The 56405-nt window shown below is 43.9% G+C and carries 63 protein-coding genes (1 of these 63 running past the window's edge); 58 read left to right on the forward strand and 5 right to left on the reverse strand.

The genetic code is table 11. The features are described 5' to 3' along the window. The first annotated feature begins 953 nt into the window (after positions 1-953). The 12 genes from NBH07_RS19820 (at position 954) to metK (ending at position 16717) form a co-directional block, all read left to right on the forward strand. Positions 954-4604, forward strand: coding sequence for a DUF1565 domain-containing protein (locus NBH07_RS19820; protein WP_250833581.1), 3651 nt, complete (start codon positions 954-956; stop codon positions 4602-4604). Positions 4605-4624: 20 nt separating this feature from the next. Next, entirely contained in the window at positions 4625-9970 is a 5346-nt protein-coding gene (locus NBH07_RS19825; protein WP_250833582.1) for an Ig-like domain-containing protein, read from the forward strand. A gap of 177 nt (positions 9971-10147) precedes the next feature. Further along, positions 10148-10300 carry a hypothetical protein gene (locus NBH07_RS19830; protein ID WP_008773777.1) on the forward strand — a complete coding sequence of 51 codons (153 nt, stop codon included), beginning with the start codon at positions 10148-10150 and terminating at the stop codon, positions 10298-10300. A gap of 70 nt (positions 10301-10370) precedes the next feature. Next, positions 10371-10604, forward strand: a complete 234-nt coding sequence (locus NBH07_RS19835) for a PIN domain-containing protein (protein ID WP_229045791.1) — start codon at positions 10371-10373, stop codon at positions 10602-10604. Positions 10605-10771: 167 nt separating this feature from the next. Further along, positions 10772-11650: a cell division protein FtsX gene (locus tag NBH07_RS19840; RefSeq protein WP_009017960.1), complete on the forward strand. Its 879-nt coding sequence runs from the start codon at positions 10772-10774 to the stop codon at positions 11648-11650. A 27-nt stretch (positions 11651-11677) separates the two neighbouring features. Next, a complete protein-coding gene (locus NBH07_RS19845; RefSeq protein WP_009017961.1) occupies positions 11678-11917 on the forward strand; it encodes a DUF3098 domain-containing protein in 240 nt (79 codons plus the stop codon). Then, the gene (locus tag NBH07_RS19850; RefSeq protein WP_008779927.1) at positions 11914-12714 is read left to right on the forward strand and encodes an undecaprenyl-diphosphate phosphatase; all 801 of its coding nucleotides are present in this window, start codon (positions 11914-11916) and stop codon (positions 12712-12714) included. Before NBH07_RS19845 ends, NBH07_RS19850 begins: the two co-directional genes overlap by 4 nt. Before the next feature lie 3 nt (positions 12715-12717). After that, positions 12718-13425 (forward strand): tRNA pseudouridine(55) synthase TruB, encoded by a 708-nt coding sequence (gene truB, locus NBH07_RS19855; protein WP_008779928.1) that lies wholly within the window; start codon positions 12718-12720, stop codon positions 13423-13425. A gap of 12 nt (positions 13426-13437) precedes the next feature. Continuing rightward, the gene (queA, locus tag NBH07_RS19860; RefSeq protein WP_005853911.1) at positions 13438-14487 is read left to right on the forward strand and encodes a tRNA preQ1(34) S-adenosylmethionine ribosyltransferase-isomerase QueA; all 1050 of its coding nucleotides are present in this window, start codon (positions 13438-13440) and stop codon (positions 14485-14487) included. Positions 14488-14497: 10 nt separating this feature from the next. Beyond that, positions 14498-14956, forward strand: coding sequence for a 2-amino-4-hydroxy-6-hydroxymethyldihydropteridine diphosphokinase (gene folK / locus NBH07_RS19865; protein WP_008779929.1), 459 nt, complete (start codon positions 14498-14500; stop codon positions 14954-14956). A 30-nt stretch (positions 14957-14986) separates the two neighbouring features. Continuing rightward, complete coding sequence (locus NBH07_RS19870) at positions 14987-15181, forward strand: hypothetical protein (protein ID WP_008778718.1); 195 nt, start codon at positions 14987-14989, stop codon at positions 15179-15181. A 249-nt stretch (positions 15182-15430) separates the two neighbouring features. Then, complete coding sequence (metK, locus tag NBH07_RS19875; protein ID WP_009017962.1) at positions 15431-16717, forward strand: methionine adenosyltransferase; 1287 nt, start codon at positions 15431-15433, stop codon at positions 16715-16717. A gap of 114 nt (positions 16718-16831) precedes the next feature. On the opposite strand, the gene NBH07_RS19880 is transcribed toward metK, so the two are convergent. Further along, positions 16832-17602 (reverse strand): ABC transporter ATP-binding protein, encoded by a 771-nt coding sequence (locus tag NBH07_RS19880; RefSeq protein WP_005853918.1) that lies wholly within the window; start codon positions 17600-17602, stop codon positions 16832-16834. Between the two features lie 2 nt (positions 17603-17604). Continuing rightward, positions 17605-18351, reverse strand: a complete 747-nt coding sequence (locus NBH07_RS19885) for an MlaE family ABC transporter permease (RefSeq protein WP_008773770.1) — start codon at positions 18349-18351, stop codon at positions 17605-17607. 175 nt (positions 18352-18526) lie between these two features. Here NBH07_RS19885 and NBH07_RS19890 point away from each other — a divergent pair, with 175 nt between their 5' ends. Together NBH07_RS19890 and lptB are read left to right on the forward strand one after the other, a co-directional pair. Continuing rightward, positions 18527-19642, forward strand: a complete 1116-nt coding sequence (locus tag NBH07_RS19890) for a glycoside hydrolase family 43 protein (RefSeq protein ID WP_009017963.1) — start codon at positions 18527-18529, stop codon at positions 19640-19642. Positions 19643-19726: 84 nt separating this feature from the next. Beyond that, entirely contained in the window at positions 19727-20479 is a 753-nt protein-coding gene (gene lptB, locus NBH07_RS19895; protein ID WP_008779931.1) for an LPS export ABC transporter ATP-binding protein, read from the forward strand. Here the strand turns inward: lptB and NBH07_RS19900 are convergent. After that, complete coding sequence (locus NBH07_RS19900) at positions 20474-21361, reverse strand: CPBP family intramembrane glutamic endopeptidase (RefSeq protein WP_009017964.1); 888 nt, start codon at positions 21359-21361, stop codon at positions 20474-20476. The genes lptB and NBH07_RS19900 overlap by 6 nt on opposite strands. 143 nt (positions 21362-21504) lie before the next feature. On the opposite strand from NBH07_RS19900, the gene tig reads away from it, so the two are divergent. From tig to mutL, 11 genes are all read left to right on the forward strand, one after another. Continuing rightward, positions 21505-22857 carry a trigger factor gene (tig, locus tag NBH07_RS19905; protein ID WP_005853929.1) on the forward strand — a complete coding sequence of 451 codons (1353 nt, stop codon included), beginning with the start codon at positions 21505-21507 and terminating at the stop codon, positions 22855-22857. A 189-nt stretch (positions 22858-23046) separates the two neighbouring features. Then, on the forward strand, positions 23047-23709 hold the full coding sequence (gene clpP / locus NBH07_RS19910) for an ATP-dependent Clp endopeptidase proteolytic subunit ClpP (RefSeq protein WP_005853931.1): 663 nt from the start codon (positions 23047-23049) through the stop codon (positions 23707-23709). A gap of 21 nt (positions 23710-23730) precedes the next feature. Beyond that, entirely contained in the window at positions 23731-24963 is a 1233-nt protein-coding gene (clpX, locus tag NBH07_RS19915) for an ATP-dependent Clp protease ATP-binding subunit ClpX (RefSeq protein WP_009017965.1), read from the forward strand. A 32-nt stretch (positions 24964-24995) separates the two neighbouring features. Then, positions 24996-27176, forward strand: coding sequence for a DNA helicase RecQ (recQ, locus tag NBH07_RS19920; RefSeq protein ID WP_250833583.1), 2181 nt, complete (start codon positions 24996-24998; stop codon positions 27174-27176). A gap of 214 nt (positions 27177-27390) precedes the next feature. Then, positions 27391-28866, forward strand: a complete 1476-nt coding sequence (gene guaB / locus NBH07_RS19925; RefSeq protein WP_005853938.1) for an IMP dehydrogenase — start codon at positions 27391-27393, stop codon at positions 28864-28866. 108 nt (positions 28867-28974) lie between these two features. Next, complete coding sequence (locus NBH07_RS19930; RefSeq protein WP_022192248.1) at positions 28975-30561, forward strand: peptidylprolyl isomerase; 1587 nt, start codon at positions 28975-28977, stop codon at positions 30559-30561. A 13-nt stretch (positions 30562-30574) separates the two neighbouring features. Next, a complete protein-coding gene (locus NBH07_RS19935) occupies positions 30575-31429 on the forward strand; it encodes a hypothetical protein (protein WP_011966835.1) in 855 nt (284 codons plus the stop codon). A gap of 25 nt (positions 31430-31454) precedes the next feature. Further along, on the forward strand, positions 31455-32819 hold the full coding sequence (locus NBH07_RS19940; protein WP_009017967.1) for a peptidylprolyl isomerase: 1365 nt from the start codon (positions 31455-31457) through the stop codon (positions 32817-32819). Then, on the forward strand, positions 32816-34417 hold the full coding sequence (locus NBH07_RS19945; RefSeq protein ID WP_005867109.1) for an OstA-like protein: 1602 nt from the start codon (positions 32816-32818) through the stop codon (positions 34415-34417). Before NBH07_RS19940 ends, NBH07_RS19945 begins: the two co-directional genes overlap by 4 nt. 29 nt (positions 34418-34446) lie before the next feature. Next, positions 34447-34749, forward strand: coding sequence for a hypothetical protein (locus tag NBH07_RS19950; RefSeq protein ID WP_005867110.1), 303 nt, complete (start codon positions 34447-34449; stop codon positions 34747-34749). Beyond that, positions 34749-36596, forward strand: coding sequence for a DNA mismatch repair endonuclease MutL (gene mutL / locus NBH07_RS19955; protein ID WP_039848872.1), 1848 nt, complete (start codon positions 34749-34751; stop codon positions 36594-36596). Before NBH07_RS19950 ends, mutL begins: the two co-directional genes overlap by 1 nt. A 51-nt stretch (positions 36597-36647) precedes the next feature. On the opposite strand, the gene NBH07_RS19960 is transcribed toward mutL, so the two are convergent. Together NBH07_RS19960 and NBH07_RS19965 are read right to left on the reverse strand one after the other, a co-directional pair. Next, on the reverse strand, positions 36648-37265 hold the full coding sequence (locus tag NBH07_RS19960) for a DUF3874 domain-containing protein (RefSeq protein ID WP_229045792.1): 618 nt from the start codon (positions 37263-37265) through the stop codon (positions 36648-36650). After that, positions 37196-37750, reverse strand: coding sequence for a hypothetical protein (locus tag NBH07_RS19965; protein ID WP_039848777.1), 555 nt, complete (start codon positions 37748-37750; stop codon positions 37196-37198). Before NBH07_RS19965 ends, NBH07_RS19960 begins: the two co-directional genes overlap by 70 nt. Before the next feature lie 314 nt (positions 37751-38064). Between NBH07_RS19965 and NBH07_RS19970 the strand changes: the two genes are divergently transcribed. The 33 genes from NBH07_RS19970 to NBH07_RS20130 all read left to right on the forward strand — a co-directional run. Then, positions 38065-38661: an HU family DNA-binding protein gene (locus NBH07_RS19970; RefSeq protein ID WP_009017970.1), complete on the forward strand. Its 597-nt coding sequence runs from the start codon at positions 38065-38067 to the stop codon at positions 38659-38661. 323 nt (positions 38662-38984) lie between these two features. Further along, positions 38985-39395, forward strand: a complete 411-nt coding sequence (gene rpsL, locus NBH07_RS19975; RefSeq protein ID WP_005853956.1) for a 30S ribosomal protein S12 — start codon at positions 38985-38987, stop codon at positions 39393-39395. 153 nt (positions 39396-39548) lie between these two features. Then, complete coding sequence (gene rpsG, locus NBH07_RS19980) at positions 39549-40025, forward strand: 30S ribosomal protein S7 (protein WP_005853957.1); 477 nt, start codon at positions 39549-39551, stop codon at positions 40023-40025. Positions 40026-40047: 22 nt separating this feature from the next. After that, complete coding sequence (gene fusA, locus NBH07_RS19985) at positions 40048-42174, forward strand: elongation factor G (RefSeq protein ID WP_009017971.1); 2127 nt, start codon at positions 40048-40050, stop codon at positions 42172-42174. 22 nt (positions 42175-42196) lie between these two features. Then, positions 42197-42502, forward strand: coding sequence for a 30S ribosomal protein S10 (gene rpsJ, locus NBH07_RS19990; protein WP_005853961.1), 306 nt, complete (start codon positions 42197-42199; stop codon positions 42500-42502). A 19-nt stretch (positions 42503-42521) separates the two neighbouring features. Beyond that, positions 42522-43139 carry a 50S ribosomal protein L3 gene (rplC, locus tag NBH07_RS19995; RefSeq protein ID WP_005853963.1) on the forward strand — a complete coding sequence of 206 codons (618 nt, stop codon included), beginning with the start codon at positions 42522-42524 and terminating at the stop codon, positions 43137-43139. Next, positions 43139-43768, forward strand: a complete 630-nt coding sequence (rplD, locus tag NBH07_RS20000) for a 50S ribosomal protein L4 (RefSeq protein WP_005853966.1) — start codon at positions 43139-43141, stop codon at positions 43766-43768. Before rplC ends, rplD begins: the two co-directional genes overlap by 1 nt. Positions 43769-43779: 11 nt before the next feature. After that, a complete protein-coding gene (gene rplW / locus NBH07_RS20005) occupies positions 43780-44073 on the forward strand; it encodes a 50S ribosomal protein L23 (RefSeq protein ID WP_005853968.1) in 294 nt (97 codons plus the stop codon). 8 nt (positions 44074-44081) lie between these two features. Further along, entirely contained in the window at positions 44082-44906 is an 825-nt protein-coding gene (gene rplB, locus NBH07_RS20010) for a 50S ribosomal protein L2 (RefSeq protein ID WP_005853970.1), read from the forward strand. Positions 44907-44926: 20 nt separating this feature from the next. Continuing rightward, positions 44927-45196, forward strand: a complete 270-nt coding sequence (gene rpsS, locus NBH07_RS20015) for a 30S ribosomal protein S19 (protein ID WP_005634738.1) — start codon at positions 44927-44929, stop codon at positions 45194-45196. 52 nt (positions 45197-45248) lie between these two features. Then, positions 45249-45659, forward strand: a complete 411-nt coding sequence (rplV, locus tag NBH07_RS20020; protein WP_005853972.1) for a 50S ribosomal protein L22 — start codon at positions 45249-45251, stop codon at positions 45657-45659. A gap of 7 nt (positions 45660-45666) precedes the next feature. After that, positions 45667-46401: a 30S ribosomal protein S3 gene (rpsC, locus tag NBH07_RS20025; RefSeq protein WP_005853974.1), complete on the forward strand. Its 735-nt coding sequence runs from the start codon at positions 45667-45669 to the stop codon at positions 46399-46401. A 20-nt stretch (positions 46402-46421) separates the two neighbouring features. Beyond that, on the forward strand, positions 46422-46856 hold the full coding sequence (rplP, locus tag NBH07_RS20030) for a 50S ribosomal protein L16 (RefSeq protein ID WP_005853976.1): 435 nt from the start codon (positions 46422-46424) through the stop codon (positions 46854-46856). A gap of 5 nt (positions 46857-46861) precedes the next feature. Then, positions 46862-47059 (forward strand): 50S ribosomal protein L29, encoded by a 198-nt coding sequence (gene rpmC / locus NBH07_RS20035; protein ID WP_005853979.1) that lies wholly within the window; start codon positions 46862-46864, stop codon positions 47057-47059. A 9-nt stretch (positions 47060-47068) separates the two neighbouring features. Next, entirely contained in the window at positions 47069-47326 is a 258-nt protein-coding gene (gene rpsQ, locus NBH07_RS20040) for a 30S ribosomal protein S17 (RefSeq protein WP_005853980.1), read from the forward strand. 1 nt (position 47327) lies between these two features. After that, the gene (rplN, locus tag NBH07_RS20045) at positions 47328-47693 is read left to right on the forward strand and encodes a 50S ribosomal protein L14 (RefSeq protein ID WP_005853982.1); all 366 of its coding nucleotides are present in this window, start codon (positions 47328-47330) and stop codon (positions 47691-47693) included. A gap of 19 nt (positions 47694-47712) precedes the next feature. Next, positions 47713-48033 (forward strand): 50S ribosomal protein L24, encoded by a 321-nt coding sequence (gene rplX, locus NBH07_RS20050; RefSeq protein WP_005853984.1) that lies wholly within the window; start codon positions 47713-47715, stop codon positions 48031-48033. After that, complete coding sequence (gene rplE, locus NBH07_RS20055; protein WP_005853986.1) at positions 48033-48590, forward strand: 50S ribosomal protein L5; 558 nt, start codon at positions 48033-48035, stop codon at positions 48588-48590. Before rplX ends, rplE begins: the two co-directional genes overlap by 1 nt. A 6-nt stretch (positions 48591-48596) precedes the next feature. Further along, positions 48597-48866 (forward strand): 30S ribosomal protein S14, encoded by a 270-nt coding sequence (gene rpsN, locus NBH07_RS20060; protein ID WP_005853988.1) that lies wholly within the window; start codon positions 48597-48599, stop codon positions 48864-48866. Positions 48867-48924: 58 nt separating this feature from the next. Next, complete coding sequence (gene rpsH / locus NBH07_RS20065) at positions 48925-49320, forward strand: 30S ribosomal protein S8 (RefSeq protein ID WP_122377378.1); 396 nt, start codon at positions 48925-48927, stop codon at positions 49318-49320. A 16-nt stretch (positions 49321-49336) separates the two neighbouring features. After that, positions 49337-49888, forward strand: a complete 552-nt coding sequence (rplF, locus tag NBH07_RS20070; protein ID WP_005853990.1) for a 50S ribosomal protein L6 — start codon at positions 49337-49339, stop codon at positions 49886-49888. A 21-nt stretch (positions 49889-49909) separates the two neighbouring features. Next, positions 49910-50254: a 50S ribosomal protein L18 gene (gene rplR / locus NBH07_RS20075; RefSeq protein ID WP_005853992.1), complete on the forward strand. Its 345-nt coding sequence runs from the start codon at positions 49910-49912 to the stop codon at positions 50252-50254. Then, complete coding sequence (gene rpsE / locus NBH07_RS20080) at positions 50254-50772, forward strand: 30S ribosomal protein S5 (protein ID WP_008773758.1); 519 nt, start codon at positions 50254-50256, stop codon at positions 50770-50772. The genes rplR and rpsE overlap by 1 nt, the downstream gene beginning before the upstream one ends. Positions 50773-50790: 18 nt before the next feature. After that, positions 50791-50967 carry a 50S ribosomal protein L30 gene (gene rpmD, locus NBH07_RS20085; protein WP_005853996.1) on the forward strand — a complete coding sequence of 59 codons (177 nt, stop codon included), beginning with the start codon at positions 50791-50793 and terminating at the stop codon, positions 50965-50967. Between the two features lie 29 nt (positions 50968-50996). Further along, entirely contained in the window at positions 50997-51443 is a 447-nt protein-coding gene (rplO, locus tag NBH07_RS20090; RefSeq protein WP_005853999.1) for a 50S ribosomal protein L15, read from the forward strand. A 3-nt stretch (positions 51444-51446) separates the two neighbouring features. After that, on the forward strand, positions 51447-52787 hold the full coding sequence (gene secY, locus NBH07_RS20095) for a preprotein translocase subunit SecY (RefSeq protein ID WP_005854004.1): 1341 nt from the start codon (positions 51447-51449) through the stop codon (positions 52785-52787). A 4-nt stretch (positions 52788-52791) separates the two neighbouring features. Continuing rightward, entirely contained in the window at positions 52792-53577 is a 786-nt protein-coding gene (map, locus tag NBH07_RS20100; protein ID WP_005867121.1) for a type I methionyl aminopeptidase, read from the forward strand. 10 nt (positions 53578-53587) lie between these two features. Continuing rightward, positions 53588-53806, forward strand: a complete 219-nt coding sequence (gene infA / locus NBH07_RS20105; RefSeq protein WP_005854007.1) for a translation initiation factor IF-1 — start codon at positions 53588-53590, stop codon at positions 53804-53806. 13 nt (positions 53807-53819) lie between these two features. Further along, positions 53820-53936 carry a type B 50S ribosomal protein L36 gene (ykgO, locus tag NBH07_RS20110; RefSeq protein ID WP_005645768.1) on the forward strand — a complete coding sequence of 39 codons (117 nt, stop codon included), beginning with the start codon at positions 53820-53822 and terminating at the stop codon, positions 53934-53936. A 35-nt stretch (positions 53937-53971) separates the two neighbouring features. Beyond that, positions 53972-54352 (forward strand): 30S ribosomal protein S13, encoded by a 381-nt coding sequence (rpsM, locus tag NBH07_RS20115; protein WP_008779937.1) that lies wholly within the window; start codon positions 53972-53974, stop codon positions 54350-54352. 11 nt (positions 54353-54363) lie between these two features. Then, positions 54364-54753, forward strand: coding sequence for a 30S ribosomal protein S11 (gene rpsK, locus NBH07_RS20120; RefSeq protein WP_005634781.1), 390 nt, complete (start codon positions 54364-54366; stop codon positions 54751-54753). Between the two features lie 123 nt (positions 54754-54876). Then, a complete protein-coding gene (rpsD, locus tag NBH07_RS20125) occupies positions 54877-55482 on the forward strand; it encodes a 30S ribosomal protein S4 (protein WP_005854012.1) in 606 nt (201 codons plus the stop codon). A gap of 12 nt (positions 55483-55494) precedes the next feature. Then, on the forward strand, positions 55495-56405 hold the 5' portion of the coding sequence (locus NBH07_RS20130) for a DNA-directed RNA polymerase subunit alpha (RefSeq protein ID WP_005854014.1). It continues 82 nt past the right edge of the window; only the first 911 of its 993 coding nucleotides appear in the window; it begins with the start codon at positions 55495-55497; its stop codon lies off the right edge, out of view.

Raw genomic sequence — 56405 nt, forward strand, 5'->3', positions numbered from 1 at the left:
GTGTCTATGTTATCAGTATGAAGTTAAAAGAAGTGACTACTATATCAGTATTACTTTATAACTACTGTCTACTGATTACGTTTATAAACAAAAAAAGTGTCTAGATAAATCAGGAAAAGACATATTGAATAATAGGTATTTATAGTTTTTTAGGCATAAAACAAAAGTTATCATAGCGGAAAACTTTTGTTTTGTGCTTACGAAACTTTTGTTTTCCCTAGAAGAAACTATTTGTTCCCCTAAGGGAAACTCTTATTAACCCTATCGCTTTGCTCATGTCTTTCAAAAATAACACGTATTCTCATCCAATGCAAAGAAAAAGTATCAATGTTAAGTATAAGTGGTAGATGTTGAATGATAATTGTAGATGTCAGGCTATCTACAACCTATAGGTAATGATTTGATTTATAAAGCATACATGGCGTAGTGGTAGATATTGTAGATGTTTTCATAAAATCAATATTGTAGAATTCCTTTTATCTTCATTATGTATAGTTGCAGTCTGATATTTGGTTAGTTATGCTATTCCACATGCTTTAAGAAGAGAATCTTATAGCTTGTGATGATATAAAGTTTTTATGGTAGAAAATTTTGTTTACGTAAAAATATTTGATCTATAAGTATTCTGTAATAGATAAAAACGCCTAGTCTAAACGATCGTTTATTCTAGGCGTTAAAGATAGGCTATATTTTTGAATAAAACAAAATCCAGAGAAACTTTTAAAAATTGATTATCAACGCATAAACGTAAATATGGACGCTTATGCGTTGAATTCAATAAAACGCCAGAATAAAATGATCGTTTAGACTAGTCGTTTTGTAACCGATGATTCTGCTTAACCACCTGTAAATGATGATTGTGAGAAAACTGAAGGGTCGATTACTACAGAATTTGTAATATAGGGTAAATGTTTTTAAATAATTGAATATTACTAACTTGAAAAATTAATCGTATGAAAAGAAGATTACTTTTCTTGTTCGCCTTGTTTATGGTGGCGACAAGTGTAGGGTGGGGGCAGACGGATTTGTATGTCAGCTCTAGTGGTTCTGATGATGCTGTAGGTGGTTCGGACACTCCTCTGGCTACAATTGCGAAAGCGATTGAAAAAGCCACGGATGGGGCTACCATTCATTTGGCAGAGGGAACTTTTCCAGTTTCATCAACAATCCCTAAAGCGTTAACTATTGTTGGAGAAGGAAAAGATAAATCAGTTCTCAAAGGGTATCTCGTTATTTCAGCGGGTACGCAAAAGAACGTTTCTTTCCAAAATGTTCAGTTGACGAATGAGGCAAAAGTTTATAGTAGCCCCACGAAACCTGTACCTCTGATTTTAATGAAGGATCAAAGTGCGGTTTTATCGTTAAGAGGATGTGCTTTGATTAATAACGCAAAAGGATGGTACGTTGGTTATGGTGAAGGTGTATATAAAAAGATGGGTATCTCTATCCAATCTGATTCCACGGCTCTGGGTGGAGAGATTCATTTGATTAATTCTTCGATTATGATGGCAGCGGATAATCAAAGTGGTATTTCCTGCAATGGTGCGGTAAGCCAATTGACGATTGATCATTCCTCGATTACAGTTAATGAATATCCACGATCAGGCATATTTGGTATTGATGTGCATTGTGACGGTATGAACGTAGATATAAGTAAATCGACGATAGAATTAGGTAAATTTTATTATCCAATATATATCTTAGGCCCGAATCAGACTATAAATATAAAAGATGAATCACTTATTAAAGGTTGGTGTGCTATTTATGCTAATGCGGTATGTGATAACTCTGTGGTTAATGTCTCTTCTTCGAAGTTAGTAGGTTATAGTGAGATGACAGGCCCTAGTAATGGTTTCTCTACATTGCCTATACAAGCGACGATGAATGTGCGATATGTGATTACGGATTCGGAAATACAGACTTCCGTTAAAGATCAAACTATATCTCCGATGACTCCCATAAGTTTTGCGGAGAATACATATATTGAAGATTCTCATGCAAATAATTGCTATGTAGAATTGAGAGGTAATACTATAGTTAGCTTGATGCGCCAAGATAATAATTCGGCTTTCATTTCTGATGATTCTAATTACTTAAATAGAGTATTGGCTGATCAATCAGTAAAGTTTAGGACGGTAGATGCATCGGGTAATGAAATCTGTGAAGCCATTGTAATTCGTTCGGCACAAGGTGATACGGTTCGTATGGCATTGGATACGACGGCATTTAAGAGTTGCTTGACCTCGGCTTTTGAGAATGATAATATTATTCTACCAATAGGTACTTATACTTTACCTCAGACATTGACATTGGATAGATCTCAAGGACTTATAGGTGCGGGTAAAGATAAAACAATTATAGAAGGTGCGATCTTGGTTAATGGCTCTGCCAATAATACTGCTACCGATGTTAAAATAAAAGGATTGAGTATCGATTATACGCCAACGAAAGTTACCTCTGGAAAATGTACTCCAATTATAGAGGTAACCGGTAATGCGGATTTGTTGATAGATAATTGTATTATGAATAATAATACACAAGGCTATGGTGATCGTAAGAACTCAAATCCAGCGGAAGCATTACAAAATGCGATTCTTCTGGGAGCAACGGCAAAGGGGACTGTACGTGTTGAAAATACTACAATAAATTTGGCGGCTAACGCACAATCTGGAGTTGTTATTGATGGAGAACTGACGGATGTCTCTCTTGTTAATACAAAGATTGAGGGACAGGTGAACGGTTCGAATCAATTTGGTGTATATATTCACCATAAAAAAACGCCAGTGACGGTAGATAGTACGACAATCTTGCTAAATAACCATTATTGTATTTATGCTAATAACGCCGGCGATCAAAAATTGACAATAAAGAATAAATCGAACATCGTAGGATATGGTGCTCTCTATTTGTATGAGACCTCAGATATGAACGTTCATGTTTCGGGAGGGAGTACCTTAACTGGTAAGACAAAAAATAAGGGTGTTTCCGATAGTTTTGCGGCTATAGCGATATCAACAAATAATTCTACAGTGGGAGCTTCCAATAACGAGATTGTGATTGAAGATTCTTATATCGGGAATAAGTTTGATGAACAAGAGACAATGGCAATGACTCCGATTAAAATAAATGGTAGTTTTACTCCTACTCCTTGTGATAATAAGATTATATTGAAAGGAAAAACAATTGTCTCAACTACTGATAACATAAAGAATCCAACTATAGTGGGTTATGGTATGAATCCTGATGAATATAATAATGTAATCATGGTGGAAGGCACTGATGTGCAATTTCAAGACCAAAACGGGAAGCCTTGTGTGATTATTAATAAACCTGATGGTTCATTTAGGAATGCAGCGGTCTCTGTCGTAACATCGATCGATTTTGGAGAATTGAGTGAGGATACATATTACCATGAAGGCATTGCCTATGCGGGAGATATAATAATGATTCCTGATACGACTATAGCAGAAACGCTTGATGCTTTAAATGCGGCGGAATATACCTTCTTTAAAGCCCCTACTGTTCCCTCTGATCAAGGTACAACGCCTGCCATTTGGGAACCTTATGTTATTCCGGATAGTGTGATTTTTGATTGTAAGGACGGTTGTTTGGTGGCAAAGGAAAGTGCGGCTAAAACGTATGCTATCGCCAATCCTTATAAAAGGGTTTATTGGCTAAACCAAGGTGAGGAGTCTTTTTCTATAAAAGATTATGCGGTAGCTATTGAAATAAAAAATGATACTACGTGGGCCACTCCTTATTCGGAAAGGAAGGTGAATGTATTGGATGGAGCGACTCTGACCCTCTCTACTCCAATGGTTTTAGATACCGTTACAATGGAAGAAGGTGCCCAATTGCGATCTGCGCTTACGGATGTCAACCAAAAGGTAACCGCTAAGGTACTTCGTTTCGCTCCAAAATTATCCGGTAATAACTGGAAAGCGCTAGGTGTACCGTTTACGTCTCTGGAAGTAAAAGACTCGAAAGGTGCATCCGTATCAGCACCAAGCGCTCAAGAAGCTGATAATGGTATTTGGTTTGCGGATCTGAAGAATAATAAGACTCCTATATTTGAGGTGAAGACCGACAACTTTGGCGCAGCCGGATTATGGGCGGCTAATGGCGATACCTATACGATCTCTTCTGAAGGAGCTTTTGAATTCAAGACTTTGGAAGAACCTGCCGCTCCAACTGAAACAGGTACTTTCTTGATGTGCTCGAATCCGAATACATTTACGATTACCTTGAAACAATCTGCTTATATATTGACAACGGATGGAACCTCTTTCGAGCAAGAGGCAAATCCGGAGATCAAGCCTTTCCAAAGCTTTGTCTTGACAGACGCCAAGACATTGAGTACGCTTCGCTCTTTACGTATCGGCGATGGCGTGGTTACGGGTAACCAGACGATCGAGCCGGTAGATGGTTATTACGTGACTACCGATCGTGGCGCTATCGTGATCCACACGCCGGAGCCTATGGACGTGGTGATCATCGGAATGAATGGCAAGGTCGCTTATCGTGGCGAGGTTACGGACGGACAGCGGATCATGGTTCCTTCGGGCATCTATGCCGTGAACGGTCAATTAGTAAGGGTTAAATAACGATTAAAACAAAGATAAACATGAAAAAGAGTATATTAGCGATATTCCTTGCTGTCATCGCGATGGCACAGGTACATGCGCAAGATTCAGATTTACGTTCCGCCCCGGATCTTCCGACGTTCAAGGTGACATTGAATTATAGCTCGGCGAATACGGATCAAGGAACCATAACCAGTACGGTAGCCACAGGTTCCAAGGTGGCATATAATAGTAAACCCGTTTTCACGATCACGGCGAAGCCCGGATATGTCCTGTCGGATATAACGATGAATACGGCTACTATTGGCACGTTGCCGAGCGGTACTTTTCAAAATGATAATACGACCACTTATTCCTATACTTCCACCGCTTTAACCGGTAGTACGGAAATCAAGGCGGTGTTCAAGGCGAAAGAGCAGGTGACGGTCACGATCTTTCCTGAGTATGCCACCTTGGATGAGATAAGAGCGAAGGTGAATTTGCCCAAGGTTACTTTTGACCCGGTTATTACGGGGTATAAAGTACAATACAGGGAGGATGGCTCTGCTGCTTTGACGGATGAGCTACCCGAAAAGGCTGGACTTTATTATGTTGTCGTAACCAAGTCGGAGACTGATACGCAAGCCGCCATAAACAAGGAGATTCTATTCAAGGTACAACTGCCCCATACGCTTTCCTACTCGTTTAAGGAGGCGCAAGGATCTGTAACCGCTTCTATGGATGGCTCCACTATCGCTAATGGTGGTGAGATCGCTTACAATAAGCCAGCCGTATTGAAGATTACCTCCAAGCCCGGTTATGTGTTGAGCGGACTTACCGTAGATAATAAGGAGGTGACTTTGCCGAAAGGAACTTTTAATTCATCTACGAATGAGACTTCCTACGCGGATTATACGACATCGGCGTTGACCGCTTCTACGGTTATTGACGTGCGATTTGCCGCGAAGAAAACCGTATCTGTAACAGCCAATCCATTATCTGCCACGAAGGATGAGGTTTTGGCTGGTAAGAATCTTCCGGTTATCACATTTACCCCCAATACGATAGCGGGGCAGAAGGTTCAATATAAGAACGCTTCCGGAGCTTTATCCGATAAACTTCCTGCGGCGGATGGTGTTTACACGATCGTCGCGACCAGTCCCGAGACTGCGGAATATGCCGCCTTGAAGGATGAGAACATGAAGTTCACGGTATCTAAAGCGAATGTATTAAATTATAACGTGGAAACGGCCGGACAAGGTACGGTTACCGCCAAGATGGGCTCTACGGACATGGCAAGCGGTAGCGAGATCATTAACGGGCAACCTGCCATATTTACAATTATCGCTAACCCCGGATTTCTATTGAATAAGATTGTTGTGAATGGAACCGCGGTATCAGCCTTGCCAAAAGGCGCGCTTAATAAGGATAACACCATCTCTTATACCTATACGACCGCCTCGTTAACCGCCTCTACGACCTTGTCAGTAGGTTTCGCCGCGAAGAAAACGATTTCCGTGAGTGTAACAGGTTCTTCGGCGACAAAAGACGAGATCGTGGCCGGGAAGAATTTGCCGGTTATTAAGTTTACGCCGGAAATAGCGGGACAAGCGGTTCGATATCGTACGGCCGATGGTTCGGAGACTTCCACGTTACCGCAGATAGTCGGAGCTTATAAGATCGTCTTATTTAGTCCGGAGACCATGGAGTATGCCGCGTTAGAGGATTCCTCTAAAACGTTTACGATCCGTAATGCCAATACCTTGGCTTACGCTGTCGATGGTGGACAGGGTACGGTTACTGCCAAGATGGACAACAAGGACATCATGAGCGGTGGTGAGATCGCTTACGGTAAGCCCGTCATTTTCTCGATCGTATCGAATGCCAACTATAGGCTAGGGGCTATTAAGCAAGGCTCTTCGGACGTGGATATCTCGAAGATCAAGGGAACGTATGCCAATGGAAATACCTCTTACACGTACACGACTCCTAGTCTGACGAGTGGCGATAGCTATACCTTTGCGTTCGTCTCCAAGGATACGGTGAGGTTCGTGGCTAACAACCTTGTCCAGACGGTCGGCTCCATCAAGCCAGTCACGGTAACAAGCGCTGTAGAGGATATCAAGATCGAATATCAATTGAGCGGTACGGCTTGGGTTACGACATTGCCTTCCACGCTGGCCGTGGGTTCTTATAAGGCCCGTTTGAGCCGTGCGGAGGACTTGACATACCGTAGCCTCTCTGATACGGTTACGTTAGTGGTGGAGAGTAAGAAAGAGGTGGAGAGTTTGGTGTTACCTACTCCGGGTCGTATTGAGGAAGGACAGGCTTTATCGGCGTGTACCTTGATCGATGGTACTTCTTCCGGATCATTTATCTGGAAAGCTCCGAACGAGATCGCTTCTCCGGATAAGAAAAAGTACGACTTGATATTCGAACCGAATGATCCTGTTCACTATGCGGCTAAAGATACGTTTATAACCTTGAACGTAATTCCTGTTTATTCTATGAATGTTACCGCCAGTAATTTCGGTACTGTCATCTTGGAGGGGCGTACCGCAAATGATAAATACGCGAGAGGCTCGGTTTTGAAAGCGACAGCCGTCGCGGATAAGAATTACCGGTTTGCCGGTTGGAGTGATGGGAATACTTCGGCTACACGGGAGTTGCAAGCGAATGCGAACTTGGATATCGTAGCCCGTTTCGATCCGGTTCTTTATGGCGTGACGTTTACGGATCCGATGAATGGTTCCTTGAAGGTCTTCGCGAATGGCGTGGAGGTAAAGAATGATGCTGAATTTTTACAGGGGACCTTATTGACTATCACGGCGACTCCGGATGCGGGCTATATGGTTCAGTCCGTGAAGGTGAACGGGGCTTTGGTGAATAACGGTTCTTATACTTTGACACAAGCCGCTGATATATCGGCCGATTTCCTGCAAAAAGAACCGGATAAACATTTGGTCAAGGTTGGGGAGTTGAAGAATGGTAGCGTTAATCTGATCGAGGTGGATACGAAGGCGCCTGTTACTCCCGGTGAGGCTATCTCTGAAGGTGTGAAAGTGAAGGTGATAGGAAATGCGGATTATGGCTATGAGCTGGCATCCGTGAAAGTGGAAGGCGCGAATTATAATGAGGCTGATGGCTCATTTATGGTTGGGACCGGAGATGTTACGGTGAGCGCAAGTTTCCAATTGGTGAAATATCAAATAACCTCGGCGTTGAATATCCCTAATGCGGGTAAAGTCGTATTGAAAGATAAGGCCGGTAAAGAGGTGGCTTCCGGTTCTAAGGTTCCTTATATGACTCAATTGACCGCTTCTGTTGAGACGGAAACGGGATATCGTTTTATGAATATGATGGTGAACTCTTCCGAGATCAAGGATGGAGATGTATTCACCGTTTCCGGCCCTATGGTTGTTACCGCTAATTATGTGGAGAAGAAAGATTTGGCCTCGCTGATTGATAAGACGACGCAAACGGTAGTCTATAATAAGCAATACCGGAATTTCGAGGTTAAGATTACGGGCTATTCCGGTTTGGACTTTAAGGTCGCATATTCCCGGAGTGGGGTAGAAATGACAGAGAATCCTAAATCGGCCGGAACTTATAAAGTTCGGATTACCCGTGGCGAGGATGATTTATTTAAAGCCGTGGATGTAACTGCTGAGCTGATTATCAAGAAGGCTGGTATGGCATTGCTGGAAGTACCGACTATAGGAGGGGATAATTATGAAAAGGTTGATGCTAAACTTACTCAAGACTTCGAGGATGTGGAATGGAATCCTTCTACACAAAAATCGGCGCTTCGTGCGAACGTGACCGGAATCCCGACAAAGGATCAGGTAAATATTCTGCGCTTTACCCCACTTGACAAGAGTAATTATGAATCGGTAGATTATTCAATGCCGGTTGGTGAAGTAAAAACGTTTTCTTTAAGTACCTCAAATACGGAGGTTACGAATGGAGGCTTGGTTATTAGCGATTATTCGGAAGTTCCGGAGAATACGGTTTTAAAGTTGCGAGCGGTAGCTCCTAGCGAGAATCAGCGTTTTGATTCTTGGAGTGATAATGTCTCAAGCGCCGATAGAAAGAACCCAGAGATAACGGTTACTTTGGCGGCTGATGCGACATACACCCCGAATTTTGTGGATAAACCTAAAATAACGGCGAATCCTTCAGATTTGGAGTTTGTTTATAATGGTTCCGTAAGGCTTGTGGAATTGAAAGACATTTTGAGCGGTAGTTATCCGACAGATGTAAATATTAAATATTCAAATACGGATGGATCGGTTGCTACTCCATTGAACGCAGGTACTTATCTTGTGACTGTAACACGTACCGGGGATGAGAACTGGCGATCTTTCGAGGCAACCAAGAAATTAGTGATAAAGAAAGCGAAGGTCGTAAAGGTAGTGGCTCCTACCGCATCTACGATCACGGAAGGTCAGTCCTTGTCGGAATCCCTATTATCCGGTGGTGTTGCGAAAGGTGCCGATGGGACTACCATATCCGGTAAATTTGAATGGGCTGACGCGTCAGCTATATTGAAACCCGGCAATAGCCAGAAAAAGGAAGTGATCTTCACGTCGTATGATCCGAATTATGAGGATGCGACTACGGAAGCGGAGGTTACGGTGAAAAGTTCGGATGCGTTAGTTGTCACGTTCGCTCAACCGGAAAATGGTTCTTTGAAAGTCTATATGTTGAAGGGTGAGGGTGAGAAGACCGAGATAACGAGTGGAACCGCTGTGGCGAAAGCGACTAAGCTAACCATTGAGGCGGAAGCCAATCCGGATTATGAATTGGCCGTTATTCAAATAGGCGAAGAGAAGTATACGACTTCGCCTGTAGAGATTGAAGTCGATAAGTCCTTGGCTATTATGGCAGAGTTCAAGCCGGTTTCTACACCTCCGGGAACAGATGTGGCTGTTACGGGAGTTTCCTTGAATATCACGTCCAAGGCATTGGCCGTAGGTGAATCTTTTGCCTTGCAAGCGAAAGTTACCCCTAATAACGCCACGATGAAAACCGTCTCTTGGAGCAGCAGCGACGAGACGGTGGCTACTGTTGACGCGGATGGTGTCGTTACCGCGCTGAAGATCGGTACCTGCAAGATTACTGTGGCTACCGATGATGGAAACAAGACGGCGTCTTGTGTGGTAACTGTCTCCGGCACGGTAGGTATCGAGCAAATCATCAACGATCATCAAATCTATTGCGAGCGAGGTGCGATAACCGTTCATCCGGCCCGTCCAATCTCGATCCGTATCATAGCGGTGACTGGAGTTAGCCTGTATGGCGACTCAATTATCGGAACTACCCGCATCCCGGTATCGACAGGAATCTATCTGATAGAGATCAACGAGAATGGTAAGCGTATAACAGTGAAAGTGAACGTTCGCTAACAACCTTATTTTAAGAAACTAACCCTTGAGTCTTTAATGTTGGGGAAGGCCGCTAGGAATACTCAGTTCCGGCGGTCTTCTTTTTTATCCTATAAGCTTTACTTTATCTGTTTTTGTTCTGATATAATTAAATAAAACGTTATCTTTGTATCATAGAAAATTAAAACAGAAAGCCTTATGGAAAAAAATGAAGAAAAGAAAAAGGAAGAAAATGCCAAAACTAAAACAACTGTGGCGAAGACTGGAAAAAGAAAGGTAAGTAAGACATGGGAAGCAGCAATGAGGCTTAAAGGATCTTTGATTGTAAATGATCCTCAATTCTTATTGTAAGGCATGAGATATCTTATAGATACCAATATTTTCGTTTATTTATCTACGGATGTGGAATGCTTAAGTAAAGATGTCGCAGCTATTATCCAAGAACCGGAAACATGTGAAAATATTGCCATTGAAAAAAGAACATATGCAAACGTATGCGCATATGGAGATCAATGAGGCGCAGGGACACAAAGATCCCTCAGACCACGTAATTATTGCGCATGCCATAACGGAACATCTACCGCTTATATCAAGTGATACCCGTTTCGGATTCTATAGAAGTCAAGGGCTGGACTTGGTATTCAATCAGAAATAATCTACATATTGTATATGTACGAATAGCCTTTGTTAGAGTTGTAGAGGTTAAATATTCTAAAACCCTTTCGGCTTACTTATTTTATTCGTTCTTTTGCAAGAAAATTGGGAGGTGTGTTCTCTGTACGCATCTCCTTAATTTATTTAACGTTAATAAGTGAGAGTCTGATGGCTGAAAATAAAAAAGTTAGTTCTGTTTCTTTCTTTAACTCCCGGCTTACGTCTGTTATTAGTATCTCCTTGGTACTATTCTTGCTAGGACTCATTCTATTGATAGGGATGTTGGGTAATAAACTCTCCGTTTATGTGAAAGAGAACTTATCTTTCTCCATCGTGCTGAAAGATAACCAAAAAGAAACTGAGATAAAGAAAATGCAGAAGAGCTTGGATGCTCTTCCTTTTATAAAATCAACCGAGTATATATCGAAAGAGCAAGCTGCGAAAGAGTTGGAAGAAGAACTGGGCGAGAATCCGGAAACCTTCTTAGGCTTTAACCCTTTACAGGCCTCGATTGAGGTGAAACTGCATTCGGAGTACGCCAACCCCGATAGCCTCCAAGTGATAGAGAAGAAGATTAGAAACTATACGTCGGTCTCGGAGCTGCTTTACCGAAAGGATATGATGGAGATAGTCCATAATAATATGAAGCGGTTGGGCTTGATCCTGCTTACCTTGGCGGCGGTACTGATGATTATCTCGTTCGTGTTGATCAGTAATACGATTCGCCTGTTGATTTATTCCAAACGATTCTTGATTCATACGATGAAGCTAGTGGGGGCTACTTCCGGCTTTATACGTAGGCCTTTTGTGAAATATAACATAGTAAGTGGCATTTTCGCCTCTATCTTGGCAATATTGATGCTAACCGGAGCGTTATATTATTTGCAAAATGAATTGAAAGGTTTTATCCAGATATTGGATATGCAAACATTATTATTGGTTTATGTGGCAGTGTTTGCTTTAGGTATTGTCTTGTCCGTGATCGCAACCATTTTTGCCGTGAATAAATATTTGCGGATGGGGGTCGATAAGTTGTATTATATTTAATGTACGAATAATAAAGAGTTGAGAAAGATGGCTAGAAGAGATTTTGCTTTCGGAAAAGAGAATTTTATACTGATTGCGGTAGCGGTTGCCTGCATCGTGCTTGGTTTCATATTGATGAGTGGTGGAGGTTCCGGGGATAATACGTTCAATCCCGATATATTCAGCGCCCGCCGTATCGTGGTAGCTCCGGTGGTTACGGTTATCGGTTTCGTGATGATGATTTTTGGAATCTTGAAGAATAGCAAAGATAAAGAAGTAACAGAATGAGTTGGTTTGAGGCCTTGATACTGGGTATCGTACAGGGATTGACCGAATATCTGCCGGTGAGCAGTAGCGGTCATTTAGCGATTGGCTCAGCTTTGTTTGGTATAGAGGGAGAGGAGAATCTTGCGTTTACGATCGTCGTGCATGTGGCGACCGTATTCAGTACGTTAGTGGTTTTATGGAAGGAAATCGATTGGATATTCCGTGGTTTATTTAAATTTCAGATGAACGCAGAGACGAAGTATGTGATCAATATCTTGATTTCCATGATTCCGATCGGGATCGTTGGGGTATTCTTTAAAGATACGGTAGAACAAATCTTTGGATCGGGTTTATTGGTCGTTGGTTGTATGCTGCTATTGACGGCGGCTTTGCTGGCATTTTCGTATTATGCCAAACCACGCCAGAAAGAGTCGATCTCGATGAAAGACGCTTTTATTATCGGTCTGGCTCAGGCTTGCGCCGTGATGCCGGGTTTGTCTCGTTCCGGATCAACGATCGCTACCGGTTTGTTATTGGGAAATAATAAGGCGAAACTGGCCCAGTTCTCTTTCTTGATGGTAATTCCTCCGATCTTAGGAGAGGCGTTGCTGGATGTGATGAAGATGGTGAAAGGTGAAGATGTGGCTGGGGACATTCCTGCGTTATCATTAGCGGTAGGTTTCATGGCCGCTTTTGTTTCCGGTTGCGTGGCCTGTAAATGGATGATCAACATCGTGAAAAAGGGGAAACTGATTTATTTCGCTATCTATTGTGCGATTGCGGGATTGGTGACAATTGCTTGTACATTACTTAAATAAAGAATGGATTTTATAGCTGGAGAGATTTTATATTTTAATAAACCGCTAACGTGGACTTCTTTTGACCTAGTTAACAAATTTCGCTATAAGCTAAGTCGGAAACTGAAGGTAAAGAAGATTAAAGTTGGACATGCGGGGACACTGGATCCCTTGGCTACAGGTGTGATGATCGTTTGTACCGGAAGGGCTACGAAGCGAATCGATGAGTTTCAATACCAGACGAAGGAGTATATCGCTACGTTGAAGTTGGGAGAGACTACCCCGTCTTTCGATTTGGAGAAAGAGATAGACGCCGTGTATCCCACGGAACATATAACCCGTGAGCTCGTGGAGGAGGTTTTAAAGACATTCGTGGGTACGATCCAACAGATTCCCCCGGTGTTCTCCGCTTGCAAGGTGGAAGGTAAGCGTGCTTATGAGCTAGCTCGGAAAGGAGAGGAGGTTGAACTAAAATCCAAGACATTGGTTATAGACGAACTGGAGTTGCTGGAGTGTGATTTGCCTGTTATAAAGATACGGGTGGTATGTAGCAAAGGTACCTATATTCGTGCGTTGGCTCGTGATATCGGGAAGGCCTTGGATTCCGGCGCTCATTTGATTGGCTTGGAACGGACTCGCATCGGAGAGGTAACCTTGGATATGTGTATGTCTCCGGAGGAGATCGATGATTTCTTAGAGCAGAATGTGGTAAAAATAGAAGAAGAAAAATAAATAGAGTGCATTATGAAGCTTTCGAAATTCAAATTTAACTTACCGTCGGAATTAATCGCTTTACATCCGGCGAAGAACAGAGATGAGTCGAGGTTGATGGTCGTTCATCGTGATACGGGTGAGATCGAGCACCGCGAATTCAAGGATATTCTAGACTATTATGGAAAAGGTGACGTGTTTATCTTTAATAACACGAAAGTTTTCCCCGCTCGCTTGTACGGTAACAAGGAGAAAACAGGGGCGCGTATCGAGGTGTTCTTGTTGCGCGAGCTGAACGAGGACTTACGTTTGTGGGACGTATTGGTGGATCCGGCTCGTAAGATCCGTATCGGTAATAAGTTATACTTTGGCGAGGATGATTCCATGGTCGCAGAGGTAATTGATAATACGACTTCGCGTGGTCGTACGCTCCGTTTCTTATATGACGGGAACCACGACGAGTTTAAGAAGGCTTTGTATGCCTTGGGCGAGACTCCGCTGCCTAAGTATATCGAACGTGAGGTGGAACCGGAAGACGAGGATCGTTATCAGAATATTTTCGCCGCGGAAGAAGGTGCGGTTGTGGCTCCTGCTGCGGGATTGCATTTTAGCCGTGAGTTGATGAAACGTTTGGAGATCAAGGATTGCCAGTTCGCTTTCTTGACATTGCATTCGGGCTTGGGTAATTTCCGTGAGATCGACGTGGAAGATTTGACAAAGCATAAAATGGATTCTGAGCAAATGGTCGTAAATGCCGATGTAGTGGATATCGTGAACAAGGGAAAGGATGAGGGGCACAAGGTTTGTGCGGTCGGAACTTCCGTGATGCGTGCGATCGAGACGGCCGTAAGTACGGATGGTCATCTGAAAGAGTTCGAGGGCTGGACGAATAAGTTTATCTTCCCTCCGTATGATTTCAGCGTGGCTACCAGCATGGTGACAAATTTCCACATGCCGTTGTCTACATTATTGATGATGACAGCTTCTTTCGGTGGTTATGAGTTGATCATGGACGCTTACGATATCGCTTTGAAAGAGAAATATCGTTTCGGTGCTTACGGCGACGCTATGCTAATCCTTTAATCCGGTTTCTATGGCGACAGCTTACCTTGGATTAGGTACGAACGTAGGTAATAAACGAGGAAATTTGGTGACAGCGGCGGCGCTGTTGGCTGAAAGGGTGGGAGATGTTCTTGCCCTTTCTGATATGTATGAGACGGAGCCTTGGGGATTTGAATCGGACAACACTTTCTTGAACGCCGTGATCGTTATGACGACGGAACTTTCCCCTATGGAATTATTAGACGCTACCCGTTTGATCGAGATCGAGATGGGACGTATCGAAAAAAGTGACGGTGCGTATCATGACCGTATCATCGATATCGATCTGTTAATGGTGGATGAGCAAATCCTGCATACGGAGCGGCTGACGCTACCGCACCCTCTGATGCACAAACGGTCGTTTGTTATGGAACCGTTGGCAGAAGTAGCTCCGTTGGTGAAACATCCTGTGTTTGGCAAGACGATGCGTGAACTTTTATCCGAATTATAAGTTTTAATTATGAACTACGAGATTTGAGTTATGAATAAAGAAATTAATAAAGCGATGACGCAAGGGATCGTCTTCAAGAAAGCGAAAGGCGAAGCGGAAGATTCGAATGGTAAGAAAATCAAGTTCTCTGATTTCTTGAAAGGGACACATGGCTCTGATTCAGCGAAATGGAAGGCCGGTTTTAAATATAAAAAAGCCTTACGTAATTCCAAAAAGAAGAAATAATTTTCAATTTTCAACTTTCAATTCTCAATTATTGCGTATCTTTGCGAATGAATTGACGTGGATAGATTTGTATTGCTTGCAACCACGGGAAAAAATGCTAAAAACATATCCTTTTCGTTGCCGTCCGGCAGAAAAATCCTTCCAAGTTCAATTCAGTCATAGATTAATAACTAACGAGCATTGTCAATTGCGACCTGTGGTTTATCCCCTAATTCTCAATTTTCAATTCTCAATTTTCAATTTAAAACGATGAGTTATTTATTCACCTCCGAATCGGTGTCTGAAGGGCACCCCGATAAAGTAGCCGATCAAATATCGGATGCTTTGCTGGATGAGTTCTTGGCGTATGACAAGAATTCGAAAGTTGCTTGCGAAACCCTTGTTACAACCGGACAGGTTGTCTTGGCTGGAGAAGTTAAATCAAGTGCGTATGTGGATGTGCAGGAAGTGGCACGTGGCGTGATCGAGAAGATTGGTTACACGAAAAGCGAGTACCAGTTTGAAGCGAAGTCATGTGGTGTGTTCTCTTCTATCCATGAGCAGAGTGGCGACATCAACCGTGGCGTAGAGCGTGCGGATCCCTATGAGCAGGGTGCCGGCGACCAAGGTATGATGTTCGGTTATGCTACTAATGAGACTGAGAATTATATGCCTTTGGCGTTGGACTTATCTCATAGTTTATTATGGGAATTGGCGAAGATCCGTAAGGAAGAACCGGATTTGATGCCTTATTTGCGTCCGGACGCTAAGAGTCAGGTTACGATTGAATACGATGATAACGGTAAGCCGTTGCGTATCGATACGATTGTGGTATCCACGCAGCATGATGAGTTTATCGGTCCGAAAGGTATTTCACAGAAGGAAGCGGATGAGGCTATGCAAAAGAGGATCGCCTTAGACGTGAAGAAGATATTGATACCTCGTGTGAAGGCTCAATATCCGGCTCATGTACAGGTTTTGTTTAATGATAATATCATTTATCACGTGAACCCGACCGGTAAGTTCGTGATCGGTGGTCCTCACGGTGATACCGGTTTGACCGGCCGTAAGATCATCGTGGATACATACGGTGGCAAAGGTGCTCATGGCGGTGGTGCTTTCTCTGGAAAGGACCCTTCTAAGGTAGACCGTTCGGCTGCTTATGCCGCTCGTCATATCGCTAAGAATATGGTTGCCGCCGGTGTGGCGGATGAGATGCTGGTACAGGTGTCTTATGCGATCGGTGTGGCTAAACCGATGAATATTTTCGTGAATACTTTTGGCCGTGCGAAGGTGAATATGACAGACGGAGAGATCGCCGCGAAGATCTGGGATATCTTCGATATGCGTCCGAAAGCGATCGAGGAGCGTTTGAAATTGCGTAACCCGATTTATTTCGAGACCGCTTCTTATGGCCATATGGGACGCAAACCCCAGACGGTGACGAAGACATTCTCTTCCCGTTATTTGCAGAAGCCGGTTACTTGTGATGTGGAGTTATTCACATGGGAGAAATTGGATTATGCAGATAAGATCAAGGGCGTGTTTGGTCTATAAAAAATAAGTGGAAAAAGTAAGCTGGCTTAAATGGCGAAGTATGTTAAGATACTTAGCCATTTAAGTTAAGATACTTAGCCGATGAAGTTAAGATACTTTGCCAAGTATGTTAACTTACCCTTCCTCTTGGAGCATTTCTACTTCTTTTACTTTCCTGAACAGGTCGGACGCAAAGATGAAATCGTTCAACGCTTGGTTATTAGAGGTGATTACCTGCTCTTTTGTTCCTTGCCATTCCTTCACGCCTTCCTTAATAAAGATGATATTATCACCAATATTCATCACGGAGTTCATGTCGTGGGTATTGATAACGGTCGTCATATTGTACTCCACCGTAATGTCGTGAATCAAATCATCGATCAATAGAGAAGTCTTGGGGTCTAGTCCGGAGTTCGGCTCATCGCAGAACAGGTATTTAGGATTTAGGGAGATCGCTCTTGCGATGGCGGCACGTTTCATCATACCTCCACTGATCTCGGAAGGATATAGATGTCCAGCCTCGGACAGGTTTACACGTTCCAAACAGAATTCCGCACGTTTCCTGCGCTCTTTCGTTGAGTCTTTAGAGAACATATCTAAAGGAAACATTACGTTTTCCATTACCGTCATGCTGTCGAATAAAGCGGAACCTTGGAACAACATACCCATTTCCCGACGCAGCATATTTAACTCATGCTTGTTCATCGTGATCAAGTCTCTGCCGTCGTATAATATCTGTCCGGTATCAGGTTTCATTAACCCGATGATATTCTTGATCATTACCGTTTTACCCGAACCGCTTCGTCCGATGATCAGATTCGTCTTACCATCCTCGAACGTCGTACTTATATCTTTCAAGACGACACGTCCATCGAAAGACTTCGTTATATTCTTAACTTCGATCATTTTTAAGTAAGCATTAAATGGGTTAATATTACGTCGGCAAGTAAAATCATGATACTGCTCATGACCACGGCATTCGTACTTGCCTTACCTACCTCTAGGGCGCCTCCCTTTACGTTATAGCCAAAATAGGCGGCGATGGATGAGATGATGAACGCATATACTACGGATTTGATAATAGAATACCAAATGTAAAACTCGTTGAAGTAGAATTGCAAACCGTACTCGAACGAGGAAGGAGTCATTCCCGTACTCGTTGAGTAACTGGCGAATATGCCGCCCATGATACCGGTGAACATACTGAAGATAACCAATACCGGAATAAAGATCATCAAACCGAGCATTTTCGGAAGGATCAGGAAGTTGGCTGAATTAACACCCATGATTTCCATGGCGTCTATCTGCTCGGTGACTCGCATGGTTCCGATCTCGGAGGCGATATTACTGCCTACTTTACCCGCTAGGATTAGTGCCATGATAGAGGAAGAGAATTCCAGCAAGATAATCTCACGGGTGGTATAGCCGATCGTAAACTTAGGAATCAAGGGGGAACTGATATTCAAGGAGATCTGGATGGCGATAACCGTACCGATAAAGACCGAGATGATTATGACAATCCAAAGAGAATCCACGCCTAGCTTGTATATCTCTTTGATCAATTGCTTAAAGAACATACTCCACCGGTCTGGAAGTGTTATACTCTTCATCATCAGTAGGGTATACTCACCCATTCTGTGTAATGCTTTATTCATTTTTATCTTGATAAATTTCTGATTTCAATTTGCAAAGATAGCGTAAAATCCACTAATAACCATATAACATCTTAGAAACAAGATTGGTTTTATTTGTAAATCCTATGGTATTAAAGTTTGCCACATCCCTCTTTTTTAACTATGTTTGCTTTCTTAAATACTAAAAAATACTTTTATGAAGCGAATTCTTTTAGGAGTGATCGGCTTGCTGTGTTTATGTGTGGCTTGCCAGCGGAAGGATCTTTCTTTTAAGCCGGGGGAAGTTTGGCCGGATGATAAAGGGGTACATATAAACGCTCATGGTGGCGGTATTCTACGGGTCGGGGATACTTATTATTGGTTTGGTGAGCATAAAACGGAGGGCTCGGCTGGAAATCTGGCTCAAGTAGGCGTTCATTGCTATTCGTCGAAAGATTTATATAATTGGAAAGACGAGGGAATCGCCTTATCGGTCGTGCCGGATGATACGACGAGCCATATTGCTAAGGGATGCGTGTTGGAGCGTCCGAAAGTGATTTATAATAAAAAGAATGATCAATATGTAATGTGGTTTCATTTAGAGCCGAGAGGTGCTGGCTATTCGGGAGCATTGAGTGGAGTGGCTGTCAGTAAAAACGTAGCGGGGCCTTACTCGTTCGTAAACGCTTTCCGTCCGAATGCCGGTTTTTGGCCGGTTAATGTACAGGAACTACATAAGCAACTTTGTACGCTTTCCGCAGATCTACGTTTTAGCGGTGGAGAGTTACCAGCCCATCCGGATAGCTTGAATTTATTGGGGCGTGACCAAATCTCCGGACAAATGGCTAGGGATATGAACCTTTTCGTGGATGACGATGGCATCGCTTATCATATTTATTCCTCGGAAGAGAATAGTACCTTGCATATATCGCAGCTGACCGATGATTATACGAGTTATTCCGGTAAGTACGCCCGTTTCTTCCCGGGGCGTTTCATGGAAGCTCCAGCCTTGTTCAAACAGAAGGGGAAATATTATTTGATTATGTCCGGCTGTACGGGCTGGGCTCCGAATGCGGGACGATCGGCGGTCGCTTCCTCGATTTGGGGACCTTGGAAGGAATTGGAAAATCCGTTTAGGGGAGAGAACTCGGAGGTGTCGTTTTATTCTCAGAGCACGTACGTATTGCCTGTACCCGGCCATGCGGATCGCTTTATTTATATGGGAGATCGTTGGACTCCGGAGAACGCTATAGACGGACGTTATATCTGGCTTCCTATCCGATTCGAGGGGGAGCAACCCGTGATCGAGTGGCAATCTGAGTGGAGTTATTAAATTCTCTTATCGCTTTTTTGCGAATGTATGTGATGTAGATCTGCGGATTATCACGTACATTCGCGTTAAATTTTTAAGTAGCTTATGTCAGACGAACAACGAATGGTGCTCCGTACGGAGGACTTGGTAAAGAAATATAGGACTCGTACGGTCGTGAATCATGTATCGATTAACGTGAAACAGGGGGAGATCGTTGGTTTGCTTGGTCCGAACGGAGCGGGAAAGACGACCACCTTTTATATGACAGTAGGTTTGGTCACTCCTAACGAGGGTAAGATCTTCTTGAATGACATGGAGATTACGAAATTCCCGGTCTATAAGCGGGCTCGCAACGGCATTGGCTATCTGGCGCAAGAGGCTTCGATTTTCCGGAAAATGACGGTGGAAGATAATATCCGCTCGGTCTTGGAGATGACGGGACGTAGCATTGAGTACCAAAAAGAGAAACTGGAAAGCTTGATTTCAGAGTTCGGTTTGAATAAGGTTCGTAAAAACTTGGGAGACCAGCTTTCGGGTGGAGAACGGCGTCGTGCGGAGATTGCCCGCTGTCTGGCGATCGATCCGAAGTTCATTATGTTGGATGAGCCTTTCGCCGGTGTAGACCCGATCGCCGTACAAGATATCCAGACAATCGTGGCTCGCTTGAAACATAAGAATATCGGAATCTTGATTACCGACCACAATGTGTACGAGACATTGAGTATTTGTGACCGGGCCTATCTTCTGTTCGAGGGAAAAGTCCTTTTCCAAGGAACCGCCGAACAACTAGCCGAGAACGAGATCGTGCGCGAGAAATATTTGGGAAAAGACTTCGTGCTGCGTAAGAAAGACTTATAGCAGCCGTTTCAATCGCCTGTTTACCAGTATGAACAGCAGGAAAGATAAGGCGGCGATAAGACAAAAGTCCAAAAGATGCTCGGCGGGAATATCGCCTGTGATAAACTCGTTATCTTTGAGACGACTGTCCGACATCCCTATTACGGCGAAAGCATTATTGACAAAGTGGGCGAACACCGGTATCCAGATGCTCTTGCTCCAATAGAGTAGATAGCCGAAATAGGCTCCGAGTATCATCCGGGGCAAGAATCCGTAAAATTGTAAATGGAAGGCGCTAAATAGTATGGCGGCGACCCATATGATCGTATGAGGGTTGGAGGTCCATTTCCCGATCACTCGTTGCAAGGCTCCTCTGAACAGGAACTCCTCGGTTATCCCGGCCGTAACGGCGATAACGATAAGGTTGGCTAGGATTACCCAAACGCTATCGCTGGATAACAGGATCGTCGTCAGTTGTTCGGCGAGGGTTTCTTGCGCCCGCATCCATTCCTCGATAGGAGCCATAAACGCGGGTAACTCCATCTGCTTGTTGAGCAATCCTAGCAAATTGATAACCGGAGAAAATAAGAACACGCAAACTAAGGTGAGAATCCAGATCCTGCCGTCTGTGATTTTCTTGACTGATAGATAATGGCGGGGATTGTCACTACATATCCAAGCCATGGCGATAGATGGTAGCAAAAAGGTACAGATCGCCGAGATGAACTGAATGAGCCTCATTAAATTAGCGTCTTGGGTTATATCAGCCTGTAAACCGTGGGTCGCAAGTAATAAGCCCGTGGATATAATAGATGATAAAACGGCTCCAGCCAATAAGAATAGCAAGAGGATCAAAAGTTGGATTATCGCCGGACGGGTAGCATATATTCCTTTTATTCTCATAATGATTCATTCAAAGGGTAAATAATTGCCGCCAAATATAAACAAAAGAATAAAAACAGATCAAAATTTGCACGATTAAAAGAATAAGTCTAATTTTGCGACCTAAAATTCGATACGACTATTAATTAAATAAATCATTCAGAATGAACGTTTCGCTTAAAAACAATGATGCCGTAAGCGGTATCGTGAAATTAGAAATAGTGAAAGCTGACTATGCTGATCAGGTAGACAAGAGCCTGCGTAGCCTTCGTCAGAAAGCCAATGTACCGGGTTTCCGTAAGGGCATGGTTCCTATGGGCATGGTTAAAAAAATGTACGGAAAGCACGTGCTGGTAGAGGAGATAAACAAATTAGTTTCTGAGAATCTGTTCAAGTATATCCGTGAGAACGATTTGCATATCTTAGGTGAGCCGATGCCTAACGAGACTGAGCAAAAGCCGTTGGATTTCGATAAGGAAGAGGATTTCGAATTCTGTTTTGACGTGGCTTTGGCTCCGGAGATCAATATCGAGTTGAGCAAGAACGATAAACTTCCGTTCTATCAAGTCGCTATCGATGAAGAAATGCTAAATAACCAAGTAAACGCTTATCGCTCAAACTTCGGTTCTTACGACAAGGTAGACGAGGTTGAGGAAAAAGATATGGTAAAAGGTACGGTAGCCGAGCTTGAGAATGGTGCCCCGAAAGAAGGTGGTATCGTTGTTGAGGATGCTGTCTTGATGCCTATGTATATCAAGGATGAGGAAGAAAAAGCTAAATTTATCGGTGCTAAAGTAAATGCCGTAGTGGTATTCAACCCGAATAAGGCTTACGAGGGTGCTGAGGCAGAGATCGCTTCTTTCTTGAAGATCGATAAAGAGAAAGTGGCTGAGACTACAGGCGACTTTAGCTTTGAGATCAAGGAGATCACCCGTCATAAAGACGCAGAGATGAACCAAGAGTTGTTCGACAAGGTATTTGGCGAGAACGTGGTTACCAGCGAGGAAGAATTCAAGAACAAGATCAAGGAAGCTTTGGCAGAGCAATTCGCTCCTCAGAGTGACTTCAAGTTCTTGACGGATACTCGTGATATGTTGGTTGAGAGAGCTGGCGAGTTGAATTTCGCTGACGATTTATTGAAACGTTGGTTGCTTGCCGCTAACGAGAAGAATACGAAAGAGAAGATCGACGAGGACTTCCCTCAGATCCTTCAGGATTTGAAATATCAGTTGATCAAGGAGAACTTGGTTAAGAAGAACGGCTTGAAGGTTGAGGACGCTGACATCGAGAACTTCGCTAAACGTGTGGCTAAGGCTCAGTTCGCTCAATACGGCATGTTGTCTGTACCTGAGGATGTACTTGACAACTACGCTAAAGACATGTTGAAAAATAAGCAAACACTTCAGAACATCATCGACCGTGCGGTTGAGGAGAAATTGGCTGCTTGGTTGAAAGAGCAAGTGGAACTTGATGTTAAGGAGGTAACCGCTGACGAGTTCAACAAACTTTTTGAATAAAAAGATCTTTACTCGGCCTCTTTGGAGGTTGTTTTATATCAAAAAAGGGATTTCTCTCTAAAAATATCTTAGCGGATAGCGAAATAAATTGTTTCTTTCAGAAATTTATTTATAACTTTGTTTTTCCGTTAAGTCACAGAGGGAAATCCCTTTTTACGTCTTCTCGGTAAATAAAAGATAGGAGAAAATATGGAAGATTTTAGAAAGTATGCTACAAAGCATTTAGGTATGAGTGGTACGGCTCTGGATAGTTATATGAACATCTCCAGTAGCTATATCTCCCCGACAATTATAGAGGAACGACAGCTGAATGTCGCTCAAATGGATGTCTTCTCTCGGTTGATGATGGACCGTATTATTTTCTTGGGCACGCAAGTGGATGATTATACCGCTAACGTGATTCAAGCGCAGTTGTTGTATCTGGATTCCAGTGATCCCGGAAAGGATATCTCTATTTATATCAATTCGCCGGGTGGCTCTGTATATGCGGGCTACGGCATTTACGACACGATGCAGTTTATCTCCAGCGACGTATCTACGATTTGTACGGGTATGGCCGCCTCTATGGCGTCTGTCTTATTGGTGGCGGGAACCAAGGGAAAACGTTTCGGCTTGAAGCACTCCCGTGTAATGATCCATCAACCGCTTGGCGGCGTACAAGGACAGGCTTCAGACATCGAGATTACCGCTCGCGAGATATTGAAGGTTAAGAAAGAACTGTACACCATAATCTCGGATCATTCAGGTAGACCCTATGAGGAGATCGAGCGCGATGGCGACCGTGATTTCTGGATGACCGCGGAGGAAGCGAAAAAGTATGGCATGATCGACGATGTTTTAACACGTAAATAACAAAAACAACAATAAGAAACTATGGCCAAAACAACAGGCGATACATGTACGTTTTGCGGCAGGAGTAGCCGTGATGTTAATTTGCTTATCAATGGGATCTCTGGTTGTATTTGCGATGATTGTGCCCGGCAGGCGTATGAGATCGTAAAGGAGCAGACAGGAGGTAAGAAAACTTCTTTTGGTTTGAAGCAGAAAGATCTGCCTAAACCGGAAGATATCAAGACTTTCTTGGATCAGTACGTGATCGGGCAGAATGACGCGAAGCGTTATCTGTCGGTATCGGTGTACAACCATTACAAGCGTTTACTTCAAAAGGTTACCGCCGATGATGTAGAGATTGAGAAATCTAATATTATCATGGTGGGCGCTACCGGTACGGGCAAGACTTTGTTAGCCCGTACGATCGCTAAGTTATTGCATGTCCCGTTCGCTATCGTGGACGCTACGGTACTTACCGAGGCAGGTTACGTGGGAGAGGATATCGAGAGTATCTTGACCCGGCTATTGCAAGCGGCGGATTATGATGTGGAGGCGGCCCAACGGGGTATCGTCTTCATCGATGAGATCGATAAGATCGCACGTAAGAGCGATAATCCGTCTATCACTCGGGATGTCAGCGGTGAGGGTGTACAGCAAGGTTTGCTGAAACTTCTAGAAGGATCGATCGTGAATGTGCCTCCTCAGGGGGGACGTAAGCATCCGGAGCAAAAGATGATTGCGGTGGATACGAAGAATATCCTGTTCGTTTGCGGTGGTGCTTTCGATGGAATCGAAAAGAAGATCGCTCAACGCTTAAATACCCGTGTGGTCGGTTATTCGGCTAGTTTGGATACGGCTACCGTAGACCGGAATAATTTACTGAAATACATCACCCCGACTGATTTGAAGTCGTTTGGCTTGATCCCGGAGATTATCGGTCGTTTACCTATCCTCACGTATCTGAATCCGCTGGATCGTGATACGCTTCGTAACATCTTGACCGAGCCGAAGAACTCCATTATCAAGCAATACGTCAAATTGTTCGAGATGGATGGTATTAAGCTGACGTTCGATGAGAAAGTCTATGAGTTTATCGTGGATAAGGCGCTTGAGTTTAAGCTGGGTGCCCGTGGGTTACGTTCAATCGTAGAAGCCGTGATGATGGACGCTATGTACAGTATGCCATCTCAAAAAGTAAAGGAACTCCATGTAACGTTGGAGTATGCGAAAGAGAAATTTGAAAAATCGGACGTGAACCGTTTACAGGTCGCGTAAACGTAGGCGGTTTACTATAAATAATACGAAGTATGGCAAAGAAGGATCATTTAACAGAAGAGCTAAATCGGCACTTTGGCTTCGGTACCTTTAAGGGGAACCAGAAGGCTATTATTGAGAACGTGCTGGCCGGGAAGGATACTTTTGTATTAATGCCGACGGGGGGAGGTAAATCTCTTTGTTATCAATTACCATCCATACTAATGGAAGGAACCGCGATCGTGATATCTCCGTTGATCGCTTTGATGAAGAATCAGGTGGACGCGATGCGGAATTTCAGTGAGGAAGATGGGGTCGCCCATTTTATCAATTCCTCTTTGAATAAGTCGGCTATCGACCAGGTGAAATCGGATATATTATCAGGACGTACCAAGTTGCTGTATGTAGCACCGGAGTCCTTGACCAAGGAAGAGAACGTGGATTTTCTGCGTCAGGTAAAGATCTCTTTCTATGCGGTGGACGAGGCGCATTGTATCTCGGAATGGGGACATGATTTCCGTCCGGAATATCGAAGAATCCGTCCGATTATCAATGAGATCGGTAAACGTCCGTTAATCGCTCTGACCGCTACCGCTACACCTAAGGTGCAGCACGATATCCAGAAGAATCTGGGTATGATAGACGCTACAGTCTTTAAATCATCCTTCAACCGCTCTAATTTGTATTATGAGGTTCGTCCGAAAGGAACGAATATAGACCGCGAGATCATTAAGTATATTAAAGCCAACGAGGGTAAATCGGGTATCGTATATTGTTTGAGCCGTAAAAAGGTGGAGGAATTTGCCGACATCTTGAAAGCCAACGGGATAAAGGCGTTGCCTTACCATGCGGGAATGGATTCGCAAGTACGTTCCGCCAATCAGGATGCCTTCCTGATGGAACAGGCGGATGTGATCGTGGCTACGATCGCTTTCGGTATGGGTATCGACAAGCCGGATGTCCGTTATGTGATTCATTACGATATCCCGAAGAGCCTAGAAGGTTATTACCAGGAAACCGGTCGTGCCGGTAGGGATGGCGGAGAAGGCCAATGTATCGCTTTCTATGCTTATAAGGACTTGCAAAAATTGGAGAAATTCATGCAAGGAAAGCCCGTGGCCGAACAGGAAATCGGCAAACAGTTGCTTTTAGAGATTGCAGCCTATGCCGAGACTTCCGTCTGCCGGAGAAAAGTGCTATTGCATTATTTCGGTGAGGAATACCTGGAAGATAATTGTGGTAATTGTGATAATTGTTTGAACCCAAAGAAGCAGGTGGAAGCGAAGGAATTGTTAAGTGCGGTACTGGAGGTTATCAGTACGTTGAAAGAAAAGTTTAAGGCAGATTATATCGTAAATATTTTGGTAGGTAACGAAACCTCCGAAATCCAAAATTACAAGCACAATGAATTAGAGGTCTTCGGTTCCGGACAGGACGAGGATGATAAAACTTGGAACGCCGTTATTCGTCAGGCTTTAATCGCTGGCTATTTAGCGAAGGATATTGAGAATTATGGTTTGCTGAAAATCACGGAAAAAGGTAAGGAGTTCATGAAGAAGCCGGTATCGTTCAAGATTACCGAGGACAATGAATTCGAGGAAGAGGAAGAGGAAGTTCCGGTTCGTGGGGGCGCCTCTTGTGCGGTAGACCCGGTTCTTTATTCCATGATGAAGGATTTGCGTAAGAAATTATCCAAGCGGTTGGAAGTTCCGCCTTTCGTGATTTTCCAAGATCCCTCTTTGGAGGCTATGGCTACTACTTATCCGATCACGTTGGACGAGTTGCAGAATATCCCGGGAGTGGGCGCTGGTAAGGCGAAACGTTATGGCAAGGAGTTCATTGAGTTGATCAAGAAACATGTAGAGGAGAACGAGATTGAGCGTCCGGAGGATTTGCGCGTACGTACGGTCGCTAATAAGTCCAAGTTGAAGGTCTCAATCATTCAGCGGATCGACCGTAAGGTGGCGCTGGACGAGATCGCGTTGACTAACGGACTTGAGTTCACCGAGCTTTTGGATGAGATCGAGGCGATCGTATATTCCGGTACACGTATCAATATCGATTATTTCTTGAATGATGTGATGGATGAGGATCATATCGAGGATATTTACGAGTATTTCAAGGATTCGGAGACCGACGGTCTGGAAGACGCCATTGAGGAATTAGGCGGTGACTATACGGAAGAGGAGATTCGCTTGGTCCGTATCAAGTTCTTGTCTGAAATGGCAAACTAATGGGAGGGTGGCCCGGTTCCACTCTAAAGAAAAAACAAATAAAGAAGCTTATTGTTCCTTCCGAAAGAGATTTATTTTTCCTTCGGAAGGAATTTTGTTTTCGTTCGGATGAAAGTTTATTTTCTTCCGAATCGAATTTTTAATTTCTCCCGTATCGATTTATTGCGTGAAAAGTCGTATATTTGCGCGCAATAATTTTTAAAGCATAAGTTCTATGTCATTTATTGCAGACAGGGTAGTTATGGATGGGTTAACGTTTGACGATGTATTGTTAATCCCAGCTTATTCGGAAGTTCTTCCTCGTAATGTCGATCTCACGACAAAGTTTTCACGTAATATCACATTGAATATACCGATGGTGTCGGCCGCTATGGATACGGTTACCGAGGCCAAGTTGGCTATCGCTATCGCCCGTGAGGGAGGTATTGGTGTGATTCATAAAAACATGACGATCGCCGAGCAGGCAAAGCAGGTCCAGACCGTTAAACGTGCGGAGAATGGAATGATCTATGATCCGGTGACTATCACGAAGGGCAAGCGTGTGGCGGATGCCTTGGCAATGATGGCTGAATATAAGATTGGCGGTATTCCCGTGGTGGATGAAGGCGGGTATTTGGTAGGTATCGTGACAAACCGTGACTTGCGTTTCGAGAAGGACATGAACCGTTCTATCGACGAGGTGATGACGAAAGAGAATTTGGTCGTAACCGGACAATCTACGGATATGGAGGCCGCCGCTCAGATCCTTCAGGAACATAAGATCGAGAAGTTACCGGTGGTCGATAGCCATAATAAGTTGATCGGCTTGATTACCTATAAAGATATAACGAAAGCGAAAGATAAACCGAAGGCTTGCAAGGATTCGAAAGGTCGTTTGCGTGTAGCTGCCGGTGTAGGCGTTACGTTCAATACCTTCGAGCGTGTAGCCGCTTTGGTGGATGCCGGGGTGGATGCTTTGGTGATCGACACGGCACATGGTCACTCAAAAGGTGTGGTGGATGTCTTGAAACAGATTAAGGCGCAATATCCGCATATTGATTGTGTGGTCGGTAATATCGCTACGGGCGAGGCTGCTAAATATTTAGTGGAAGCCGGGGCGGACGCCGTGAAGGTAGGTATCGGTCCGGGTTCGATTTGTACAACTCGTGTGATCGCTGGTGTGGGTGTTCCCCAGTTGTCGGCTATTTACGATGTGGCGAAGGCGTTGGAAGGAACTGGTGTGCCTTTGATCGCCGACGGTGGCTTGCGTTACTCCGGTGATATCGTGAAGGCGATCGCCGCTGGTGGATCTTCCGTGATGATGGGATCTCTGTTGGCGGGTGTAGAGGAGTCGCCGGGCGATACGATTATCTTCAATGGCCGAAAGTTTAAGTCTTACCGTGGAATGGGGTCGTTGGAAGCTATGCAAAAGGGGTCCAAGGATCGGTATTTCCAAGATGTGGAGGACGACGTGAAGAAGCTGGTTCCGGAGGGAATCGCTGCCCGTGTTCCGTTTAAGGGTTCTTTGTATGAGGTCATTTACCAAATGGTAGGTGGTTTACGTGCGGGAATGGGTTATTGCGGGGCTCATAATATCGAGGAGTTGCATAAAGCTCGTTTTACTCGAATCACCAACGCAGGTGTGCAAGAGAGCCATCCGCATGACGTAGCGATCACGCAAGAGGCTCCGAATTATAGCCGCGGTGAATAGTAATACAAGTTTTACGTTTTATAAAAAACACTAATTTAATGGGATAGCATACTTTTCTTGTCGGCTCTCCGTTAGATTAGTGTTATTTTTGTAATGTATATTCGTGCTATGGTAAAAGAATTTTTGATGAAAAAGTTACTTATTTCATTAGGGGTATTCGCTTGTGTGACAGTTAACGCTCAAACCGCATCCGATTCGGTCGTTATGACGGTCGCTGGAAAACAAGTGCCTTTATCTGAATTTATTTTTATCGCGGAGAAGAATGGAGAGGTGGATTTATCGAATACAAAGTCCGTCAAAAACTATGTCGAGCTATTTAAAAATTTTAAGCTAAAAGTAGCGGAGGCGGAATCTTTAGGGATCGACCAGACATCCTCATTCAAAAGTGAGCTGGATGGATACCGGGCTCAGTTGATCGATAGCTATATGTCGGATAAGGAGGGTGAGAAAGCGGCTGCCCGTGCGGTATATGACCGTGGGGATCACTCGGTAGAGTTGACCCACATCTTATTCCGTTTGCCGGAGAAGACGGTCTCCAAAGATACGGTAGCTGTATATCAAGAAGCCATGCGAGTATACGAACGTCTCCAGAAAGGAGAGGATATGGAAACAGTCGGAAAAGCTTTGGCCGAGAAGGATAAGGAGCATGTCGCTTGCGAATATGTACGTTGCTTGCTCCCGATGCAATCCCTAAAAGTGTTTGAGGATGCCGCCTATTCCTTGCCGATTGGCGTGGTGTCTGAACCGGTTCGCACGAAATTAGGATTTCATTTGATAAAAGTCCATAGTCGTAAACCCAATCCGGGGCGGATACATGTCGCTCATATCTTGATCGCCTTCCCGAAAGATTCCGCTATTCAGGACTCATCGGCTTTTCTGGCAAAAGCGCAAGCTATCTATAAGCAAGTACAAGAGGGAGCTGATTTTGGCGAGTTAGCGAAAGAATATTCTGGGGATGCTGCTTCCGCTAAGAAAGAGGGAGTATTACCTTGGTTTGGGGTAGGCGAGATGGTCCAGCCTTTTGAGCAAGCCGCTTTTGCGTTGAGCAAGCCGGGTGATTTATCCGAGGTGGTGGAAACTCGTTTTGGTTACCATATCATTAAGTTGATCGATAAGAAGGGACGCCCTTCGTTTGAGGAAGAGGAAAAAGCTTTGTCGAGACGTATGGGGCAGGGTGAACGTAACTTCGAGTTATATAAAGCTTTCGACGATCGTATGAAAAAAGAATACGGATACGTTTTCTATCCGGAAGCCTATGCGGAGCTGCAAGCGTTATGTAATGATTGTTTCCCCACGGACGAGGCGTTTTATGAGAAAGCGAAGGATATGAACAAGACGCTTATGCAATTGGATGGAAAGGATTTCCCGCAAGCGGAGTTCGCTTATTATATCCAACGTTGTCCGTTCTCGACAAAAACGTATGCGGGTGATTTTATGCAAGAGATCTATGATTTGTTTATCCGCGATATCGTAACGACCGCCGAGCGTAAGAATCTGGAGACAAAACATCCGGAGATCCCTCATTTGATGCAGGAGTACCGGGATGGGATTCTGTTGTTTGAGGTCAGCAACCGGGAGATCTGGAGCAAACCCTCCGCCCAGCAGAAGGTGTTGGAAGCGAAGTGGATTGCGGATTTGAATAAAAAATATCCGGTGACTGTCAACTGGAAATTATTGAAGAAACTAAAGAAATAAAATAAAGATAGATATGAGGATAGTCTTCATGTTCCTAACGTTCGTTGTGTTGTTGGGTGCCTGTAAAGGTTCTCAGCCAGCTGATACTACGGATGTCTTGGTTAGCGTGAAAGGACGTACCCTAAATCGTTCGGAGGTGAATAAGCTAATACCCCGGGGGATTTCCTCCGCAGATAGTCTGTTGCTGGCCGAGGGCTTTACCAAGAAATGGGTAAAGGATGTATTGGTGTACGATGTGGCTTTGCGTAACTTAGGGGATGAGAAAGAGGAGGTCGATAAATTGGTAGAGGAGTACAGGCGTTCCTTGGTTCGTTACCGTTATCAGGAACGATTGGTGGAGGAGAAGCTGAAAACTGATATCCGGGAAAGTGATAAATTAAACTATTACGAGGAAAACCAGAAAAAGTTTATCTTGGATAAAGGCTTGATCAAGGGATTATTCTTGAAAATCCCGGTTGATGCCCCGGGACTTACCGACGTCAAAAAGTGGTACAAATCCACAGATGTGGCCTCTTTAGAAAAAATTGAGAAGTATAGTGTGCAAAATGCCACGATTTATGAGTACTTTTACGACAAATGGGTTGATTTCGATGAGGTAATGGATAATATACCGATCCATGTGTCGAATCCGAATGCGTTTCTGAAGGCGAATAAGTATGTTGAGGTGGCGGATAGCAGTTATTGTTATCTGTTGAATATCAAGGAATATTTACCTTTCGGCAGTGTGGAGCCATATGATTATGCCAGTTCGCACGTCACGGAAATGCTGGTCAACCAACGAAAAGTTGAATTCTTGAAAAAATTTGAAGACGAGTTATATAACGATGCGATCCGGAGCGGTGACGTGGAATTCCATTCCGAGCCGTGATCTCTAATTTTATAAATGGGTAGACATGATGAAAAAGATTTTAAGTGTATTCTTTCTTGCCTGTTGTTCTTGCATTGTAATGGCGCAAGACAATGTGATCGATGAAATTGTGTGGGTGGTAGGAGATGACGCTATTTTACGTTCGGATATTGAGACGCAGCGTTTGTATAATCAAAACGAGGGGGTCCGTTTGGATGGCGACCCGTATTGCGTGATCCCGGAGCAGATGGCGATACAGAAACTATATCTGAATCAAGCTAAGATCGATAGTATTACCGTGAACGAGAACCAAGTGATCCAGAGCGTGGATCAATGGATGAACATGGCTGTGAACCAAATCGGGTCTCGCGAGAAATTGGAGGAATATTTCGGTAAGAAATTTTCCCAGATCAAGGATGAGCGTAAGGAGATGGTGCGGGAGCAGCAGGTAGTGCAACAGATGCAGCATCAATTGATCGGCGAGATCAAGCTGACACCTTCCGAGGTGCGTAAATATTTCAGCCAGTTGTCTCAGGATAGCCTGCCGAACATCCCTACGACTGTAGAGGTGCAAATCGTTACCTTGGAACCGAAGATTCCGTTTGAGGAAACAGACGCCATCAAGGCCCGCTTACGTGATTTCACGGAGCAAGTTAATTCCGGTAAGATGGAATTCTCTACGTTGGCTCGTTTGTACTCGGAAGATCCGGGTTCGGCGTCTCGAGGAGGGGAGTTAGGTTTCATGAGCAAGACACAGCTGTTGCCGGAGTTCGCGAACGTTGCGTTCAACTTGAAAGACCCGAAACGTGTCTCCCAGATCGTACAGACGGAGTATGGTTACCATATCATCCAATTGATCGAGAAGCGTGGAGACCGTATCAACTGCCGCCATATCTTATTGAAACCGAAGGTTTCCGATAAGGAGTTGGCGGATGCTACCACTCGTCTGGATTCATTGTACAATGATTTGCAGGCGAATAAGTTCACGTTTGAGGAAGCCGCTACATTCGTCTCTTATGACAAGGATACACGTAATAATAAGGGTTTGATGGTAAACCAAGATTACGAGAGCAGCAATATGGGAACCCCTAAGTTCGAGATGCAAGAACTTCCGCAGGAAATCGGTAAGGTGGTATATGACATGAAAGTCGGAGAGATCTCCAAGCCTTTTACCATGTTGACGAACAAGCAGAAAGAGGTAGTAGCTATTGTTAAGCTGAAAGCTCGGACGGAAGGACATAAGGCGAATTTGGCCGATGACTTCCAAGCTTTGAAAGCGATCGTAGAGGCTAAGAAACGTGAGGAATTATTGAACGACTGGATCACGAAGAAACAAAAATCAACCTATGTGCGTATTAGTGACGGTTGGAGGAATTGTGATTTCAAATATCCGGGTTGGATTAAGGAATGAGACTAATTAACAGGTTATTTCTAGCGCTCTTATCGTGTGCTTTATCGGTTGGCGTATTTGCGCAAACGCAAGATAGCACGGTGGTAGCCGCCAAAGATAGTGTCGCTCCCAAGAAGACGAAGGTCTTTTTGGAGCATGCGAATACGCTTTCGTTCGATAAGGAGAGGAACGCCGAGGCTCAAGTACTGAATGGTGATGTTTGTTTTCGCCATGATAGTTCGTATATGTATTGCGATAGCGCATATTTCTTTGAGCAGACCAATTCCTTGGAAGCGTTTAGTAATGTTCGGATGGAACAAGGGGATACCTTGTTCGTGTATGGAAATTACCTGTTTTACGATGGAAATACCCAGATCGCTTATTTGCGGGAGAATGTCCGCATGGAGAATGGGCAGGTTACCTTGTTTACGGATAGCTTGAACTATGAGCGAATCCCGGATATCGGATATTATTTCGACGGAGGTCTGATTGTCGATTCCTTGAATCAGCTCTCTTCTTTTTACGGGCAATATTCGCCTAGTACGAAATTGGCTATCTTCAATGATAGCGTCCGTCTGGAGAATGAGCAATTCACGTTGTATTCCGATACCTTGCATTATAATACGGACTCGAAGATCGCCACGATACTCGGACCATCCATTATCGTGTCGGATAGCGGCACGATCTATTCTTCCAGGGGTTGGTACGATACCGTGAATAATACCTCTTTGCTATTGGATCGTTCTCAGGTGGTTTCCGGCGACCGTATCTTGACGGGCGACTCTATCGCCTACAACCGGGAACTGGGTTTTGGGGAAGCGTTCGGTAATATGAGTCTGCAAGACACGGCGCAGCATGTCATGCTGGAAGGCCAATATGGCTTTTACAATGAGAAGACCGAGTATGCTTTCGCTACGGATAGCGCCCGTTTCTTGGAATTCAGCCAAGGGGATACCTTGTTTCTGCATGGTGATACCTTGAAGATGACTACGGTGGACTCCCTTTACCGGGAAGTAAAAGCTTATTACGGCGTCCGTTTCTATCGGACGGATATGCAAGGTGTTTGCGATTCGATGCAGTTTAATACAAGAGACTCTATATTATATATGTATACGGACCCTATCGTTTGGAATGAACAGTATCAGATCTATGGGGATACGATCTTGATATTTATGAATGATAGCTCGATCGATTTCGCTCACGTGAAGCAATTCGCTTTCGCGATACAGCAAATCGATTCTACTGCGTTCAATCAATTAAAGGGAAATGACTTGAAGGCTTATTTCGAGGGACAGGTCGTGAATCAGATCGATGTGTCGGGCAACGCCGAATCGATTTTCTTCCCATTGGAGAAGGACGGTTCGATGGTCGGCATGAACGAGACCAAGAGCGGTTTCCTTACGATCTGGCTAAAAGACAATAAGTTGGATAAACTGAAGATCTGGCCGACTCCAACAGGTACGATGACCCCTATTCCTGATTTGAAGCCCGACCAGAAATACTTGAAAGACTTTTATTGGTTTGATTATATCCGTCCGAAAGATAAGGATGATATTTATCAGGTCGTGAAAAGAAAAGCTCAAGATGCTCCGAAAAGAAGCAATAAATTCGTACATTAGCGTCGTATTCATAATTAATAGGTAAAGCTATGGCACTTTTCTCGTTTTATAACATGCGTAAACCGCGTCAATATGATCATAAGCCTATTTATTGGGACCCCCATAAGGAAGCCTTGGAGGAACGTATAAGTAAGGTCAAACGTGAAATGGGTGTAGAGGAATCGTTGGAGGAATATAAGCCGCATATCAAGGGAACTTTTATTGAAGGCACCTCACATTTGAAGAGAAGCGTGGGGCGGGGCGAGGATTCCCGGGCTCGTAAGTATAAGAATGTGAAACTGGCGGTAGCCTTGGCTGTCTTGGCTGCTTTCTTTTGGTATTTGTTCTGGTAATGAGCGATATCATTCATTTACTTCCGGATCATATCGCCAATCAAATCGCGGCGGGAGAGGTGATTCAACGTCCGGCCTCTGTCGTTAAAGAGTTGGTCGAGAATGCGGTGGACGCTGGCGCTTCCAATATCCAAGTGAACATTAAGGATGCGGGTAAGACATTGATACAGGTGATCGATGACGGGAAAGGTATGTCCGAGACGGATGCTCGCATGGCTTTTGAGCGGCACGCTACTTCTAAGATTTCTACGGCCGAGGATTTATTCTCTTTGCATACGATGGGTTTCCGGGGTGAGGCATTGGCCTCTATCGCCGCTGTCGCCCATATAGAGTTGCGTACCCGGGCTAGGGGGGCGGAGCTTGGTACCTGCCTGTCCATCGCGGGGTCTAACTTGGAGAGTATCGAGCCGGAGGCTTGTAACGAGGGAAGTATCTTCTCGGTAAAGAATCTTTTCTTTAATGTTCCCGCCCGCCGGAAATTCTTGAAGTCGAATGAGACGGAATTCCGGAATATCATCAATGAGTTCGAGCGAATCGCCTTGGTGAATCCGCAGGTGGGTATGTCTCTTTATCATAATGACGCGGAGATATTCAATCTGCCCGAGTCGGGGTTACGTCAGCGCATCATTAATATATATGGTAAGAGTTTAAACCAGAAGTTGCTCTCTCTGGATGCCCAAAGTTCCATGGTGACTATTTCCGGTTTCGTGGGGCGTCCGGACTCGGCGAAGAAGCGAGGGGCATTGCAGTTCTTTTTTGTGAATGGTCGTTATATGAAGCATCCTTATTTCCATAAGGCGATCATGCAGGCCTATGAGCAATTGATTCCTGCCGGGGATATGCCGAATTATTTTGTTTATTTCACGTTGGATCCCTCCTCGATCGATGTCAATATCCATCCGACAAAGACGGAGATTAAGTTTGAGAACGAGCAACCGATCTGGCAGATCTTGATGGCCGCTACCCGGGAGGCGTTGGCTAAATCGAGCGCTATCCCTACGATTGATTTCGACGTGGAGGATGCGATCGATATTCCTGTTTACAACCCGGTCAAGAAAAGTGAGCCTAGTACTTATAAGGCCCCGAAAGTGCAAGTGGATTCCAGTTATAATCCGTTTGACACTACTTCCTATAAAAAACCGGAATTCGATTGGTCTAAATTATATCAAGGGTTTGAGAACGATCGAGTGGCTGCCCAACTGGAGTCCGAGAGTTTCGAGGATGCCCCGATCGAGGAATTGCCGGCCGAGGCTTCGAACCCGGAAAACCTGTTTACGGAGGTAAGCAATCCTTGCTATCAATATAAAGGGCGATATATCGTGACATCCTTGAAATCGGGTCTGGCGATTATTGATCAGCATCGTGCGCATGTGCGTATTTTGTTTGACCAATACCTGTCGAATATCCGTCAGCAACAAGGTGTATCCCAACAAGTCTTATTCCCGGAGATCGTAGAGTTTACCGCTGCCGAGGCGGCTGTACTGCCTTCCTTATTGGAGGATTTGCGCTTCGTCGGCTTTGATCTGAGCAATCTGGGAAATGACAATTACGCGATCAATGGCCTGCCCGCCGGTATAGAGAACCTTGATCCGGTGAACTTGGTAAAGGATATCGTGGACCGGGCGATCGAGACCGGATGCGAGGTGCATGAGAAGATCTGCGAAGCCATCGCCTTGTCTTTAGCGAAAGCCGCCGCTATCCGTCCCGGCAAATCCTTATCCTTGGAAGAGATGGATCATCTGATCGCCTCCCTGTTCTCTTGTCCGGACTCGAACCTGACCCCGGATGGAAAAACGATCATCTCCATGTTGACAGATGAGGAGCTGGAGAGAAGATTTAAGTGCTAGGGATGATTTCGATGACATACGTTTCACTGGCCGCATTTGCTTGTGCTACAGCTAAATCCTGTGAAACGTGTGAAGGGTGAGCGGCACTACTTGATAAAGATTGCCGTAGCGGGTGTGTTTACGCTCTATATGGAGGGCGGTCAGTACCTTTCCGAAATTGCTTGCCGTGCTACCGCGCATGGCTGCTGGGTTCTTTTCCTTTAATATCTGGAAAATGGAGGCAGCTGATAGTGGATGTACATTTAGGTCTCCCGGACATGCGGCCCGGAAGCAGGCGTGGAACACATCTTCCTCGATCGGACGTTTATAGAAAGCCTCATTCGATCGCATGATCGCCTCCTCCTCTCCGGAGGTGAACCAATGGCGCTCTCCTTTTTGTAACTCGTCTTTCAGCTGGGCGTAGATTTGATCATGCTCGATACCTTCGCAATTAATCTTGCTTTGCACCTCCACGCATAGGAAACGGCGGCTTCCCGTGGGGTCGCTTAATAGGTTCTTCTGGTTCGTAGTGCCAATAAATGAGGCTAGGCGGGGTAGGGGGTGGAAATGCTTGGCGTGTGCCTTGCGTACGTTCATCCCGGCCATCTGCATCCAATTTTTCAGCAAAGCCATTTTACGGTCGGGCAACCGGTCGAACTCATCGAGGTTGATGAGCCCGAACCCATCCATTGCGAGGCCAAGGCGAGCATCCAGCGATGAAACCCCTCCACCCATAACGGTTCTGAGGAGACCCGTCGTGCCAGATCGCTTACCCGGTCTTTCCCGTCCCATTCGGGTAACCGCTCCATATATTGCCGGAAAGGATGATACTCTTTTACCTCTTTTGAATATACGAAACGATTCACATCCCGATCCCAGCAATCGATCCCCGTCCGTCTTGCCTCCATGCAAATGCTATTTAGGTCACGTTGCGTCACCGGATAGAAGCGATCCGCTTCTGATCGTTTGTATCGATATTCAGTCTCCTCGCTCAACAAGTTGAAACGGAACTCGATGATTTCTTGGAGGAAAGTCTCCAGACTCTTTTGAAGGATTGAGTTATTGTCGCTAAATCGTTTGGCTTTACCTTCGGTTTGGTGTGGTATGGTGATTGGCCCGTTTGGTTTTAAGAAGCGAAGCCATAGTTGGCCCAAAAAATCCGATACAGTTTTCATGATACTATGTTTTAGAGGTTATTTTTACCGTTTTCTTCTGCGAATATAGGTTGTTAACTTGAAGTTTTCCAAATATTTATATTATCATTTGAAATAAAAGTAATCTGTCCAAAATACTAGGAAGAACTCTTGTTTAGGTGATATGAATGTAGTACCTTTGTTAAGTACCTATAATCTTTTCACCTATGTGAAAAGAACGTATCACAATCATGAAACGATCGTTTCACATAGGTGAAAAGATCATATCACCCTTGTGAAATGACTAATAGCATACGATGTTCCTATGAATAACCTTTTAATCTCATACTAGATATATGGCAGCAAAATATGACTTTTACAAGACTCCGGTATCGAAGGATAGCATGAAACGTCCTCGTTTTCACGCACGTATCGTATCATCTGGCACGATCGATACGGATGATCTGGCCAAACGTATCCATGGTCGATGTACGGTCACGCCGGCAGACGTGGCCGCCGTGCTTATCTCTTTAAGCGAGGTGACAGCGGAATATTTGCGTGAAGGAAAACGTGTACATATCGATGGGTTGGGGTATTTGCAAGTCACGTTGCAATGCCCGGCCGTACAATCCACGCACGAGATACGTGCGGAGTCCATCCGTTTCAAGTCCGTGGCTTTCCGTCCCGAGGTAGAGCTGAAAGATAGCTTGAAGACGATGACGCTGGAACGAGCCAAGTACAAATCCCATTCCCGCCAATTAGGACCTGAGCGCATCGACCAATTGCTCGCAAGCTATTTTGCCGAGCATGAATATATGACCCGTGTCGCTTTCCAGCGGCTTTGCGGACTGACGAGTAGTACGGCCAGCCGCCGTCTGCATCAATTCGTCGAGGCGGGTAAATTGCGTGATATCGGCACCCGTCACCAGTCGCTTTACGTGCTGGTTAGGTAAATCGTCGATCCGATCCCATTGCTTTCACAGGCTTCACAGGAACTCGTTTGATTTAAGGGGATTGAGTTTGTGTGAAGCCCGTGACGCATGAAACTTATCGGTAAATAGAGATGGTAAATGTTAAATATTAATAAATACGACAAGAGCCTACCTTGCCAAACGGGAACAAATATGTACCTTTGCACCGTTTTTAGTGCGGAGTATACGAAAAAAACAGGCACAACTTATTGATTGTCCGAAAATAATGCGTAACTTTGCGGCTCGAAATAGGAAAAGATTAGATAAATAATAATAACACATTCAAAGTTTAAAAAAAGAAAGAAATGCCTACAATTCAGCAATTAGTTAGAAAAGGAAGGGAAACTTTGGTGGAGAAGGGTAAATCACCCGCATTGGACGCTTGTCCTCAAAGACGTGGCGTTTGCGTACGTGTTTACACTACGACTCCGAAGAAACCTAACTCTGCAATGCGTAAAGTAGCGAGAGTACGTTTGACAAATGGTAAGGAAGTTAACTCCTATATTCCGGGAGAAGGACACAACTTGCAAGAGCACTCTATCGTATTGGTACGTGGTGGTCGTGTAAAGGACCTTCCGGGTGTGCGTTATCACATCGTACGTGGTACGTTGGATACAGCGGGTGTTAACGGCCGTACGCAAAGACGTTCCAAATATGGAGCTAAGCGTCCGAAACCGGGTCAAGCAGCAGCTGCCGCAAAAGGTAAGAAGAAGTAATTAATTACATGCCTTCAAACTGAGATTTAAATTTAAGTATTAAAACAGGTTTGAGTTATTTGGATAGGCTATAAGGTTGAGTAAATGGTTCAGCGGAACCGTTGAAGACAAATTAAAGGCAACCAACGACAAGAACAAATTTTTGAAAACAAAATGAGAAAAGCAAAACCAAAGAAAAGACAGATCCTTCCGGATCCTGTTTTCGGTGATGTAAAGGTTACGAGATTCGTTAACCATTTGATGTATGATGGCAAGAAAAATACTGCCTTCGAAATTTTCTATTCCGCTTTGGAAACCGTTAAGGGCAAATTGCCTAACGAGGAAAAGTCCGCTCTCGAAATTTGGAAAGCTGCGCTTGATAACATTACTCCTCAAGTCGAAGTTAAGTCACGCCGTGTAGGTGGTGCTACATTCCAAGTCCCTACTGAAATCCGCCCGGATCGTAAAGAGTCAATTTCTATGAAGAACCTTATTATCTTCGCACGTAAACGTGGAGGTAAGACTATGGCTGACAAGTTGTCTGCAGAGATTGTAGATGCTTTCAATAACCAAGGTGGCGCATTCAAAAGAAAAGAAGATATGCACCGTATGGCTGAGGCTAACCGTGCGTTCGCTCACTTCAGATTTTAATTTTTAAGGCAATAAAAAGAATATGGCAAACAACGATAAGCAATTGATGTTCACTAGGAACATCGGTATCATGGCTCACATTGACGCTGGTAAGACAACGACTTCTGAACGTATCTTGTTTTACACAGGTTTGACACACAAGATCGGTGAGACTCATGATGGTACTGCTACAATGGACTGGATGGCGCAGGAGCAGGAGCGTGGTATCACGATTACTTCCGCTGCTACGACTACATTCTGGAACTATTTGGGCAACCGTTATAAAATCAACTTGATTGACACTCCGGGACACGTAGACTTCACGGTTGAGGTTGAACGTTCTCTTCGTGTATTGGATGGTGCTGTTGCTACATTCTGTGCCGTAGGTGGTGTTGAGCCCCAGTCTGAGACTGTATGGCGTCAGGCTGATAAATATAATGTGCCTCGTATCGGTTACGTTAACAAGATGGACCGCTCGGGTGCTAACTACTATGAGGTAGTACGCCAATTGAAGGACGTATTAGGAGCTAATCCTTGTCCGATCCAGATCCCTATCGGAGCTGAGGAGACTTTCAGGGGTGTTGTCGACTTGATCAAGATGAAGGCTATCTTCTGGCACGACGAGACTATGGGTGCCGAGTATAGCGTAGAGGAGATCCCGGCAGACTTGCAAGCTGAGGCTGAGGAATGGCGCGACAAGATGCTTGAGGCTTTGGCTGAGTGCGACGACGCTATCATGGAGAAATACTTCGATGATCCTTCTACGATCACGGAAGAGGAGATCATGGTTGCTATCCGCAAGGGTACGTTGGCTATGCAGATCAACCCGATGACTTGTGGTTCTTCTTTCAAGAACAAAGGTGTACAGACTTTATTGGATGCAGTTTGCGCGTTTTTGCCTTCTCCTGAAGATACTCCGGCTATCGAGGGTACGGATCCTTCAGATCCTGATAAAATAATCACTCGTAAACCTTTGTTCGAGGAGCCATTGACGGCGTTGGCATTTAAGATCGCTACCGACCCGTATGTAGGTCGTTTGTGCTTCTTCCGTGTATACGCAGGTTCTATCAACGCTGGTTCTTATGTGTTGAACACTCGTTCCGGAAAGAAAGAGCGTATCTCGCGTTTGTTCCAGATGCACTCTAACAAGCAGAACCCGATGGAGGTGATTGGTTGTGGTGATATCGGAGCAGGTGTTGGTTTCAAGGATATCCGTACAGGTGATACGCTTTGCGACGAAAACCATCCGATCACATTGGAGTCTATGGAATTCCCGGAACCGGTTATCGGTATCGCTGTAGAGCCTAAGACTCAGAAAGACATGGATAAGTTGGGTATGGGCTTGGCTAAGTTGGCCGAGGAGGATCCTACTTTCCGCGTACAGACAAACGAGGAGACAGGTCAGACCGTTATTAGCGGTATGGGTGAGCTTCACTTGGATATCATCATCGACCGTTTGCGTCGTGAGTTCAAGGTTGAATGTAACCAAGGCCGTCCGCAGGTTACTTATAAGGAGGCTATCACGCAGCCGGTTGAGCTTCGCGAGGTTTACAAAAAGCAATCTGGAGGTCGTGGTAAGTTCGCAGATATCATCGTTCGTATGGAGCCGGCAGACGAGAGCTTCGAGGGTACTTTGCAATTCATCGATGAGGTGAAGGGTGGTAACATTCCTAAGGAATTCATCCCGTCCGTACAGAAAGGTTTCGAGAAGGCTATGAAGAACGGTGTGTTGGCTGGTTATCCGCTTGACAAGTTGAAAGTGACTTTGATCGATGGTTCTTTCCACCCGGTAGACTCAGACCAGTTGTCTTTCGAGATCGCTGCTATCCAAGCGTTCAAGAACGCTTCCGCTAAGGCAGGTCCTGTATTGATGGAGCCGATCATGCAGATGGAGGTTGTTACTCCAGAAGAGAGCATGGGTGACGTTATCGGTGACTTGAACAAGCGTCGTGGACAAGTTGAGGGTATGGAGACTAGCCGTACGGGAGCTCGTATCGTGAAGGCTAAGGTTCCATTGGCTGAGACATTCGGTTATGTGACAGCTTTGCGTACGATTACTTCAGGTCGTGCTACATCTTCAATGCAGTTCTCACACTACGCTCAAGTATCCTCTTCTATCGCTAAGCAAGTATTGACAGAGGTGCAAGGTCGCGTTGATTTGATCAAATAATATTTAGAAACATATAATAAATATGAGCCAAAAGATCAGAATTAAATTGAAGTCTTACGATTATTCTCTGGTAGACAAGTCTGCCGAGAAGATCGTAAAGACGGTAAAGGCTACAGGTGCTATCGTTAGCGGTCCTATACCTCTTCCTACGCACAAACGTATCTTTACAGTGAACCGCTCTACTTTCGTTAACAAGAAATCTCGTGAGCAGTTCGAACTCTCTTCTTATAAGAGATTAATCGATATCTATAGCTCAACTGCGAAGACAGTTGACGCTTTGATGAAGCTAGAATTACCTAGCGGTGTAGAAGTAGAAATTAAAGTGTAAGTTTTTAACAATTAGTGAAATGCCAGGATTATTAGGAAAAAAAATCGGAATGACATCCGTTTTCAGTGCCGAGGGAAAAAATCTTCCATGCACTGTTATCGAAGTGGGTCCTTGTGTGGTTACACAGATCAAGACTTTGGAGAAAGATGGCTATGAAGCTGTACAGTTGGGTTTCCAAGAGAAGAAAGAGAAGCACACGACACAGCCTGAGATGGGTCACTTCAAGAAAGCCGGTGTAGCACCTCAAAGACACTTGGCCGAGTTCAAGAATTTCGAAACTGAGTACAAGTTGGGTGACGTGATCACTGTAGACTTCTTGGAAGACGCAGGTTTCGTGGATGTAGTGGGTACATCAAAGGGTAAAGGTTTCCAAGGTGTAGTAAAACGTCATGGTTTTGGTGGTGTAGGTCAGACTACTCACGGTCAGCATAACCGTGCTCGTAAGCCGGGTTCTATCGGTGCTTGTTCTTACCCCGCAAAGGTATTTAAGGGCATGCGAATGGGCGGCCAGATGGGTAACGAACGTGTAACCGTTCAGAATCTTCAAGTGATCAAGGTAATGCCGGAACACAACCTTTTATTGGTAAAGGGATCTGTTCCAGGAGCAAAAGGTTCAATCTTATTAATTGAAAAGTAATGGAACTGAGCGTATTTAATATTAAAGGTGAAGATACCGGAAGAAAGGTAACTTTGAACGATGCGATCTTCGGCATTGAACCCAACGATCATGCTATTTACTTGGACGTAAAGCAGTATTTGGCAAATCAACGTCAGGGAACGCATAAGTCTAAAGAGAGAAGCGAAGTATCTGGTAGTACACGTAAGCTGATCCGTCAGAAAGGTGGTGGTGGCGCACGTCGTGGTGATATCAACTCTCCGGTGTTGGTTGGTGGTGGCCGTGTATTCGGTCCGAAGCCTCGTGATTATGAGTTCAAGCTGAACAAGAAAGTAAAATCTTTGGCTCGTAAGTCAGCATTGAGCTACAAGGCAAAGAACAATGCGATTGTTGTCGTAGAGGATTTCACAATGGAAGCTCCTAAGACTAAAGAATTTATAACAATTGCTAAAAACTTGAAAGTGGCTGATAAAAAGTTGCTTATGGTTTTACCGGAGAAGAATAATTTAGTATATTTGTCCGCTCGAAATTTAGAGAAGGCAAGTGTAATAACTGCTTCTGAACTAAATACATACGCTGTGTTAAACGCTGTTAATTTGGTTTTAACGGAAAGTTCAGTCGCTGTTGTTGAACAAAATTTTAAAGCATAAGGAGTAGAATAATGGGAATTATTATTAAGCCTATAGTAACTGAGAAACAAACAGCGATCACAGAGAAATTTCCGAATCGCTATGGTTTTCGTGTTTCTCCTGATGCCAACAAATTGGAGATTAAGAAAGCTGTAGAGGATATGTACAGTGTTACAGTAGTTGATGTTAACACCATCAACTACTCTGGAAAGCGTAAAAGCCGTTATACAAAATCAGGTATCATCAACGGCAAGCAAGCTGCTTTCAAGAAAGCGATCGTAACGTTGAAAGAAGGAGAAACAATTGATTTCTTTAGTAATATCTAAAAAGAGAAATGGGAATACGTAAATTAAAGCCCACGACACCGGGGCAGAGACACAAAGTTATTGGTGCATTTGATAAAATCACTGCAAGTACACCAGAGAAGTCTCTTGTAGTAGGTAAGAAGAGTACAGGTGGACGTAACAACACTGGTAAGATGACAATGCGTTATATCGGTGGCGGTCACAAACAAAAGTACAGAATTATCGATTTCAAGAGAAACAAAGATGGCATTCCTGCGACAGTAAAGTCTATCGAGTATGATCCTAACCGTTCATCTCGTATCGCTTTGTTGTATTATGCGGACGGAGCAAAGAGCTATATCATCGCTCCGAACGGATTGGAAGTTGGCCAAACAGTGGTTTCAGGTAGCGACGCCGCTCCTGAGGTAGGTAATACTTTGCCTATGGCAAATATTCCCGTTGGTACTATTATTCACAATATTGAGCTTCGTCCTGGACAGGGTGCCAAAATGGTACGTTCCGCAGGTGCATTCGCTCAGCTGACTTCAAAGGAAGGCGCTTATGCGATTATTAAGATGCCTTCTGGTGAAACTAGAAAGATTCTTGCGGCTTGTAAGGCTACAATTGGCGCAGTTGGCAATTCAGACCATGCTCTTGAAAAATCAGGTAAGGCCGGTCGCTCTAGATGGTTAGGTCGTCGTCCTCGCAACCGTGGTGTTGTTATGAACCCGGTTGATCACCCAATGGGTGGTGGTGAAGGTCGTTCTTCCGGAGGTCATCCTAGATCCCGTAATGGCTTATATGCTAAGGGCTTGAAGACTAGAGCTCCTAAGAAGCATTCTTCAAAGTATATTATTGAAAGAAGAAAGAAATAATCTGATTAATTAAGTAAACTATGAGTCGTTCGCTAAAAAAAGGCCCGTATATTAATGTAAAGCTTGAGAAGAAAGTTCTGGCAATGAATGAGTCAGGAAAGAAAGCCGTAGTTAAGACATGGGCAAGAGCTTCAATGATTTCGCCTGATTTCGTAGGCCATACTATTGCAGTTCATAATGGAAATAAATTTATTCCTGTTTTCGTAACCGAGAATATGGTAGGCCACAAGTTGGGAGAGTTCTCACCGACACGTACTTTCCGCGGTCACGCCGGTAACAAGAAGAAATAATATCGGTAGTAACAGGAATTCAGGAATCTGAAAATAAAAAGAATCGAATAAAATGGGTGCTAGAAAAAGAATATCAGCTGAAGCAAGAAAAGAAGCCCAAAAGACCATGTATTTCGCGAAGTTGAACAATGTTCCTACCTCTCCTCGTAAGATGCGTTTGGTAGCAGACATGATTCGCGGTATGGAAGTATTCCGTGCGCTTGGTGTTTTGAAGTTTTCTAACAAGGAAGCTGCAGCAAGAGTAGAAAAATTGCTTCGTTCAGCAATCGCAAACTGGGAACAGAAAAATGAACGTAAAGCAGAAGCAGGAGAGTTATGCGTATCTTCAATCAGCGTTGATTGCGCTACTACGTTGAAGAGAATGCGTCCGGCTCCTCAAGGAAGAGGTTACAGAATTCGTAAACGCTCGAACCACGTAACTCTGTTTGTTGATACACTTAGTAAAAACGATAGTCAAAATTAATTTGTAGATGGGACAAAAGGTTAATCCGATTAGTAATCGTTTAGGAATTATCCGTGGTTGGGATTCCAATTGGTATGGCGGTAAGAATTACGGGGATACTTTGCTGGAAGATAGCAAAATCCGTAAATATTTGAATGCCCGTCTTGCAAAAGCTAGTGTATCTCGTATCGTTATTGAACGTACGCTTAAGTTGATCACGATCACTGTTTGTACGTCACGTCCGGGTATCATCATCGGTAAAGGTGGTCAGGAAGTTGATAAGTTGAAGGAAGAGTTGAAGAAGATCACTGATAAAGAAGTGCAGATCAACATCTTCGAGGTGAAGAGACCTGAATTGGACGCTGTTATCGTAGCAAACAACATCGCACGTCAGCTTGAAGGTAAAATCGCATATCGTCGTGCGGTAAAGATGGCTATCGCCTCTACCATGAGAATGGGCGCCGAAGGTATAAAGATTCAAATCTCTGGTCGTTTGAATGGCGCTGAAATGGCTCGTTCGGAAATGTATAAGGAAGGAAGAACTCCGTTGCACACTCTTAGAGCAGATATCGACTATGCTTTGGCTGAGGCCTTGACAAAAGTTGGTTTGCTGGGTGTTAAGGTTTGGATCTGCCGTGGTGAGGTTTATGGCAAGCGCGATCTTGCTCCTTCTTTCACTGCTGCCAAGGAGACAGGCCGTAGAAACGACAATGCCGGTGGCAACAGAGACAAGAACTTCAAGAGAAAAAGAGCTAATCGTTAAACGTTAGAATTTAAGTAGAGATGTTACAACCAAAGAAAACCAAGTTCAGAAGACAGCAGAAAGGTCGCATGAAGGGCGAAGCTCAACGTGGCAACCAGCTGGCCTTCGGTTCTTTTGGAATAAAGTCATTAGAGAATAAATGGATTACCGGTCGTCAGATCGAGGCTGCCCGTATCGCCGTTACACGTTATATGCAACGTCAGGGGCAGGTTTGGGTTCGTATCTTCCCGGATAAGCCAATCACGAAGAAGCCTGCAGAGGTTCGTATGGGTAAAGGTAAAGGTAATCCTGAGGGATTTGTTGCGCCTGTTACTCCGGGTCGTCTGATTTTCGAGATCGAAGGTGTTCCCTTTGATATCGCTAAGGAAGCGTTGCGCCTTGCCGCACAAAAACTTCCGGTTACAACCAAGTTTGTTGTGAGACGTGATTATGACATGCAAAATCAAAATGCGTAATTGTTATGAAGATTGCAGAAATTAGAGAACTAAGCACGAAAGAGTTGCTAGAGAGAGTAGATGCAGAGGTTGCGGCCTATGATCAGAAGAAGATTAACCATAGCATCTCGCCTATGGATAATCCTTCTCAGATTAAACAGCAACGCAGATTGATTGCGCGCATGAAAACAGAATTGCGCCAGAGAGAACTTAACAACAAATAATTGAGCCTGATGGAAACTAGAAATTTAAGAAAAGAAAGAACGGGCGTGGTAACGAGCAACAAGATGGATAAAAGCATCACGGTTGCCATTAAATGGAAGGAAAAACACCCCATTTATGGAAAGTTCGTTAATAAGACGAAGAAATATCATGCTCACGACGAAAATAACGAATGCAACATTGGCGATACCGTAAAGATTATGGAGACTCGTCCTTTGAGCAAGACTAAAAGATGGAGATTAGTTCAAATAATCGAAAGGGCTAAGTAAGATGATACAACAAGAATCAAGACTAGTAGTAGCAGATAACAGTGGAGCTAAGGAAGCTTTGTGTATCCGTGTTTTGGGCGGAACGAGAAAGCGTTATGCCACTGTAGGTGATGTGATCGTAGTAGCAATCAAAAGCGTAATCCCAGCTAGCGACGTTAAGAAGGGTGCTGTTTCTAAGGCTATCATCGTTCGTACTAAGAAAGAGATCCGCCGTCCGGATGGTTCTTATATCCGTTTCGATGATAACGCTTGCGTATTATTGAATGCCGGTGGCGATATCCGTGGTAGCCGTATCTTCGGTCCGGTTGCCAGAGAGCTTCGTGCAACAAACATGAAAATTGTATCACTTGCACCTGAAGTGCTTTAATCTCGTAAAATTTAAAGTAATGAGTAAATTACATATCAAAAAAGGCGATATAGTATTTGTTAATGCCGGCGAGGACAAAGGTAAGACAGGTCGTGTTTTACAGGTACTTGTAAAAGATAATCGTGCGATTGTCGAAGGTATTAATGTGGTATCAAAGCATACCAAGCCTAATGCGAAGAATCCTCAAGGAGGAATCGAAAAGAAGGAAGCTCCTATTCATCTTTCTAACCTTAACGTGGTTGACCCGAAATCTGGTAAAGCTACACGTATCGGCCGTAAGTTGAATGAGAAGGGTGCTTTAGTGCGTTATTCTAAAAAATCAGGGGAGGAAATTAAGTAATGAGCAATACTGCCAGTCTTAAGAAAGAATACCAAGACAGAATTGTTCCTGCCTTAACGAAGGAGTTCGGTTACAAATCCGTGATGCAGGTACCTGTTTTGAAGAAAATCGTGATTAATCAGGGATTAGGTATGGCTACGGCTGACAAGAAGATCATCGATATCGCTATCAGCGAGTTGTCTACGATTACCGGTCAAAAAGCTGTCGCTACCGTATCTAAAAAGGATATCTCTAACTTTAAGTTGCGTAAGAAGATGCCGATCGGTGTGATGGTGACATTACGTCGTGAGCAGATGTACGAGTTCTTGGAGAGACTTGTTCGTGTCGCTCTTCCTCGTATCCGCGACTTCAAGGGAATTGAGAGTAAGTTAGACGGAAGAGGCAATTATACACTCGGTATTCAGGAACAAATCATTTTTCCTGAAATAAATATCGATAATATTACCAAAATATTGGGAATGAATATTACCTTTGTGACCTCTGCGAAAACAGACGAAGAAGGTTATGCTCTTTTGAGAGAATTTGGATTGCCTTTTAAAAACGGAAAAAAAGACTAAGTAGTTATGGCTAAGGAATCAATGAAGGCCCGTGAGGTTAAAAGAGCAAAGCTTGTTGCTAAGTATGCCGCTAAAAGAGCTCAGCTTAAGGCAGAAGGTAACTATGAGGCTTTGCAGGCTTTACCTAAAAATGCTTCTCCTGTACGTTTGCACAACCGTTGCAAGATTACAGGACGTCCGAAAGGGTATGTACGCCAGTTCGGTATTTCTCGTATCCAATTGCGTGAAATGGCATCTAATGGTTTAATCCCGGGTGTAAAGAAAGCAAGTTGGTAAGAGTTTTTTTAGTTTAAATATTGTCCGGGTGGCCGGATCAATTTAATTAATTATTTATATGACAGATCCTATTGCAGATTATTTGACAAGATTGCGTAACGCAATCAAAGCGAAGCACAGAGTTGTTGAGGTGCCGGCGTCAAATTTAAAGAAAGAGATCACTAAGATCCTTTTCGACAAGGGCTACATTCTTAATTTTAAGTTTGTAGAGGATGGTCCTCAAGGTACGATCAAGATCGCCTTGAAGTATGACCTAGTAAACAAAGTTAATGCGATTAAGAAACTTGAGAGAGTTTCTACGCCCGGTTTGCGTAAGTACACTGGTTACAAAGAAATGCCGAGAGTATTGAATGGTTTAGGTATTGCTGTTCTTTCTACTTCTAAAGGTGTGATGACTGACAAAGAGGCCTGCGATCTGAAGATCGGTGGCGAGGTATTATGTTACGTTTATTAATTAGGAGGGAAGAAGAATGTCAAGAATAGGAAAATTACCAATTCATGTACCGGCTGGTGTTACAGTTACAATTAAGGATAATGTAGTAACAGTTAAAGGCCCTAAAGGTGAACTTGTACAGGAAGTGAATCCTGATATTAACGTTACTTTGGAAGACGGAGTTATCCATTTAACAAGACCTACTGATGATAAGAATCATCGTGCGTTACACGGTTTGTATCGTTCTTTGATCAACAACATGGTTGTTGGCTGCTCAGAGGGATATAAGAAGGAGCTTGAGTTAGTAGGTGTTGGTTACCGTGTTTCAAATACAGGTCAGTTATTGGATCTTTCTTTAGGTTATACTCACAATATCTATTTGCAGTTGCCGAAGGAAGTGAAAGTTGAGACGAAGTCTGAGAGAAATAAGAACCCTCTTATTATCCTTGAATCGGCTGACAAACAATTATTAGGTCAGATTTGTGCGAAGATCCGTTCATTCAGAATGCCTGAACCGTATAAAGGTAAGGGTATTAAGTTCGTGGGTGAAGAGATTCGCAGAAAGTCTGGTAAGTCAGCAGGTAAGTAATCTACGTAAACTGAAATTATCATGACAACGAAGCTAGAAAGAAGATTAAAAATAAAAGCAGGCGTACGCGGCAAAATCTCAGGAACTACTGAGCGTCCGCGCCTGACTGTGTTTAGAAGCAACAAGCAAATCTACGCACAGGTGATAGATGATACTACAGGCAAGACTTTAGCCGCTGCTTCATCTTTGAAATTAGATGTTAAGGCTCCGAAAAAGGAGATCGCTGCTAAGGTTGGTGAATTAATCGCTAAAGGCGCTCAGGAAGCTGGCGTTCAGACAGTGGTTTTCGACCGTAATGGTTACCTGTATCACGGGAGAATTAAAGAATTAGCAGATGCTGCACGTAACGGCGGCCTTAAATTTTAATGAAGATGGCAAATAATAGAGTTAAATCGACCAACGACTTAGAGTTGAAGGACAGACTGGTTGCAATCAACCGTGTAACTAAGGTTACAAAAGGTGGACGTACATTCAGTTTTGCTGCTATCGTTGTAGTAGGAAACGAGGATGGTATCGTTGGCTGGGGATTAGGTAAAGCCGGTGAGGTAACGACAGCTATCGCTAAAGGTGTAGAAGCTGCTAAGAAGAACTTGATCAAGGTTCCGGTACACAAAGGTACGATCCCTCACGAACAATTAGCTAAATTCGGTGGTGCTCAAGTGCTGATTAGACCGGCATCTCACGGTACCGGTGTTAAGGCTGGTGGTGCTATGCGTGCCGTATTGGAGAGCGTAGGTATTACAGACGTTTTGGCAAAATCTAAAGGTTCTTCCAACCCTCATAACTTGGTGAAAGCTACTATCGCTGCGCTAGGTGAGTTGAGAAGCCCGTTCGATGTTGCTCAGAACAGAGGTGTTGCTGTTGAAAAAGTATTTAGAGGTTAATTAGGGGGGGATAAGTTTATGGCGACTATTAAAGTAAAGCAAGTTAAAAGTAGAATTAAATGCCCGAAAGACCAAAAGAGAACGCTTGACGCACTAGGGCTGAGAAAGATGAACCAGATTGTAGAGCATGAAGCTAATCCGGCGATCTTAGGTATGGTTGAGAAAGTGAAACATTTGGTTTCTGTAGAAAAGTAATAATTGGTTGAAAAAATAAATTATACGATATGAATTTATCAAATTTAAAACCGGCTGAAGGATCTACCAAGACCAGAAAAAGAATCGGACGTGGTCCGGGTTCAGGATTAGGCGGAACTTCAACAAGAGGTCATAAAGGTGCCAAGTCTAGATCTGGCTACAAGAACAAGATTGGTTTCGAAGGTGGTCAGATGCCTATTCAAAGACGTTTGCCTAAATTCGGTTTCAAGAATATTAACCGTGTAGAATATAAAGCTATTAATATCGATACTTTGCAACAAATGGCAGAGGCTAAGCAATTGACTAAGATTGGTATTAATGAATTGATGGAGGCTGGTTTCATCTCTTCTTCTCAAGTGGTTAAAATTCTTGGTAACGGTAGCTTGACCGCTAAGTTAGAGGTTGAGGCTCACGCTTTCTCTAAGAGCGCAGAGGCAGCTATCCAAGCCGCAGGTGGAACAGTCGTTAAACTCTAAGTCATGAGAGCTGTTGAAACAATCAAGAATATCTGGAAGATTGAGGATCTGAGAAATCGGATCCTCACCACTCTTTTATTGGTGGCTATATACCGTTTTGGTACGTATGTAGTGCTTCCGGGTATCGATCCCAAAGCGTTAACCGCTTTACAGGAGCAGACAAGAGGCGGATTGCTTGCACTGTTGGATATGTTCTCAGGTGGAGCCTTTTCTAACGCATCTATTTTTGCGTTGGGAATCATGCCATATATCTCCGCTTCAATTGTTATGCAGTTGTTAGCCATCGCAGTTCCTTCTTTCCAAAAATTGCAGAGAGAGGGTGAGAGTGGCCGTAGAAAAATCAATCAGTGGACTCGTTACTTGACGATAGCGATCTTGTTATTCCAAGGTCCTACTTACTTGGTGAATTTAAGCGTTCAGCTTAAGGCTGCCGGCGCTGCTTTACCGGGTGGTATTTGGTTCACGATCTCATCTACGATCATCTTGGCTGCGGGAAGTATGTTTATCTTATGGCTAGGTGAAAGAATTACAGATAAAGGTGTTGGAAATGGTATTTCATTTATCATTTTAGTTGGTATTATAGCCCGTCTGCCGCACTCTTTGTTCCAAGAATTCGTTTCTAGAACAAGTGAGAAAACCGGTGGTCTGGTTATGTTCTTATTTGAGATGTTGTTCCTTTTGCTTGTTATCGCTGGTGCGATCTTATTGGTACAAGGTACTCGTAAGGTCCCCGTGCAATATGCGAAAAGAATTATCGGTAATAAACAATATGGTGGCGCGCGTCAGTATATCCCTCTGAAGGTGAATGCCGCTAACGTAATGCCTATCATCTTCGCTCAGGCGATCATGTTTATTCCTATCTCAATTGTAGGTTTCTCTAGTACGGGAGAGCAGAGCGGTTTTTGGGCTGCTTTCATGGATAATACGGGATTTTGGTACAACTTCGTGTTTGCGGTGTTGATTATCCTGTTTACGTATTTCTATACGGCTATTACGATCAATCCGACCCAGATGTCAGATGATTTGAAGAGAAACAATGGTTTTATTCCGGGTGTGAAACCGGGTAAGAATACCAAAGACTATCTGGATACCATTATGGACCGTATTACTTTGCCGGGTGCTTTTTTCCTTGCGTTGGTTGCTATCATGCCCGCTTTCGCTAGAATTGCCGGTGTAAGTATGGAGTTCTCCCAATTCTTTGGTGGTACATCTTTGTTGATTTTGGTTGGTGTGGTGTTGGATACATTGCAGCAAGTTGAAAGTCATTTGCTAATGCGTCATTATGACGGTTTGTTGAAGTCAGGAAGAATTAAAGGCCGTACAGGCTCTGTTGCCGCTTATTAATAGAATGATCTATTTAAAGACAGATGAAGAGATTGAGTTGATGCGTGAGGCTAATCAACTGGTAGGTAAGACACTTGGCGAGGTAGCTAAGCATATTGTCCCCGGAGTCTCCACACTTCAACTTGATAAGATTGCGGAAGAGTTCATTAGAGATAATGGTGCTGTTCCGGCTTTTTTGGGATATGGTGGTTTCCCTAATTCAATATGTGCCTCAGTGAATGATCAGGTGGTGCATGGTATTCCTTCTTCTAAGATGATCTTGAAAGAAGGTGACGTGATCTCTGTGGATTGTGGGACGATATTGAATGGTTTTGTCGGTGACTCCGCTTACACTTTCTGTGTAGGTGAGGTTGCGCCGGAAGTGAAGAAATTGTTGAAAGCGACGAAGGATTCACTTTATTTAGGTATCCAATGTGCTGTTGAAGGTCACCGTTTGGGTGATATCAGTAATGCGATTCAGACTTATTGCGAGTCTCAAGGTTACTCTGTCGTAAGAGAGCTGGTGGGACATGGTATAGGTCGGAAAATGCATGAGGAACCGGAAGTGCCTAATTATGGCAGACGTGGATGCGGACCGTTATTGCGTAACGGAATGTGTATCTGCATCGAGCCGATGATCAACATGGGAAGCAAGAACGTTGCATTTGAGAAAGACGGATGGACGGTTCGCACAAAGGACAGAAAGCCTTCTGCTCATTTCGAGCATTGTATCGCTATACGTCCGGATGGTCCCCAGATCTTATCTTCATTTAAGTTTTTAGAGGAAGTTCTAGGAGAAAACGCAATTTAATTGGATTTATATGGCTAAACAATCAGCAATAGAGAAAGATGGAGTAATTGTAGAAGCATTGTCAAACGCGATGTTTCGTGTAGAATTGGAGAACGGACATGAAATTACCGCTCATATCTCAGGAAAGATGCGTATGCATTACATTAAGATCCTTCCGGGGGATAAGGTAAGAGTAGAAATGTCTCCGTATGATCTATCGAAAGGTAGAATTGCTTTTAGATACAAATAAAATTAAACACGATATGAAAGTAAGAGCATCTTTAAAGAAGCGTACACCTGAGTGCAAGATAGTAAGAAGAAAGGGTCGCTTATACGTAATTAACAAGAAAAATCCTAAGTATAAACAACGTCAAGGATAATTTATTATTTTTGCAAAATAATCTAAGTAAGTAATATGGCTATAAGAATAGTTGGTGTAGACTTGCCACAAAATAAAAGAGGAGAAATCGCTTTGACTTATATCTATGGTATTGGTCGTAGCGCTGCAAAATCCGTATTAGATAAGGCTGGGGTTGATCGTGATATCAAAGTTAAGGATTGGACAGACGATCAAGCCGCAAAAGTTCGTGAAGTCATTGGCGCTGAGTACAAGGTTGAAGGTGACCTTCGTTCAGAAGTTCAGTTGAACATCAAGCGTCTGATGGATATTGGTTGCTACAGAGGTGTTCGTCACCGTGTTGGTCTGCCTTTGAGAGGCCAAAGCACAAAGAACAACGCTCGTACTCGTAAGGGTAAGAAGAAAACTGTTGCAAATAAGAAAAAAGCTACTAAATAATAAGAGTTAATATGGCAAAGAAAACAGTCGCAGCAAAGAAGAGAAACGTAAAAGTTGACGCTTACGGTCAAGCTCATATTCATTCTTCTTTTAACAACATTATTGTGTCTTTAGCGAATAGCGAAGGACAAGTAATCAGCTGGTCTTCCGCTGGTAAGATGGGATTCAGAAGCTCTAAGAAGAATACTCCTTATGCAGCTCAGATGGCAGCACAGGATTGCGCTAAAGTAGCTTATGATCTTGGTTTAAGAAAGGTGAAAGTATTCGTTAAGGGTCCGGGTAACGGTCGTGAGTCCGCTATCAGAACGATCCATGGCGCAGGTATCGAGGTAACAGAAATCGTTGATGTTACACCGCTTCCTCATAACGGGTGTCGTCCTCCGAAAAAGAGAAGAGTATAATTAATTATAGTTTCTTAAACATTGAATCCGGAATTGTGAATAGATTGCATATTGACCTTATCCTCTCTGTAATCGCGGCTGCACGGTTCCAGATTCAAACAGAACATTTAAAAAAATAAAAAAATGGCAAGATATACTGGACCAAGAACAAGAATTGCCCGTAAGTTTGGTGAGGCAATATTCGGTGCGGATAAAGTTCTTTCTAAGAAGAACTATCCTCCTGGACAACATGGTAACTCCAGAAAAAGAAAGACTTCTGAATACGGTATCCAGCTTCGTGAGAAGCAAAAAGCAAAATACACTTATGGCGTATTGGAGAAGCAATTTAGAAACTTATTCGAAAAAGCTTCACGCTCTAAAGGTATTACCGGTGAGGTGCTTCTTCAATTGTTAGAAGGCCGTCTTGACAATGTGGTTTATCGTTTGGGTATAGCCCCGACAAGAGCCGCAGCTCGTCAGTTGGTTTCTCATCGTCACATTACAGTAGACGGAAGTGTTGTAAACATTCCTTCTTACTCTGTAAAACCCGGTCAGGTTATTGGTGTTAGAGAAAAATCTAAATCCATGGAGGTTATTGCCGACGCATTGTCAGGTTTCAATCACAGCAAATATCCTTGGATTGAGTGGGATCAGTCCTCAATGAGCGGAAAATTACTGCATCTGCCGGAAAGAGCTGACATTCCTGAAAACATTAAAGAGCAGTTGATCGTAGAATTGTATTCTAAATAATAATTGATTTCCATGGCGATATTAGCATTTCAAAAACCCGATAAAGTATTAATGTTGGAAGCGGACAATTTCTTCGGAAAGTTTGAATTTCGTCCGTTGGAACCCGGCTATGGTATTACAATAGGTAATGCTTTACGTCGTATTCTCCTGTCGTCACTTGAAGGTTTTGCTATTACATCCATTAAGATCGACGGGGTTGACCATGAATTTGGTACAATCCCGGGTGTTATCGAGGATGTGACAAACATTATCTTGAATCTGAAGCAAGTTCGTTTCAAGCATATCGTAGACGACATCGAGAATGAAAAAGTGAGTATTACTGTTTCGGGTTCGGAAGTGTTCAAAGCCGGTGATATTGGTAAGCAACTGACTGGATTCGAGATATTGAATCCTGATTTGGTTATTTGCCGCTTGGATCCGACCGCAAGTTTCCAGATTGAATTGACTATTAATAAAGGTCGCGGTTATGTACCCGCAGATGAGAACAGAGACCCGAACGCAGATATACATGTGATCGCTATCGACTCTATCTTCACTCCGATACGTAACGTAAAATATTCAATCGAGAACTTCCGTGTTGAACAGAAGACGGACTACGAGAAGTTGGTTCTTGAAATAGCCACAGATGGTTCTATTCATCCGAAGGAAGCGTTGAAGGAAGCAGCGAAGATTCTGATTCATCATTTCATGTTGTTCTCAGATGAAAAGATTGCGATCGAGACAGCGGATACTGAAGGCAATGAAGAGTTCGATGAAGAAGTACTTCATATGCGTCAGTTGCTTAAGAGCAAGCTGGCTGATATGGACCTTTCCGTTCGTGCATTGAATTGCTTAAAGGCCGCAGATGTTGAAACACTAGGTGAGTTGGTTAAGTTCAATAAGAATGATTTGTTGAAATTCCGTAACTTCGGTAAAAAGTCGCT

Origin of the sequence: Parabacteroides sp. B2-S-102 (genome assembly GCF_023656665.1) — a bacterium.
Taxonomy (GTDB): Bacteria; Bacteroidota; Bacteroidia; order Bacteroidales; family Tannerellaceae; genus Parabacteroides; species Parabacteroides distasonis.

What these genes read in the sequence shown, in the direction of transcription:
- NBH07_RS19820 (WP_250833581.1), top strand. Translation starts at nt 954, where the DNA reads ATGAAAAGAAGATTACTTTTCTTGTTCGCCTTGTTTATGGTGGCGACA.
- NBH07_RS19825 (WP_250833582.1), top strand. Translation starts at nt 4,625, where the DNA reads ATGAAAAAGAGTATATTAGCGATATTCCTTGCTGTCATCGCGATGGCA.
- NBH07_RS19830 (WP_008773777.1), top strand. Translation starts at nt 10,148, where the DNA reads ATGGAAAAAAATGAAGAAAAGAAAAAGGAAGAAAATGCCAAAACTAAA.
- NBH07_RS19835 (WP_229045791.1), top strand. Translation starts at nt 10,371, where the DNA reads ATGTCGCAGCTATTATCCAAGAACCGGAAACATGTGAAAATATTGCCA.
- NBH07_RS19840 (WP_009017960.1), top strand. Translation starts at nt 10,772, where the DNA reads ATGGCTGAAAATAAAAAAGTTAGTTCTGTTTCTTTCTTTAACTCCCGG.
- NBH07_RS19845 (WP_009017961.1), top strand. Translation starts at nt 11,678, where the DNA reads ATGGCTAGAAGAGATTTTGCTTTCGGAAAAGAGAATTTTATACTGATT.
- NBH07_RS19850 (WP_008779927.1), top strand. Translation starts at nt 11,914, where the DNA reads ATGAGTTGGTTTGAGGCCTTGATACTGGGTATCGTACAGGGATTGACC.
- truB (WP_008779928.1), top strand. Translation starts at nt 12,718, where the DNA reads ATGGATTTTATAGCTGGAGAGATTTTATATTTTAATAAACCGCTAACG.
- queA (WP_005853911.1), top strand. Translation starts at nt 13,438, where the DNA reads ATGAAGCTTTCGAAATTCAAATTTAACTTACCGTCGGAATTAATCGCT.
- folK (WP_008779929.1), top strand. Translation starts at nt 14,498, where the DNA reads ATGGCGACAGCTTACCTTGGATTAGGTACGAACGTAGGTAATAAACGA.
- NBH07_RS19870 (WP_008778718.1), top strand. Translation starts at nt 14,987, where the DNA reads ATGAATAAAGAAATTAATAAAGCGATGACGCAAGGGATCGTCTTCAAG.
- metK (WP_009017962.1), top strand. Translation starts at nt 15,431, where the DNA reads ATGAGTTATTTATTCACCTCCGAATCGGTGTCTGAAGGGCACCCCGAT.
- NBH07_RS19880 (WP_005853918.1), bottom strand. Translation starts at nt 17,602, where the DNA reads ATGATCGAAGTTAAGAATATAACGAAGTCTTTCGATGGACGTGTCGTC.
- NBH07_RS19885 (WP_008773770.1), bottom strand. Translation starts at nt 18,351, where the DNA reads ATGAATAAAGCATTACACAGAATGGGTGAGTATACCCTACTGATGATG.
- NBH07_RS19890 (WP_009017963.1), top strand. Translation starts at nt 18,527, where the DNA reads ATGAAGCGAATTCTTTTAGGAGTGATCGGCTTGCTGTGTTTATGTGTG.
- lptB (WP_008779931.1), top strand. Translation starts at nt 19,727, where the DNA reads ATGTCAGACGAACAACGAATGGTGCTCCGTACGGAGGACTTGGTAAAG.
- NBH07_RS19900 (WP_009017964.1), bottom strand. Translation starts at nt 21,361, where the DNA reads ATGAGAATAAAAGGAATATATGCTACCCGTCCGGCGATAATCCAACTT.
- tig (WP_005853929.1), top strand. Translation starts at nt 21,505, where the DNA reads ATGAACGTTTCGCTTAAAAACAATGATGCCGTAAGCGGTATCGTGAAA.
- clpP (WP_005853931.1), top strand. Translation starts at nt 23,047, where the DNA reads ATGGAAGATTTTAGAAAGTATGCTACAAAGCATTTAGGTATGAGTGGT.
- clpX (WP_009017965.1), top strand. Translation starts at nt 23,731, where the DNA reads ATGGCCAAAACAACAGGCGATACATGTACGTTTTGCGGCAGGAGTAGC.
- recQ (WP_250833583.1), top strand. Translation starts at nt 24,996, where the DNA reads ATGGCAAAGAAGGATCATTTAACAGAAGAGCTAAATCGGCACTTTGGC.
- guaB (WP_005853938.1), top strand. Translation starts at nt 27,391, where the DNA reads ATGTCATTTATTGCAGACAGGGTAGTTATGGATGGGTTAACGTTTGAC.
- NBH07_RS19930 (WP_022192248.1), top strand. Translation starts at nt 28,975, where the DNA reads ATGGTAAAAGAATTTTTGATGAAAAAGTTACTTATTTCATTAGGGGTA.
- NBH07_RS19935 (WP_011966835.1), top strand. Translation starts at nt 30,575, where the DNA reads ATGAGGATAGTCTTCATGTTCCTAACGTTCGTTGTGTTGTTGGGTGCC.
- NBH07_RS19940 (WP_009017967.1), top strand. Translation starts at nt 31,455, where the DNA reads ATGATGAAAAAGATTTTAAGTGTATTCTTTCTTGCCTGTTGTTCTTGC.
- NBH07_RS19945 (WP_005867109.1), top strand. Translation starts at nt 32,816, where the DNA reads ATGAGACTAATTAACAGGTTATTTCTAGCGCTCTTATCGTGTGCTTTA.
- NBH07_RS19950 (WP_005867110.1), top strand. Translation starts at nt 34,447, where the DNA reads ATGGCACTTTTCTCGTTTTATAACATGCGTAAACCGCGTCAATATGAT.
- mutL (WP_039848872.1), top strand. Translation starts at nt 34,749, where the DNA reads ATGAGCGATATCATTCATTTACTTCCGGATCATATCGCCAATCAAATC.
- NBH07_RS19960 (WP_229045792.1), bottom strand. Translation starts at nt 37,265, where the DNA reads ATGGATGGGTTCGGGCTCATCAACCTCGATGAGTTCGACCGGTTGCCC.
- NBH07_RS19965 (WP_039848777.1), bottom strand. Translation starts at nt 37,750, where the DNA reads ATGAAAACTGTATCGGATTTTTTGGGCCAACTATGGCTTCGCTTCTTA.
- NBH07_RS19970 (WP_009017970.1), top strand. Translation starts at nt 38,065, where the DNA reads ATGGCAGCAAAATATGACTTTTACAAGACTCCGGTATCGAAGGATAGC.
- rpsL (WP_005853956.1), top strand. Translation starts at nt 38,985, where the DNA reads ATGCCTACAATTCAGCAATTAGTTAGAAAAGGAAGGGAAACTTTGGTG.
- rpsG (WP_005853957.1), top strand. Translation starts at nt 39,549, where the DNA reads ATGAGAAAAGCAAAACCAAAGAAAAGACAGATCCTTCCGGATCCTGTT.
- fusA (WP_009017971.1), top strand. Translation starts at nt 40,048, where the DNA reads ATGGCAAACAACGATAAGCAATTGATGTTCACTAGGAACATCGGTATC.
- rpsJ (WP_005853961.1), top strand. Translation starts at nt 42,197, where the DNA reads ATGAGCCAAAAGATCAGAATTAAATTGAAGTCTTACGATTATTCTCTG.
- rplC (WP_005853963.1), top strand. Translation starts at nt 42,522, where the DNA reads ATGCCAGGATTATTAGGAAAAAAAATCGGAATGACATCCGTTTTCAGT.
- rplD (WP_005853966.1), top strand. Translation starts at nt 43,139, where the DNA reads ATGGAACTGAGCGTATTTAATATTAAAGGTGAAGATACCGGAAGAAAG.
- rplW (WP_005853968.1), top strand. Translation starts at nt 43,780, where the DNA reads ATGGGAATTATTATTAAGCCTATAGTAACTGAGAAACAAACAGCGATC.
- rplB (WP_005853970.1), top strand. Translation starts at nt 44,082, where the DNA reads ATGGGAATACGTAAATTAAAGCCCACGACACCGGGGCAGAGACACAAA.
- rpsS (WP_005634738.1), top strand. Translation starts at nt 44,927, where the DNA reads ATGAGTCGTTCGCTAAAAAAAGGCCCGTATATTAATGTAAAGCTTGAG.
- rplV (WP_005853972.1), top strand. Translation starts at nt 45,249, where the DNA reads ATGGGTGCTAGAAAAAGAATATCAGCTGAAGCAAGAAAAGAAGCCCAA.
- rpsC (WP_005853974.1), top strand. Translation starts at nt 45,667, where the DNA reads ATGGGACAAAAGGTTAATCCGATTAGTAATCGTTTAGGAATTATCCGT.
- rplP (WP_005853976.1), top strand. Translation starts at nt 46,422, where the DNA reads ATGTTACAACCAAAGAAAACCAAGTTCAGAAGACAGCAGAAAGGTCGC.
- rpmC (WP_005853979.1), top strand. Translation starts at nt 46,862, where the DNA reads ATGAAGATTGCAGAAATTAGAGAACTAAGCACGAAAGAGTTGCTAGAG.
- rpsQ (WP_005853980.1), top strand. Translation starts at nt 47,069, where the DNA reads ATGGAAACTAGAAATTTAAGAAAAGAAAGAACGGGCGTGGTAACGAGC.
- rplN (WP_005853982.1), top strand. Translation starts at nt 47,328, where the DNA reads ATGATACAACAAGAATCAAGACTAGTAGTAGCAGATAACAGTGGAGCT.
- rplX (WP_005853984.1), top strand. Translation starts at nt 47,713, where the DNA reads ATGAGTAAATTACATATCAAAAAAGGCGATATAGTATTTGTTAATGCC.
- rplE (WP_005853986.1), top strand. Translation starts at nt 48,033, where the DNA reads ATGAGCAATACTGCCAGTCTTAAGAAAGAATACCAAGACAGAATTGTT.
- rpsN (WP_005853988.1), top strand. Translation starts at nt 48,597, where the DNA reads ATGGCTAAGGAATCAATGAAGGCCCGTGAGGTTAAAAGAGCAAAGCTT.
- rpsH (WP_122377378.1), top strand. Translation starts at nt 48,925, where the DNA reads ATGACAGATCCTATTGCAGATTATTTGACAAGATTGCGTAACGCAATC.
- rplF (WP_005853990.1), top strand. Translation starts at nt 49,337, where the DNA reads ATGTCAAGAATAGGAAAATTACCAATTCATGTACCGGCTGGTGTTACA.
- rplR (WP_005853992.1), top strand. Translation starts at nt 49,910, where the DNA reads ATGACAACGAAGCTAGAAAGAAGATTAAAAATAAAAGCAGGCGTACGC.
- rpsE (WP_008773758.1), top strand. Translation starts at nt 50,254, where the DNA reads ATGAAGATGGCAAATAATAGAGTTAAATCGACCAACGACTTAGAGTTG.
- rpmD (WP_005853996.1), top strand. Translation starts at nt 50,791, where the DNA reads ATGGCGACTATTAAAGTAAAGCAAGTTAAAAGTAGAATTAAATGCCCG.
- rplO (WP_005853999.1), top strand. Translation starts at nt 50,997, where the DNA reads ATGAATTTATCAAATTTAAAACCGGCTGAAGGATCTACCAAGACCAGA.
- secY (WP_005854004.1), top strand. Translation starts at nt 51,447, where the DNA reads ATGAGAGCTGTTGAAACAATCAAGAATATCTGGAAGATTGAGGATCTG.
- map (WP_005867121.1), top strand. Translation starts at nt 52,792, where the DNA reads ATGATCTATTTAAAGACAGATGAAGAGATTGAGTTGATGCGTGAGGCT.
- infA (WP_005854007.1), top strand. Translation starts at nt 53,588, where the DNA reads ATGGCTAAACAATCAGCAATAGAGAAAGATGGAGTAATTGTAGAAGCA.
- ykgO (WP_005645768.1), top strand. Translation starts at nt 53,820, where the DNA reads ATGAAAGTAAGAGCATCTTTAAAGAAGCGTACACCTGAGTGCAAGATA.
- rpsM (WP_008779937.1), top strand. Translation starts at nt 53,972, where the DNA reads ATGGCTATAAGAATAGTTGGTGTAGACTTGCCACAAAATAAAAGAGGA.
- rpsK (WP_005634781.1), top strand. Translation starts at nt 54,364, where the DNA reads ATGGCAAAGAAAACAGTCGCAGCAAAGAAGAGAAACGTAAAAGTTGAC.
- rpsD (WP_005854012.1), top strand. Translation starts at nt 54,877, where the DNA reads ATGGCAAGATATACTGGACCAAGAACAAGAATTGCCCGTAAGTTTGGT.